The sequence below is a fragment of the Niveispirillum sp. KHB5.9 genome, assembly GCF_048066115.1.
Taxonomy (GTDB): domain Bacteria; phylum Pseudomonadota; class Alphaproteobacteria; order Azospirillales; family Azospirillaceae; genus Niveispirillum.
On record NZ_JBLTYX010000002.1, the window covers coordinates 401,589 to 459,259 of the forward strand.

Sequence of the window (57,671 nt, forward strand, 5' to 3'; positions counted from 1 at the left end):
TGGTGTCAGTCAGGCCAGCGCCATCGCCATCCCGCATGCGCGCTGGGGGGAACGCCCGCTGCTGATCGTGCGCCGGCAACCCGGTGCCAGCGTCGATGCCGGCACCATCCTGGCCCATCTGGAACGCCATTTGCCGCGCTGGCAGGTGCCCGACCGGTTGGAATTCATCGATGCAATGCCGATGGGTGCGACAGGCAAGGTCCTGAAGGCCGAGCTGCGGCGGCGGTTCCCGGCCTGAAGCGGCACCGACTGGTCCGTTGCGGGGAACGGGCCGGGTGGATAGTCTTCATCCTGTTGGCCGGGCGCCCCATAAGACCGCCCGGCCGGAAGCGGCCCGAAAGAGAGAGCATGACGCAGCGTTACGCCCTGGAGCACCCGATCACGCGGGAGAATGCTCCGCTGAACTTCCTGAAGCTGTTCTACCCCTACCATTACGCGGTCGGCATGGCGGTGGAGAAGCATCTGGCCAGCGGCGTGCTGGACCGCCATCAGACGGTCATCCTCTGGCTGATCCATTCCAAAGGCGAGGGCGGCACCAGCCTGCCGCGCAAGGTCATCGAACAGCTGATCGGTGAATGGTACGACCTGGGCAGCCCCGCCATCACCAAGGCGCTGCGCAAGCTGGCGCAGCCGCCACTGGACCTGATCTCCATCGATGAGAGCAAGGCGTCGGGGCGGGAGAAGATCATCTCCCTGACCCCGGCCGGCCAGGAATTCGTGGCGCGGATGGTCGCCAGCGGTGCCGATTTCATCGCCCAGATCGTCGATCATCTCAGCGACGCGCAGATCCATGCCGGGATGAGCTTCATGGCGCGGGTCAGCGAGGTGGTGGAGGTCGATATACAGGCCCCGCGCGGCGAGCGGTGAGGGAATGGCGGGTTTTACCGTAAGCAATTGATATCACTGGCGACAATACCTGCCAGCGGGAGTGCGTCCGGGAGAACACCGATGCACGGCATTCCCCAGCGCGGTACCCAGCACCGTGGCTTGTGGCACCTATTCCACCTCCACCAGTTTCTACGGCTTGCCACCCACCCATTTTCCTTCCACCGGGGAGCGGTATTGGGGATCGGCGACCATGGGATCGAAGGCCAGATCCTGCACGGCCTGGCGTTCCGCCGCCCGCCGGGTCAGTTCACGCGCCACCTCCGGCGTCGCATCGGGGGGAATGGGAACGTCGCGCATGTCACTGGCGTGATATGCCAGCGCCGGTGGCGTCGGCAGGGCAATGGGAAGCGCCGTCACCGGCCGGCCGAGATCGGCCACTTCCAGCCCGGCCAGGATGAAGCCACCACTGGAATAGAGCGCGGTCGTCTCGCGCCTGGTCGGTACCGGCTGGTCGCCGGCCGACTGTACCTGGCCCAGGATGCCGCTGGGCAACACGTACCGGTTTAGCCCCTCCCAGCCCTTCAGCACGACCGGCAGATAGGCCGACCGGTCCAGCAGCCCGTGATTGATGCCGAAGGCCAGCGCATAGGTGTAGAAGGCCGTGCCCGAGGTTTCCGGCTCCGGAAACGCCTGTGTGTCCAGCAGGCTGGCGCGCCACAACCCGTCATCCTGCTGCAACGACGCGATCCGCGCCGCCATTTCCTGGAACAGGGCCACATAACGGGGGCGGGAGGGGAAATCCGCCGGCATCACCTCCAGCACGCGCGCCAGCCCGGCCAGCACCCAGCCCTCGCCGCGGGCCCAGAATATCTTCCTGCCGTTGGCGGACCGCCGGTCGATGAAGCGGGCGTCGCGCGCATAAAGATGCTGTTCCTTATCGTACAGCTTCTCATAGGTGCGCCACCATTGCACATCCATGGCGTGCAGATATTTGGGATCGCCGGTGATCACCGACATGCGGGCCAGGACCGGCGGCGCCATGAACAGGCTGTCGCACCACCACCAGACCAGCTTGTCGGGCTGCGGCATGAAGGTCAGATAGGGCACCGTATAATCCAGCCGCTGCTTCAACGGCATCAGCACGCCGGGAGAGCCCGTGCGCAGGTAGATGGCCTGGTACAGGTCCCCGATGGCCTGATCATCGGCGTTGATCAGATGCACGGGCGCGCCGTCACCCTGGTGGGCATGGTTGAAGCGCCGGGCGGTATGCAGGGAGAAATCCAGGACATCGGGCACCGCCGCCACATCGGCCAGCTTCATGGCGCCGACGAAGAAGGTCGCGGAAATCCAGTTGGTATTGATGGGCCAGCGGCCGCGCGCGGGCGTAACGGACGGGTTGGCCTCGATCTCCTTCAGCCGCGCCACCTCCGCCGATGCCGACCGCGCCACGATGGCCAGCACGTCCTGGCGGGCCGGCAGCGGCTGCTCCATGACGGCTCCGGGACGTTCCGCCGCGGCAGGGACGGCGCATAGGGGCACCGATGACACCGCGATACCCAAGCCAAGCACCAGATTCCGCAAAACCGCCATCAATCCTCTCCTGCATGTCGCCACCCTCCGACTTTGCTGTCGGGGATGGCTGTTTATGATTGGGACGGCCGCACGGGCCGGATGCCTTGGGCCCTGATCGGCCGGGCATGGTTGCAGCCCCACCACTCACCTTCCTGTTTCCTGTGGGGCGGCGTCGATTGACGATGAACCTAGGCGATCTGGAGCGCTTGCGGAAGCATAGAATTATCATATAAATGATATTATGATAAAGGCCATCCGCAAATGATGGCCGGCCGCCAGCGTGCCTGGTGGCGGGTGCGCGCCTGGGACGACAAGGGCGGCAATGCTGTAAGCAAGCCCGCCTTCTGGGAAACGGGCCTGCTCGCGCCCCTGGCGGACCCTTTCGCGGACTACATCTCCAACCCCTTCAGGGGAATGCCCGCATCGGCCAGCCGGCCCGGTGAAGCCATCACGCGCGCATTCACCAACACCTTGCCTTGCACGAAGTCACGCATCGCATTGACGCAATCGAGCGCGATCACCCGGCCCTCGCGCAGATAGATCACGGAAAAGCTGCGGGTGGCAGGCTCACCCCGCACAACCATGTGGTCATGGCCCAGGCAGAGCCCCACGGTCTGCAGACGCAGATCATACTGGTTGGACCAGAAGGTCGGGACACCGACATGAGCCGGCGGCTCGCCCATCAGGTGCCGCGCCACGATGGCGGCCTGTTCCATGGCGTTCTGGACGGACTCGATCCGGACGCAGGCGCCGCCCGCGAAGGGTGTGGCCTGGGCCGCGCAATCGCCGATGGCATGGATGTCCGGCAGGCTGGTACGGCACAGGGCGTCGACGCTGACGCCATCGCTTCCCAAGGCGCCGGCCGCCGTCAACGGCCCGACGGCCGGCGTGATGCCGATGCCGGCAATCACCATGTCGGCCTGTGCCACCGTTCCGTCGGCCAGTTCCACCGCCGACACGCGTCCGTCCCGGTCGCGCAATGCGGCCACCGCCACGCCCAGCCGCAACTTGACGCCCCGCGCGCGATGTTCGCTCTCATAAAAGCGGGACAGCGGTTCTCCCGCCACCCGGGACAGCACACGGTCCTGCGCCTCCAGCAGCGTCACCTGCTTGCCGGCCTTGACCATCGCCGCCGCCGCTTCCAGACCGATATAGCCACCGCCGATCACCACGACATTCTCCACACCCGGCAACCCGGCCCGCAGCCGGTCGACATCGGTCCGCGTGCGGATCGTGTGGATGCCGGACAGGTCGTGCCCCGGACATGAGAGGCGTCGGGCATGCCCACCCGCCGCCCAGATCAGGGTTCCATATTCCAAAACCTCGCCATTGTCGGCGGTGACCTGATGGCGGACGGGATCGACCGCCAGGATGCGGGCGCCCAGCGACAGCTCCACCCGCCGTTCCACCCAGAATGCAGGCGGGCGCAACAGCAGACGGTCGAAAACCTTCTCTCCCGCCAGATAGTCCTTGGACAGGGGCGGGCGTTCATAGGGCGGGTCCGCCTCCTCCCCCACCATCAGGATGGAGCCGGCGAAATTCCGCTGGCGCAAACCCACGGCCACCTGCGCGCCCGCGTGACCGGCCCCGACGATGATGATGTCGCTCCGCCGCATCGCTCAATCTTCCGCGGCGATGGTGACGCGCAGCCCATCCATGGCCGCCGTGAACCGGATCTGGCAGGACAGGCGGGAGGTTCCGGTGCGATGGGCGGAGGCATCCAGCAGGTCGTTCTCGTCCTCCTGCATATCCCCCACCCGCCCGGCACAGGCCGGATCGAGATGGACATGGCAGGTGGCGCAGGAACAGCTTCCGCCACATAGGGCCTGCAACTCGTCGATGCCGGCGTCGCGGATGATTTCCATGACCGAACGGCCGACAATCCCCTCGACCTCATGTTCGGCGCCGCTGCGCATGACGATGATCAGTTTGGACATCCCAATCTCCCTTTAAATGAAAAGCGCCGGCCGCCGACCCAGGAAGGCCGCCACCCCTTCGCGCCCGTGCGCCGTGCGGGCGCTGGCCGCGATGGACCGTGCCTCGGCCTCCAGATGGGCCTCCAGCGACGTGTCGAACGCCTGGCCCAGCAATCCCCGCATTCGGCCCAACGCCCCCGTCGCGGCGGCGGCCAGTTCCCCGGCCTGGGCCATGGCGGCGGCATCCAGTTCCGGTCCCGGCACCAGCCGGGTGGCCAGGCCCATGGCCACCGCCTCCTCCCCGCCCACGGCACGGTTGGCCAGCAGGATTTCCTGCGCGCGTCGCATCCCCACCAGACGCGGCAGCATCCAGGACAGGCCCCCGTCCGGCGTGTAGCCCAGCGTTCCATAGGCGGCGATGAAGCGTGCCTCCGGGGCCGCCAGCACGATGTCGCCGGCCATGGCCAGGCTGAACCCGGCCCCCGCCGCCGGGCCGTTGACGGCGACCACGAGCGGCTTGCGCATATGCCGGAAGCGGGTGACCGCTGCGTGCAGACAGGCCGTGACCCGCTTCAGATAGGCACCGATCCCGGCACCCGCCGCCGCGAACTCCGTGATGTCGCCACCGGCGCAGAACAGCCGGCCCCGGCCGGTCAGCAGCACGCAGCGGATACTGTCATCCTCGTCGCAGTCGATAGCCGCCTTCATCAGGGCCTCGGCCATGGCAAGGCTGATGCTGTTGCCGGCCCGCGGCCTGTCCATGACCAGCCGCATGACCGCCCCCTCCCGCTCCAGCACCAGCGGTGGGTTCTCGGGCGCGCTGATCGCGGCGCCCCCGTTCGCTTCCATGTCAAATGTCTCCGCTATCCACCCCCATGGCGCGGCTCACCAGGACATGGGCAGGTTGGCGAAGCCCCTGACCATGATGTGGCTGACCCGCTTGGCTTTGCCGATATCCAGTTCGTAGTCGCCAAGATAAGGCAGCAATTCCCGCATGATCTCCTTCAGCATCAGGCGGGCGGCGTTGGCCCCGGCGCAGAAATGCGGCCCCATGCCGAAACCGAAATGGCGCACGCGGGCGCGGGAGATATCGAACCGGTCGGGGTCGGCGATCACCCGCTCGTCCCGGTTGGCGGAAGCGTAGAAGATGATGGCGCGGCTGTCGGCGGGGATCAGCGCGCCGTCGATCTCCACCTCCTGCGCTACCTGGCGGGCGAAGCACTGGGTGGAAGTGTCCCAGCGCACCGCCTCATCGATGGCGGCGGGGATGCGGCCGGGATCGTCCAGCAGCATCCGCCGCTGGTCGGGATGGCGCCACAGGGCATGCATGACATTGGGGAAGAAATGCCCGATGGAGGCGTTGCCCGCCATCAGCACGGTGGAGACGTTGGCCACGATCTCCTCGTCGCTCAGCGGCGCACCATTCTCCTTGGCGCTCAGCAGTACGGAGATCAGGTCGTCGCCGCGCGCCTGCCTGCGGTTGTCCAGCTGGTCGCGCAGGAAGGTGGCGATCTCCATGAAGATTTCCGGCGGCAGGATGGAGCCCAACGGCCCGTCATCCTGGTGGAACAGGCCCTTGGTCAGTTTCGTGGCCTTCACCGCCGCTTCGGCATCCAGGCCCAGCATGCGACCCAGCGCGCCGAACAGGATGGGCTGGCTGATATCGGCGATGAAATCGCATTCCCGCTTCTCCGACAGAAGCGCCATGCAGTCGGCCAGTTCGATGCGGATACCGGGCAGCATCGCCTCGATCCGGGCATTGCCCAGCCCGCGCTGGATGACGCGGCGCAATTCGTCATGGCGTGGCGGGTCGATGGACCCCAGGGTCTTGCCCACCCGCGTCGGGCTGTCCTGCACGACATTGCCCTTGGCGGAGGAGAAGCTGGCATAATCCGCCGTCGCCCGTTCCACCCCTGAAAAGCGGGTGATCAGCCACAGGCCGCTGTCCGGGTCTTGCCAGACTGGCGCCTCATCGCGCAGCCGGCGATAGGTGGGATAGGGATCCTCAATGAAGGCCGGATCGGCCGGATTGAACATGGTCATCTGTTTCCTCCCTGGCGCCCAATATCATTGTCAGGGCCGGTCCATCGCCTGGGCGCCGGCATCGTAACTGTAATTGCCGTCGGCATATTGCAGCATGCCTTCATTCCATTGCGCGAAACGCTGCTTCAGATCGGCGGCAATGGCGGGCTCCTCTGCGATGCGGTTGGCGCGTTCGCGCTCATCCACGGCCAGGTCGAACAACCCCTCCCGCCCCTTGATTCGCAGATATTTCCAGTCGCCATGCCGGACAGCGATCTGGTCGTTGTGCTTGTGGCGCCAGAACAGGGTGCGGGGACGCACCGGTGCCCGACCGGTCAGCGGTGCCAGCAGGTTGGCCCCGTCCCAATCGCCCCCCACCGCACCGGCGGCCGCCAGCAGGGTCGGTGCCCAATCCATGCTGATCGCCACCTGCCGGCTGACCGTTCCCGGCGCGATGCGATCGGGCCATGACATCAGACAAGGAACCCGGATGCCGCCTTCCAGCAGTTCCCCCTTCATGCCGATCAGGGGCCAAACGTCGGAGAAACGTTCCCCGCCATTGTCGCTGGTGAAGATGACAATGCTGTTGCCTTCCAGGCCGGCCCCGCGCAGTGCCGCCATCACCCGCCCGACGCCCCGGTCCAGGCTGGACAGCATGGCGGCGTAGGTCTTCAGGCTGCCGCCCTCGTAATGGCGGATATCCTTCAGGCTGCTGGCCACCGCCTCATCCTCCGGCCCCTCCCAGGGCCAGTGGGGGGCGGTGTAATGCAGGCTGAGGAACAGAGGCTGACGGGCCCTGGCCGCCTGCCCGATCACCGCCACGGCGCGGTCGGTCAACAGGTCGGTCAGGTAGCCGATGTCGCCCGACCGCTCCCGCCCGTCGAACAGGCCATCCTCCTCCTTCACCGGCTGTCCCTGGGCCAGATGGGTGAAATAGTCGGCCCCACCCTTCTGGATGCCGTAGAAAGACTGGTAGCCGCTGTCCAGCGGACCGGGAAACGGCGCCTCGCCCAGATGCCATTTGCCGACCAAAGCGGTGCGGTAACCATGATCGGCCAGCAGGCGCGGCAGGGTAACGGCATCTGCCGGCAACCCGACCCTGGCCCGCACCAGCGGTTCCTCCAGCCCCATGGGCAGCCGGTACTGGTAACGCCCCGTCAGCAGGGCCAGCCGGGTGGGTGAACAGACGCAGGAATTGGCATAGGCCTGCGTCAGGCGCACACCGGCAGTGGCGATGGCATCGATATGGGGCGTGGCCACAATCCGCCCGCCATAGCAGCCGATATCGGCATGGCCGAGATCATCCGCCATGATGAAGATGATATTGGGCACCGGCCTGCCGGCAGCACCCGCCGGCAGCGACGCCGCGGCGGCCAGGGCGGCGGCGGCGCCCAGCCATTGGCGCCGGTTCAGGCCTTCGTTCATCACCACATCTTCCTTTCTCATTACCTCAAGCGCCGGCGCCGCATCCGCGGCTTGGCTTCACGCCGCACGTGCGGCGCGGCGGCAGTCGCCGCCGGAGCGACTTCCGCCGCTCTAGCCCCTCAATACCGGATGGAGGCCTGCAGGCCGATGGTCCGCGACACGTCGGTGGAGATGATCGCGGCACCAGCCTGCGCGAAGGCGTTGTAGCCGTAATTGACCACCCGCTTGTCCGTCAGGTTCTTGCCCACCAGGGCCAGTTCCACGCCCGACGGATCATGCGCCAGCCCGACCCGCAGGTTCAGCTTGGCATAGCCGTCCGACGTGGGAATGACGGCATTGGCCAGATCGATGATGTGCTGTTCGGTGCGGAACTCCACGAAGGCATTGGCATTAAAGGAGAAATTCTCACTGAGCGCGGTCTCGTAATTCATCTGCACCACGCCCGTCAGCTTGGGCGCAAAGGGAATGCCGGCGATGGAATTGGCCGGCAGCGCCCCGCGCTTCTCCACATCGGCATAGGTGACGCTGGTGGAGAAGGTCAGGTCGGGTGTCAGCGCCACACTCAGCTCGGCATCCGCCCCGCGCGATTGGATCTGGTCGTTGCGGACCACGAAGCCCGCACCGGTATTGATGGCGATCTGATAGTCAGCGATGCGGGTCTGGAACAAAGCGACATTGAACGTCGTACCGCGGCCGAAGCTGAATTTGCCGCCCAGTTCCACGGTCTTCGCCCCCTCATCCCCGAACTCCGCCGTGGCGATGGTGCTGGGCGAGGCCTGGAAGCCGCCGCCCTTGCTGCCCGTGGCGTAGCTGGCATAGAGCATGGCGCCCGGCGCCACCTTGTAACTGATGGAGCCGGAGTAATCGACGAAATCGTCCTTGCGATCCAGGCTGGTGGGTGCAAACGCCGGGTAGGCGGCGGTGGTCAGCAGGCCCGGGCGCACAATGGCCCGGGTATAATCGACCTGCTTCTTCTGGTTGTCGCTGCGCAGGCCCAGGGTCAGCTCCAGTTCCTCGGTCAGCGAATAGTTGAACTGGCCGAACAGGGAGATGGCCTCGGTCTTGTATTCCTGGTCGGTGGCCACCGCACCGTTCAGCGGCGTGCCCGCCTGGGGCAGCACGTCCAGGAAGTCGAAATTGCCCCATTTGTCATGATAGTAATAGGCGCCGGCGATATAGCTGAACTTGTCATATTCGGGCGAGGTCAGGCGCAGTTCCTGGCCGAAGCTCTCATTATGCTCCCGCGCCGTGCGCAGCACGGGCGCGCCGCGCACACCGGCGGGGTTGATCACCCGCTTCATGTCATATTCGGCATAGCCGGTGACGGCGGTCAGCGTATGGTCGCCCAGCGCCAGGTTGATGGTCGAGCTGGTGCGCCAGCCCTGGGTATAATCGAAGATCTTGTCGAAGCCCGGCCGCACCGTGCCGCGGCTGACATCGCCGATAGCGGCGGTGAAGGCGGGGTCGCCATACAGTGCCGCCGTCTGCGCCAGCCGGCCCAACGTGTCGGCACCAGCATAGAAGGTCTGGCCGTCGCGGTCGATCCAATGGGCCTGGGCCGACACGATCCATTCCAGATTGTCGGTCGGCTCCCACCGGGCCGTGGCGCGCAGGGCCTTGCGGTTGCTGGACTGCTCGTCCTCGCCGGTCAGGGCATTGCGAATCCAGCCGCCCTCGTCGGAGAACTGGCCAGCCACGCGGATGGCGAAGGTCTCGTTCACCGGCAGGTTGATCGCCGCGTCCAGGATGTCGGAGCCCAGTTCGAACTCGTGCATGTAGCTGGCTTCATAGGCGAATTCGCTGCCCGGCTTCTTCGTGGTCAGGGTCAGGGCACCGACGCTGGTATTCTTGCCCAGGATGGCGGCCTGCGTGCCCTTGACGATCTCCACCCGCTCCACATCGAACAGGGCGGCGGCATAGTCACGGGCATGGCCGGCGAAGACGCCGTCGATGAACAGGCCGATGGTCTGTTCGAAACTGTCATTGGACGAACTGGTACCCAGCCCGCGCACGACGGGATTGATGGTGCCGCCGGGGGCCGACTGCATGCGGATGCCCGGCACGACCTGGGTGATCTGGTCCAGCGAAACGACGGCGGCACGGGTGAAGGCCTCCCCTTCGACCACGGTCACCGATGCCGGCACCTCCTGCAAAGGCTGCGACCGCTTCAGGGCCGTCACGATGATTTCTTCAAGGATGGCATCACCGGCCGGGTTCTGTTCCTGGGCCAAGGCGCCATGGCTGACCGTCGCCACCAGGCCAAGCAGCAGCGCACGCGAAAATCCGCGCATCTTTTTTCCTCCCTGTTTTGTGATTGGCGGCGCCCGCATCGGCACCGGCCGTTTGCTTTCTTGGGTCCTCTCCTTCATGGAGGGCACAGGATTTATTTATTCCAGATGGACTAATTAGTAAAGACCAATATGCCATCCGGTGAATAATTTTGCCTACGATGGGATGTAGATTGCAGGCAGCGAAGAGGATTCGCCAAGGGAATTCCCATGGCGTCGGACCGGGTGCGGATGGCTTGGTTCAGGAACCCTTGCGGTCGCGTTTCTTCGGCGGGTCGCGGAAGAACAGGGCAAGGCAACGGTCGACATGGCGGTCGATGAAGACGGGATCCAACGGCGACTGGCCAGTGATCCGTGTCGCTTCCGCCGACTGCATGAAGATACGGGTCGCGGCACCGATGAACAGGTAATGGAGGTGATGGGGGTCACCCTCCACGAACTGCCCCGTTGCCTGGCAGGACCGGATCAGGTCGGCGACCAGATCGAAATAGCCCTTCAGGTAATCGGTGACCATGGCATCCAGTTGCGGGCTGGCGCCGCTGGAGGAATGGGTCATCAGGCGGTGGAGATGCAGGTTTCCGGCGCTGTAGCGCACGAAATCCTCCAGCACCAGCCGCAGCTTGATGGCGTCATCCACACCGTGCAGGCCCACCAGCCTTTCACGTTGCTTCGTGGTGAACGCCTTGACCGTGCGGTCCATCGCCGCCTGCCAGAGACCTTCCTTGCCATTGAAATGATAGGTGACCAGCGTGTGCTTGGCATCCGCCGCGTCCGCCACCGCCCGGGTCGACGCCGCCTCGAACCCGCGGGCCGCGAACTCGGCAATGGCGGCCTCGACGATACGCTCGCGCGTGTCGATGGCACGCTGCTGCTGGCGGCGGCGCACGGGCTTGGTTTCGGGCGTCTCAAGGTCGGTCGACATGGCACCTATCTATACGGGACCAAAGGGGTTTTGCCAGTTCATTCTATCGCGTCACCTCCCCTCCGCCGCGCGGGTCTGCAGGCTGTGATAGTTGGCGGCGCGCCGGGCCTCGTCCAGGCGCATGCCACCGGCCACGGCGGTGCGGATACGGTCCTCCGCCGCCTCGATCTCCTCCGCGATGGCCAATACCTGGGCCACCTTGTCGGCCGGGATGGACAGCACCCCGTCGGCATCGCCCACCAGCCAGTCGCCCGGCGCCACACGCACCCCGGCCAGCTGGACCGGCACGTTGTAGGCATCGGCCGTCACCCGGTCCTTGCCGGTGCGCATCGTGTTGCCGCGCGCGAAAACCGGATAGCCCAGTTCCACGCAACGATCACTGTCACGGCACACCCCGTCGATGACGGTGCCGGCGATGCCCTTGGCATGGGCCACGAAGGTCAGGATGTCACCCCAGACCGTCTGGTCGGGCCGGCCGTCATTATCGATGACCACAACGGAACCCGGCGCCACATCGTCGATATAATCGCCGACCACCCCGCCCGTCAGGCCGACGGGCAACATGCGGATGGTGAAGGCGGGCCCGGCAAAGCGCATGGTACGGGCCACGGGCATGATGCCCACAGCCTGGCCATCGATGCCCAGCCGGTCCAGCGCATCGGACAGGGCCGTCACCCCGGCCTTTTTCAGCCGTTCGACCCATTGTTGGTCAGACATTCGCAATCTCCGGCTTTTTCAGCATGTCTTCGTAATTCGCCCCCATCACATCGCCGATGGGCACGCCGGCATCGATGTCGCGGGCCATCAGGGTCTCGCGCGCCAGGATGTCCTCGGCCACGGTGATCACCTCCTCCAGCCGTGCGGCCTGGATGAAGACCACGCCGCTGCCATCGGCCACCAGCCAGTCGCCGGGTGCCACGGCCAGGCCGGCGATGGTGATAGGACAGTTGAAATCATGTTCGGCCACCCGGCCGCGCGCCGTGACGGGCACGGGTGCGCGGGCGAAGACGGGCAGGCCCAGGTCGCGGCTTTCGTCCACGTCGCGGCAGGCGCCATCGACGATCACCGCCGCCACGCCCTTGCCCACCGCACCCCGGCTCAGCAGCCCGCCCCAGCCCGACACGTCGGTGCGGCCGCGATGCTCCACGACGATGATGTCGCCGGCTTCCGCCGCCATCACCGCCCCGGCCCCCAGATGGCGCTTGGGCAGGTTGGGCATCGGCGCGCCCAGCTTCACCGTCACCGCCCGGCCCGCGACGCGCCGGCCCGGCAGGGTCAAAGGCGCCAGACCGATGACAGCACCGGACAGACCCAGCTTGTCCAGCGCGTCCGACACGGTGCAACTGTCGAACCGCAGCAGCCGCTTCACGATGCCTGCGTCAGCCATGATCGGCCACCATGGCGATGGCGTCGCACTGCACCAGCATGTTGGCGGGCAGATGCTCATAGGCCAGGGTATGGCGGGCCGGGCGGGACGCCTCATCCGGGAAGGCCTTCAGCCATTCCGCGTTCACGGCGGCCCGTGCTTCCGGCACCTTGGCATAAATGGTCATGCGGGCGATGTCGCCCATGCCCGCCCCGGCCGCCGCCAGGACACGCTGTAACTGCCAGAACATCAGGCGGGCCTGTTCGGCTACATCATCGGGCAGCGTGCCCGTGGCCGGGTCCAGCCCATAGATACCGCCCGTCGCCACCAGCCCGCCCACGCGGCTGGCCGCCGGAATGGGCTGGGCGCCATGATTGAAGCCTTCAACATTGATGCTGCGCCTTGCCATCTCTTTCTCCCTTTCACGCCCCCCAGGCCGCGAAGCCGACGCCGATGCCGGTGCCGGCCGGCGTGCGCCGGATGGGTTCATATTCTGTCCAGGACAGGGGCAGATGGTCCGCCGCCCCTGCCGTCATCACCCAGTTCAGGATTTCCGACGAACCGGAATTCAGCGCTTCCGGCGGGATGGAGCGCAACAGCCCCTCCTCCCCCGGTTTCAACCCGGCCAGCACCTGACGGTCCAGTTCCTCATCCACCACGAAATGCGACAGGCCGCCCGACGCCACCACGGCCACCCGCGCGTCGGACGGGCTGTCCTCGATGGCGGCACGCAACAGGCGGCCGATATCGAAGGCGCGGGCCGCACTCATCACGTTTGGCGGGAAATAGGTGTTCAGCAGCACCGGCAGCATGGGAATGGCCCGGTCGCGGAACAGCCGTTCCGCCACGAAGCCGAAGGCATGGCCGAACCCGGCCTTCACCGGATCATCCACCTTCGATGCCGCCCCGATATCGACATGCCGGCGGATCAGCCCGGCGATGGCATCGCGGGCCAGTTCCGGGGCGCCGGGGAAACGGTGCACCTGATCCATGGCATAGCCCTTGGCCATCTGGTGCATCCAGGCCGGCTTGTCGTCGCGGCCCCAGACATCGTTTGTGGCGATCTCCGCCCCGTAATAGATCGAGATGGCGGGCGTGTTGGACAGCGGGAACAATTCCCCCTGGTCGTCGCCGATCACCATCACGATGTCCGGCCGTGCGGCCGCCAGCGCATCGGCCAGCCGGTCCAGCCCGGCCTGGCAGCGCATGGCCGCCGCCTCGAACGCCTGCGGCGTGGCGATGGCGGCATAGACGTCGCCGCGTTCGGCCAGCAACTGGGCGTAGGAGACGAACCGCCCGTCGGACAGGTTCAGTTGCTCATTGGCAAGGTCGGCCTGGGCCCGGTACTGCCATTCGCTCCAGTCGATGGTCAGCAGCGGGCTGTGGGAGGCCGCAAGTCCCAATATGATGCTGGCCATTTCTCACCCCGGCAGTCCGTTGAACAGGCGGCGGGCATTGCCCTCGAAAATCTTGTGGCGGTCGGCGTCGGTCAGGAAGCCCATCGCCTCGATATCCGGCTTCATATCGTCATAGGAACGGCCGGTATCGGGGTTGATCTGGCTGCCGCTGCCGATGCGTTCGGTACCGAAACAGACATTCTCCGTGCCCACCACCTTCAGCAGCAGTTCCACCGACAAGGGCGAATGCAGGCAGGTATCGAAATGGAAGGCGCGCAGCGCATCGTCGAAGCTGCCGGGCGCTTCGGACAGCTTGCCCTGCACCCCGTCCTTGCCCAGATCGGGGAAGGCCCCGCGTTCCGCCCGCCAACGGCCGACCTGATAGGGCACGGAGCCGCCGCCATGGGCCACAATGATCTTCAGCTTGGGGAAACGCTGCATGACCCCGGCCTTGATCATCGACAGCAGCGCGATGGAATGCTCCGTGATGAAATGGTTGGCGTAGGTTTCCCGCCCGTTGCAGCACGAACAGGCATGGATCAGGCCCGGCACATCATGCTCGCACATCTTCTCATAGAGCGGATACCAGTAGGCATCGCCCATGGGCGGCACATGACCCGTCCCCTCCGCCGGATCGGGATTGATCAGGATGGAGTTGAAGCCCAGTTCCTTGATGCAGCGTTCCATTTCCGGAAGCACCCGCTCAATCGGTTCCCCCGGCACCTGAGGCAGGCCGGCCATGCCGGCGAACCGGGTGGGGGCAAGGCGCACCTGCTGGGCGATGGCATTGTTGGTCCAGCGGGTCCAGATATCGACCAGCCGCTGCCCCCGTGAATGCAGCATGGTGAAGGGCCGGGGGGAGACCATCTGGAAATCGGTGCCCACCATGTCCAGTGCCTTGAACAGGGTCTGGAGATAATCGAGATACCGGTCGTCGGAGATTTTCGGCTCCATCCCGGAATAATGGCCGTCGCTGCCGACCAGCATCATGCCGCCGGCATTGAATTCCGGTGGTGCCCAGAGATGGGAATGGACGTCGATGATCACGGAGATGTCTCCCGTTCTTCAGAGATTGTAGACGTCGAGCGTCAGGGCACCGGCGCGCACGCGTTCCAGGATACCGGCTTCCTTGGCGTCGCGGTCGCGCGCCGCCTGGACCAGGGCAGGACCGTCGGCGGCCGGCAGCACGATGACGCCATCGGCGTCACCCACCACCAGATCGCCGCGGCGCACGGTGACGGCACCGATACGCACCGGCTCCCCCACCGCTCCGTCGCCCTTGGGGTCCTTGCCCGTCCCCTGGATGCAGACGGTACCGGCGAAGGTGGGCAGGCCCAGGTCGATCAGTTGCTGGCTGTCGCGCACGCCACCGGTGATGACAAGGCCGGCGGCACCGAGCGCAATGGCCGACGTCGCCATGATCTCACCCCAATAGCCGAACTCGGTTCCCGGCCCGCATTCCACCACCAGCACATCACCGGGCTTCACGGCGGCCAGGGCACGATGGATCCACAGATTGTCGCCGGGCGGGCAACGGACCGGCAGGGCCGGTCCCTCCACGCTCATCCGCCGGTCGATCGGCTTGATCACCGATGGCAGCGCGCCACGCCGGCCAGCCGCCTCATGCAGGCTGGCACTAGAGATCGTGGCGGCATAGGGCCATGCCGGCATTCGATCCTCCCCGATTTGTTGGATTTCTTGTGGGTTAAAATTATACAGTTGGAATATTTTAGCAAGACATTTTTTCCATCAAAAAAGATCACCGGTTCGCCGTGACATAGGCCGCGACGGGTGCGCGGGCCAGGGCGAACAGGGTGACGCCGACCGCCGCCGCCAGCACGCTGACGATCATCAGCCCCATGGCCAGCGGGTTGGCAGCGCCCGCCGCCAGGCCCGCGAAGAAGGCGGCGGCCAATGGTCCGACGCCCAGCGCCAGCGTGCTCATGCAGATCAGCAGCAGGGCCGTCATGGTGGCCTGCATGGGTCGCGGTACGATGGAATGGATGGCGGCCAGCACATTGTTGCCACCGCCGCCGGCCAGGAACAGCCCGGCCCAGGCCAGCGCCAGGAACCCCGTGGCTGTGCCCTGCAGCGGTGCCGCAAGACAGAAACCACCACCGACGAAGCCACAGGCGGCGGAGACCAGCGGCAGGGCATCCGGCCGCCGCAACCGCCTGGTCAGCATCGGGATCAGAATGGTGCCGCCCACCAGAGCCAGCATGTTGAACAGGCCATAGGTGCGCCCGGCCTCAGCCACCGGCATGCCATAGGTCCGCGACAGGAAGGTCGGTCCCCAGGCCAGATAGGCGTTGGTCATGATCTGCAGGCAGCCCGCCCCCAGGAACAACGCGAAATAGAGCCTGGCATTGCCGACGGCATAGCGCATGACATCGCGCAATGTCGGCGCACCCGCCAATCCCGGCACGGTGCTGCGCGCGGGCTCCCGCGCCACCAGCGCGAACAATGTCGCCAGGACCAGTCCCGGCACACCGACGATGATGAAAATCACCTGCCAGAGCTTCAGGCCGCCCAGTTCGCCCGACGACTCCACCGCATAGATCCAGCCGATGGCCAATGCCGCCACGATATAGGCGCCCGACGCGCCGAACATGCCGCAGGCATTGTAGATGCTGGCCGCCAGCCCACGCCGTTCCTTGGGCAGAACATCACCGATCAGGGAATAGGTTGCGGGCGTCAGCACCGCCTCCCCCACCGCCAGCCCGATGCGCAGCAGCACCAGGGCCAGGAAGGTGGAACTGAAACCCGACAGGATGGTGCAGCAGGACCAGAGTCCCACCCCGGCCAGGATCAGCCGGCGACGGTCGCCCTTGTCCGCCAACCGCGCCACAGGGATGCCGACGATGCCGTAGAAGACGGCGAAGGCGGTGCCGAACAGGAAGCCGATCTGCAGGTCGGACACGCCCAGATCGGCCTTCAATGGCCCGACCAGCAGACCCAGCACGAACCGGTCGACGAATGACACGATGTAAAGGGTCGACAGGATGGCCACCATGGACCAGGCGCGCAGCGTCCCGGTCGCGGCGCCCGATGCGTCCGCGTTCATGCTACCTCCAAGAATGGAACTGGGTGATAGAGCGGCTTTCAGGTGAAAGCCGCTCCGGCGGCGACTGCCGCCGCGCCGCCCATGCGGCGTGAAGCCAAGCTGCCGGATGGCAGCGCCGGCGCTTGAGGAAAACAAAAACTAGGCCAGTTGTCTCAGGTCGCGCTTCAGGATCTTGCCGCTGGCATTGCGCGGCAAATTCTCTACGAAGACCACGCGCTTGGGTGCCTTGAACCCGGCCAGATGCGCCGCGCAATGGGCCAGGATGTCCGCCTCCGTCACCGCCGCACCCGCCTTCGGCACGATGAAGGCCGTCACCGCCTCGATCCAGCGCGGATGCGGGGTGCCGACGACGGCCACTTCCGACACGGCGGGGTGGAGATAGATCGCCTCCTCCACCTCGCGCGACGCGACGTTCTCGCCGCCGGTCTTGATCATGTCCTTCTTGCGGTCGACGACGGTGATGTAGCCTTCCTCATCCATGATCCCCAGATCGCCGCTATGGAACCAGCCGCCGGCGAAGGCTTCCTCCGTGCGCTGCGGATCCCGCCAGTAGGCGGTCATCAGCTGCGGGGAACGGTGGACGATTTCCCCCACCTGCCCGCGCTGCACGTCCCGCATCCCGTCATCCACAATGCGGGTTTCCACATGCAGGGTCGGGCGGCCGGCGGCACCGGCCTTGCGCTCCTGGTCCTGGGGCTGCAGCACGGCGGCGACGGGTGCGATCTCCGTCTGGCCATAGCAGTTCCACAGGCGCAGACCCGGCAGCCGCTGCCGCAGTTCGCGCAGCACTTCCACCGGCATGATCGAGGCACCGTAATAGCCGTGGGTCAGGCTGGTCAGTTTGGCCGGGTCGAACAGCGGGGAGCGCAACAGGGCGATCCACACCGTGGGTGGCGCGAAGAAGGAGGTGACGCCATGCGCCGCGATCAACGGCAGCACGATATCCGGCGCCGGCGAGGCGGCGATGATGTTGCTGGCCCCGACATGCAGCGACGGCCCCAGGAAGGCGTCCAACTGCGCGCAATGGAACAGCGGCAGCACGTTCAGCACCACGGCGTCGGGGGACCAGCCGCAATCGGCGATGCAGCTCTGATATTGCCACATCACCGCCTCATGGCTCAGCATCGCGCCCTTGGGCCGGGATTCCGTGCCGCTGGTATAGATGATCTGGACGATGGAGCCGGCATGGATGGCCGGCAGCGCCACCCCGCCCCGCCCGCGCAAACCCTGGAAATCGCGCGTGCCGTCGATCCGCCCGTCATGGGTCTCGCCCGGAATGCCATAGCGGATCGCCAGCCCCACCCGGTCGGCCGCCGCCAGCGCCGTGGCGGCACAGGCCGCATCGGTGAACAGGAAGCCGGCACCGCTATGATCCAGGATATAAGCGACGTCATCGACGGTAAGCATGAAGTTGATGGGCACCAGCACCCCACCGGCCCGCGCCACCGCAAAGCGTAAGGCCACGAACCAGTGGCTGTTGCGCGACATCAGCGCCACCCGGTCGCCAAGCCGGACGCCGGACGCCTGCAACCCTGCCGCCAGGTCGTCGACCAGCATGTCCAGTTCCGCATAGGTCCAAGACTGGCCGCCGCACATTATAGCGCCCTTGTCCGGGTATCGGCGAGCCGTACGGGCCAGCATATCGCCCAGTGTCTGACGCCGGCTGACGGCATCGAACCGGCCCGCTGGATGGACAAGCGTCGTGGCGCCTGTATCCTCATCCACGCCGATTGCGGCCGGTGGCGGTGCGCCGTCCTGTGACAGGCCATTCATGGTCACACTCCTCCCCAGGGTCCGCCATGACACCTGGCGATACCATTCCATTTGCACCAATAAGATCACAAATATTGTCCATATGGAATAATTTTATGAGGAAAAAATACGCCGTTCGCCTGAGGCTCCAACTCCTGAACAGGATGGAGCCTCATGAGCAAGACGATGAACGTCAATTCCTCTCGATGACCGCGTGACCTTCCTGCGACCTGCTCTGGCCGGTGCCACCTCCATACCTGCCGCCGCCTCTGCCTGGACATGTTCGGCCTTCAGTTCAGCGATGACGCCGGCCCAGTCGCCGAGCGTCTGCTGACGGTGGATGCGGTGGTTGGGATACCAGGGGGAATGGGTGGTGCCAATCTCCCAACGCCAGTCGACGGCATGGGCCAGCAGCAGCGACACCGGCGTGCCCATCGATCCCGCCAGATGGCCCACACCCGTATCAACCGCCACCACATGGTCGAGATTGGCGATGACGGCCGCCGTATCAATGAAATCCTTCAGGTGCGGGCTCATGTCATGCAGCCTGCCCTTGAAGGCCAGGGCATCGCCGGCCCGCGGCCCGACCTGGAGCGAGATCCAGTCGGCATCGGGAATGGCGTCCAAGACCGAGCCCAGCAGGGCCAGCGGCAGGGACCGGCGCGCATCCTCCGAATGCTGCGGACGGCCGGCCCAGACCACGCCGATGCGCCGGCGCCCCTCCACCTTGGCCGGCAGCAGGGAGGCGCCGCGCGCCACCTCCGCGTCGGGCAGTTTCAACCAGCCGGGCAGGAGCGGCAGGTCTGGCACGCGCAGCGACAGGAAATGCGGCAGGCTCAGCAGCGGCACATGATAATCGAACCCTTCCTCGATCCCGAACTTGTGCGGATTGTCGGGACGGGAGACGACACGCAGGCCGGGACGGTCCAGCGCCGTCCCCAGGATGCGCACCAGGGGTGAGGACACTTCCAGCACGATCTCCGCCGGGCTGTACCGGTCGGCCAGGATCTGCGCCAGGGGCGCGAACTGGATGATGTCGCCGAAACCCTGCTCGCCCCAGACATAGATACGCTTGGCCGTCAGGTCCTCACCCCGCCATTGCGGTGCCGCCAGAATGCGGCGCGGCTCCGGGAACTGGTCCCAGACCCAGCGCCATTCATAATCGGCCCAGCCCTGAGCGTAATCACCCTTGGCCAGGCAGGACAGCGAATGGTTCCAGCGGGCCAGCGCATTGCCCGGTGCCAACCGCAGCGCCACGGACAACGACGACGCCGTGGCCTTGATGAAGCCGGCCGACCGCAGGGCCTTGTCCAGCGTCTGCAGAACCTCCTCCAGTCGCTCCAGCCGCCCTTCCGGCAGGCCATCGGGCAGGACGGCCAGGGCGGCGGTCAGTTCGGGCAGCCGGTCGCCGAGATCGACCAGCAGCCGCTCCGTCAGATCGCGGGCCTCCGGCAGGATGCGGCCGAACAGGATGACGCCGATCATCAGCGGCACCACGGCCTCACGCGCCTGGCCCATCCAGGCCAGGCCGGTACCCATATTGACCCAGGCGGAATAGTTCAGCGGCGACAGATGCAGGATGCGGCGATAAAGCGGGATCGCATCCTCGTGCTTGCCCTGGGTCTGCACCATGACGGCCAGGTTGATCATGGTGGCGACGGCGCGGGGGATGTCGCCCATGCGTTCGAACACCGTGCCCAGTGAACAGTAATAAAGCGGCTCGTTCGGTTCCAGCCGCTGGGCATGTTCGAACAGGCCGGCGGCACGCAGATTGTCACCCTGATAGGCGGCGATGACGCCCAGCTGGTGCAGGGCCGGCGCGGTCAGTTCCGGGCGTTCGGTCAGTTGCAGGAACACCTGGCGCGCCGGGTCCAACTGGCCGGTCGATTGCAGATGCAGCCCCTGGGCGAAGGCGGGAACACGGCGGCCAATCTCCATCAGCACGGCTCCGCTCCGCTCCACGATGGGAATGGAGAGGTCGGCGTTATTGCTGCTCATCTTGCTGCGTGCCTTTGATGGGGTCTGAGGTCATCTGGATCTGGCTGTAAACGCCACCCTCGGCGCCGGCCACGTCTACGGGGAAGGTCTGGAGCGAGGATAGCGGGGAACCGCTTTCGGCGGAACTGGAACCCGTCCCACCGGTTTGAACCGCCGGACCGCCGGAGCCGGCGGCCGTCGTCTGGGTCGTGGCAGGTGCCGGTCCGGCAGCCACGGGAACGACAGTGGGGACGACGGCATTGACAACGATGCGCTGCACGGTGCCGGTGCTGAGCGTCGCGGCCGGCGTCACCGTCAGCTGCCCTTCCTGGTATCGGATCGTATAATTGCCCAGGCCCGTGCCCGTGGCGGATGCGGCATTGATGACATAGGTGCCCGCGATGGCCGCGGCGGGGGCACCGGGGCTGGACAGGTCCACCTGGCCGACACTATCGCCATTCACCAGCCCACTGGCGGTGAACCCGGTCTTGGCGTTGGCGGCGGCCCCGCTGCTGGCCAGGATCACGGTGCCGACGCTATCGCCATTGACCAGACCGGCAGCGCTGAAGCCGGTCAAGCCGGCACTGGTGCCATAGGTCTTGGTGACGTTGCCGGCGGTGATGGTCAGGGGAGCGGCTGTCACCGAATAGGTGCCGCCATAGGCCAGCTGGTAAAGCGCCGTACCGCTATAGACCGCACCCGTGCCCGTGGCGGTGGCGGAGCCAACCACCGTGGGCGTCGTGCCCAGGGTCCAGGACACCCCGCCCGTGGACAGGCCGCTGGTGACGGAATTGCCCAACTGGTCGAAGGCACCCGTCGTGGTGACGGAGCCGGCAGTGCCGCCATAGACATGGCCGCCCGATCCGGTGACCAGGATATAGGGGACCGTCTTCAGCACCGGATAGGGGGAACCCGCCATCCAGACGGAACTGGGGAAGACCGAATTCGCCACGGGGCCGTTGCTGACCCAGGCGCTGGTGGCCAGGCCGGTGAACCCGGTGGTGATGGTGCCGTTGCCGATGCCCAGCGTCCGGCCGGACAGCGTGGTGTCCCAGTAATTGCTGACCAGGGCGTCGCCGGTATTGGTGTTGACGCCGATCAGCCCGCCGACGCTGGTGACCGTGCCGACCGAGAGGACGCCGGCGGCATAGTTCCTCAGCACGCCGTTGGCCGTCGACACGCTGTTGTTGCCGATCAGCCCGCCCACGGCGGTGGCAGCACCCCCGACGGTGATGTTGACCTGGGCATAATTGTCGACCAGCGTGTTTTGGGCGAAGTTGACGCCGGCCAGCCCGCCGACCTGCGAGCCACTGCCGCTGATGGAGATGCTGCCCATCGCGTAACTGCCGGTGATCAGCCCGGCGCCAAAGCCGACCAATCCGCCGATCACGGCACCATTGCCGCTATGGCGGATATCGATCAGCGCGCCGCTGTTCTGGATGGTGGCGGTTTCGGAATTCATGTACGCGGCCAGCGCGCCGATCGTGGCGGCGGAGCCGCTGGCCAGGATGGTGCCGCTGGCTAAGACGCTGCTGATGGCGGCGGTGCCCACTACCTCCCCCACCACCAGGGCTACCGGCTTGCCGGCGGCGGAGGTGACACGGGCGTCCAGCAGGCTGAAATCCCGCAGCGCGCCATTCCCCAGCTTGGAGAACATGGCCGCATGGGCCACACTGACGGCATGGTTCATGGTCATGCCGGAGATGGTATGACCCCGGCCGGCGAATTGGCCGCTGAAGATGCCGGCACCGGCATTCGCCGCTGCCGTCATGCCGATCGGGACCCACCCCGTGGAGGCCCAGAGGCCACCGGCCCGCGCCAGTTCCACCATGGTGATGTCGGCCGCCAGCCGGTAATCGGCCGTCAGGTCCAGCGTGATCAACTGCAGCTGGTGCATGTTGTTGACGACGGTATCCTGCTCCATCCGCAGCATCGGGCGCATATAGCCGTCCATCATGTACCAGGTGCCGGTCAGGTCGAAGCCGGTATAGGTGGCGGTGGCATAGGCAGCCGTGCCGCTGACATTCGTGGCCGACAGGCTGCCGCTGCCCGTGCCCACGGCGGAGACCTGGCCGCCGGTGCCGCCGTCCCAATAGGCACCGGCCACCGTGCCAGCATTGTTGCCGATCAGGCCGCCGATACCGCCGGACCCGCCACCGGCCGATACCGCACCGCTGGCATAGGCAAGGGTGACCAGCCCGCTATTGGAACCGGCCAGCCCGCCGACATTGCCGGCCGAGGCCCCGACGGTGACCAGGGCCGTGGAATAGGCCACGCTGATCGTGCCGCTGTTGCTGCCGACCAGACCGCCGACATATTGCGCGCCGCTGCCGGCCGTGATGATGCCGGTGGAATAGGCGCTGTGGATGGTGCCGGCGTTGCTGCCGGCCAGCAGGCCGATCGTGCTGCCCGTGCCACCCGTCATCGTACCGTTATATACGCCGACGCTGCGCACCACCCCGCCCGCGCCGATAGAACTGAACAGCCCCAGGTTGCTGGCCGAAGAACTGGTGATGGTCAGGTTGTTGATGGCGTGGCCCTGGCCGTCCAGCGTACCGGTGAAGCTGCCCGGGGTGGCATTGTCATTGCTGGTGTTGAAGCCGATGGGCATGAAGCCCGTGGCCGTGGCCCAGATGCCGGCGGCCTGGGACGGCTCCGCCATGTTGATATCGCGGTCCAGCACATAGCTGGCCGTGAGGTCCAGGTCGATCAGCAGCAACTGGTGGGCGCTGGTGATGGTGGTGCTGTATTCGGCGCGCAGGACGGGGCGCGTATACCCCTCTACCATGTACCAGATATTGGCGAGGTCGAAGCCGGCATAGGAGGTACCGGCATAGGCATCGGTGCCGCTGATGCCGGTGATTGTGGCGCTGCCCGTGCCACCGCCCGTGCCCGCATTCTGGCCCGTGGTAATGATATCCCAATAGCCGGTGACGGTACCGCCATTGTCGCCGACCAGCCCGCCCAGCAGGGTGGTGCCCGTACCGCCGCCGACGCTGCCCGTGGCGTAGACGCCCGTGATGGTGCCGGTATTCGACCCGGCCAGCCCGCCCATGGCGGTACCGGTGCTCATGGCCGATACGGGGCCGAGGGCATAAGCGTTCATCAATAGGCCGGCATTGGCGCCGACTAGGCCGCCCATGTTCGTCGCACTGCCGCCCACCGTCACCGTGGCCGCAGCATAGGAGCCGCTGACGGTGCCGCCGGCAGACACGGAACCCGCCAGCCCGCCGACATGTTGCGCACCGCTGCCCGCCCGGATCAGGGCCCTGGCATCGCTGCGGGAAATGAGGCCGGTATCATGGCCGACCAGACCGCCCACCGACTGCGCGCCACTGCCCACCGTGATCGCCGAAGCGGCATTGCTGGCGGTGACGGTGCCGGTATTGTATCCCGCCAGTCCGCCCACCGACTGCGCGCCGCTGCCGACCGTGATCGCCGAAGCATCGTTGCTGGCGGCGATGAGGCCGGCATTGTGGCCGGCCAGCCCGCCCACGGCCTGCACGCCGCTGCCGGTCAGCAGGAACGCCGTCGATTGGGCGCCCAGGATGGTGCCGGTATTATGGCCGGCCATGCCGCCGATGCTCTGGCCCGATGTGGCCGAAACGGTGCCGTTTGCAAAGGACGCGGTGACGAGGCCGCTGTTGGTGCCGACCAGCCCGCCGGCCCGCAGCGCCCCCGACGCGGCCACAAGCACACCGCCGGCCTTCACGGCGCTGACGGTGCCGCTGTTCCGCCCCGCCAGCAGGCCCAGGTCGGTGCCGCTGCCGGTGACCAGGGCACTTGTCAGGGTGAGGTTGGCGACCGATCCGGTGCTGCCAATGGTGCTGAACAGGCCGATATTGGCGCCGGCGCTGGCATTGATGGTCAGGCCGCTGACGCTGTAGCCCCGGCCATCCAGGCTGCCGGTGAAGGCGGTGGGCGCATCGTTGGCCGTGCCGTTGGCCCCGATGGGCGCGAAGCTGGCGCCGCTGCCCCACAGGCCTCTGGCCAGGCCCAGTTCCGTCATGGTGATGTTGGCGCCCAGGACATAGGTGCCTGCCGGGTTGACGGCGATGGCCTGCAGCTGATGGGCGTTGACGATGGTGGCCGCGTTTTCCATCCGCAGGAACGGACGGGTGAAGCCCTCCACCATGAACCAGGCGGTGGTGAAGTCGAGGTCGGCATAGGAGGCGCTGGCTAGGGCGCCCGTACCGCTGACGCCGACGGCGGAGAAGGTGCCCGTGCCCGCCGTGCCGACGCCGACGCCGACGCCGACGGTACGGCCGGAGGTGATGACGTCCCAATAGCCGGCGGTGACGGCGCCGCCCCCCATGGCACCCACCAGCCCGCCGGCACGGACACCGGTCCCGGCGGCGACCACCGACCCGCTGACCCAGCTGCGGCTGACGAAACTGCTGCTGCCGGTCCCGACCATCCCGACCAGGCCGCCGATGCCGGCGTTTGCGGAGGGGTTGCCGGCCTGTGTCACATTGCCGGTGGCATAGGTGTCGACAATGGTGGAGTTGTTCACGTATCCGATCAGGCCACCGACCGGACCGGCGCCGGTCGCCGCGGATACGGAACCCGAGGCATAGCTGGAATAGACCCGCGAGGCGGTGGCGGAGACACCCGTTACGGCACCCACCAGCCCGCCGATGCCGCTGGCAGCGCTCACGGTACCGGAATTGGTACTGACGATCACACCGCCGGTGGCATGGCTGTTGGCGATGGTGCTGCCGCCAAGGCTGCCCACCAGGCCGCCGACATAGTTGGCGGTGGCGCCGAGGCTGACGCTGCCGGTGGCGCGGCTGTCGATGATGAGGCTGCTGAACGGGCTCACCGTGGTCATCAGGGCCTCGCCCACCAGGCCGCCGACATGGCTCGGGATGCTGGCGGAGGTCGTGCCGGTGATGTTGCCAGTGGCGTAACCGTTGGTAATGGTGCTGGCATGCAGCCCGCCGACCCGTTGCGCGGTGAAGCCGCCGAGGGTGATGCCGCCGGTGGCATAGCTGTCGGCGATGCGGCTGCCGGTGGTGGCCAGACCCACCAGGCCGCCGATGAACTGGACGGCCGACGCGACGCTGACGGTGCCGGTGGCATAACTGTTCAGGATGCTGGCCGTCGTCGCCAGGCCGACCAGCCCGCCCGCGCGCTGGACCGAGACCGACACGGACAAGGCGCCCGTGGCATAGGAATTGGTGATGGTCGACTGGTCGAGATGGCCGACAAGCACGCCGATATTCTGGCCGGTGGTCCCAACGGACACGGTGCCCGTAGCATAGCTGCTGCTGATCACGGCCTGCGCGCTGACGGCCCCCGCCAGGCCGCCCAGCGCCGTGGTGAAATTTCCGGCCCGCGTGACGACCTCGGAATGGCTGGACAGGATCGAGCCGCCGGTCTGCAAGCCGACCAACCCGCCAACATAGGCGACGGAAGCGCCGGCCGTGACAGTACCCATGGCATGGACGTTCGACAGGGTGCCCTGGCTGCGGCCAGCCACCATGCCGAACCCGCTGACGCCGAGGCCGGCGGCAGTCACCGTGCCGCCGGCCAGCGTCAGGTTGGCGACCGAGCCGGTGGTGCCGATATTGGAGATCAGGGCGAGATTGTGATACGCGCTGATGCTGACGCGCAGGGTGTTGATCGTGAAACCCTGGCCGTCCAGCGACCCGGAGAAGCTGGTGGGGGCACTGTTGAAACCGGCGGTGTTGAAGCCGATGGGGGTGAACAGGGCGCTCCCCCACAGCCCGCCCGCGCGGACCAGCTCGCTCATGTCGATATTGCCGCCAAGACGGTAGGCGGCCGTCGGGTCCATGTGCATCAGTTGCAGCTGATGGCCATTGACGATCGTGGTGGCATATTCGCTGCGCAGGAACGGCCGCGTGCGCCCCTCGATATTGTACCAGTCGGTGGTGAAATCGAAGCCGGCATAGGTGGCGGTGGACAGTGCGGCGACGGCGAGGGTGATGCTTCCGCCGGTGAAACTGCCCGTGCCGCTGCCGGTGCCCACCGTCAGGCCGCTGGCGATCTGGTCCCAGAAACCTGCCGTGACGGTCCCGTTATTTGTCCCGACCAGGCCGCCCGTGGTGGCGCCCGCGGGGTTGACCGACCCGGTGGCATAGACAGCGCTGACCGTGCCGGAATTGCTGCCGATCAGCCCGTCCAGCATGTAGCCGACCAGGCCGCCGATATAGGTGGACTGTATCGGCGCTGACCACGACATTGGCCGATGAAGCGAGGATGGTGCCGGCATTGGTCCCCACCAGCCCGCCCGCCGCGGAGCTGTTGGTGGCGCCGGTGACGGTGCCGCTGGCCGCGACATTGCGGATGGTGCCCTGGTTGGCACCTGCCAGCAGGCCGAACTGGCTGCCCGTGCCGCCGAACACCCTGCCGCCCGACAGGATCAGGTTCTGGATCTGCGCGGTGACATCGGTGCCGGCGATCAGGCCCAGGTTCAGCGTGGCCGCCCCGCCGGCATCCACGCTCATGCTGCTGATCGTATGGCCCAGCCCCTCCAGCGTGCCGGCGAACAGGGTGGGGTTGGCATTGTTGCCCGTGGCGGTATAGCCGATGGGCGTCCAGGCCCCGGTCAGGGTGATGTCGCGTGCCAGGGCATAGGCGCCGGTGGACCCGATGGTCGCCAGTTGGGCGGCGGAGGTCAGCAGCGTATGGGCGGTGCCGTTGACGGTCAGGCCCGTGGACAGCGTCACCGGCGACGCCACCGTGAACAACCCACCCGCACCACCCTGATTGGTCTGCACGATCAGGGTGGTGCCTGACAGGGCGGCATTGACCGACACGCCGCGCCAGGCATCCAGCGTCAGGCTGTTGGCCGATGTCCAGCTGATGGCCGAATTGATGGAGATATCGCCCAGGCCGCCGGCATTGGTCGTGCCCGTGGCCGTGACGCCGGTATAGCCGACGGATGTATCCGTGGTCTGCAGCGTCACATTGCCGGACGCCAGCGCCGACTGGATCGCCGTCGCCGCGGCGGCGTTCACCGTCAGGTCATAGGGGTCCAGCAGCCAGTCGCCGCCCTTGCCCTTGGCCGCCCCGACATCGACGCGCGCACCGTCGATCTTCAGTTTGCTGCCCGACGTCTCGACAAAGCCGCCATCGCCCCAGACAGTGCCGCCACGCGCCAGCAGCGCACCCTTGATGTCGGTCTCCAGGCTGTTGACGATGGCCGTCCCGCCCTTGCCGCCCTCGGTGGCCGAGGCATCGATACGGCTGTCCGCGTCCATGGTGACGGAAGCGGACCCGGCCGTGCCCACCAGCACCGTGCCGCCGCCCGTGGCCCCCCTGGCGCTGAGGAACGCACCCTCCAGCGTGATGGGACCGCTGCCATCCAGGACCAGCGTGCCGCCCTTGGATGTCAGCCTTTCGGCCTCGATCACGCCGGTAGCCTTGATCACCCCGGCATTCACCTTGTTCAGCGCCTGGGCCGTCAGATAGATGGCCCCGCCCTGGGATTGGATGATGCCACCGGCTTCGATCTGTGCCCGGATCAGGGCGGGATCGACCCGCATCGGCGCACCGCCATCGGGCGTCAGCACCACCGCCTCGCCCGCCGCCAGGATGACGGACCCCAGTTCTGCCCGGATCAGGCCGCGATTGGTGATCTGCGAGGCCAGCAGCACGACGGAACCGCCGCGCGCCGTCAGGGTACCGTCATTGACGACCGCGCCCTCGGCCCCGCCGCGCCTGAAGGACAGATTGCCCTTCTCGAAATCCGCATCGGCGATATCCAGGGTGGAGGCGACGAGGCCACCCACATCCACCGTGCTGCCGCCACCGAACACCACCCCGTTGGGATTGACCAGGATCACCGTGCCGGGCGCGCGGATCGCCCCCTCGATCAGCGACCTGTCGGCGCCGATCACCCGGTTCAGCGTCATCGACGACGCACCGGGCTGCTGGAAGGTGACGCTGGCCGCCGAACCGACATTGAACCGGTCCCAGGAGATGATGGCCTTGTCCGTGGATTGGGTCACGGTCATCGCCGTGCCGGCCATGGCGATGTTGGCCGCACCGCCAGTGACCTAGCCGCCCGTGGGCAGGGTACCCGGCGCCTGTCCCTCCCCCCAGGCCGCCCCGGTCAGTGCCTGCACGACCGACAGCACGGCCGTACAGGCCAGCAGGCGGAACCGGAAGGGCCGGGTGGTGCGGGGGGGCGGGGTCATCGCCTAAGCCGCCATGACCAGCTGGACCCAGGCCCGCATTTCCGCACGGCGTGCCTCCGCCGTCTGGATGTCCAGCCCGCGCCCGGCATCGGGCCCGATGCGCTTGGCCGCCGTCGCCTTCAGCTGCACATTGGCGGTCGGGTTCCATTGCACCGACGCCCCGGCACCTTGCTGGAAATAGGTATTGTGGGGCGATCCCGCCCCCTCCCAGCCATCCCAGGGCCGCTTGTGCTGTTCCACCACCCCGCCGTCCCAGAAGGCGGCGACGCGCAGGTCGTCGCGCAACCTGTGCCCGACCTCCAGGTTCAGCATCACGCCCTGGTCGCCACTGCCGGCATTGACCGGGTAGGCCCGGGTCCCCGTCAGGCCGCCCAGGGCGAACTGTTCGGCACTGTTCAGGTTCTTACTGACCAGCTGGCCCGACAGGGTCAGGGCGACGTCGCCATCCTTCCACAGGGCTTGGCGCCGCCCGGCGCTGAGCGTGATCTTGCCGTATTTGCCGCGCGTGCGGGCACTGGCCCTGTCCAGCGCCTTGTTGGCCTTGTTGCCGGACAGGTCGACATTGCCCAGCTTCACCGACGCATCCAGGATGAATGCCCCGCCCCCCCTCCAGCCATCGCGCATGGCCCGATGGGCGGAGAAGGTCACGGCCGCCAGCCGGTTGCTGGCCGTGACCAACCCGCCCACCCGGTCCCTGGTCCATTTATGCTCCGCCCCCACCGCCAGGCTGATCGGCGCGTCGGTGGTGCGCAGGCCCAGCCAGCGCAGGTTCATCGCCACCGTCTGCGCATTACCCGACGGTTCGCCCGCATTGACCTTCTTCGGGATGTCATAGGTCAGGGCCCCGCCCATCCCCTCCAGCCAGAAACCGTCATCGAACAGGGGGGCACCGGCCGTGACCTGGCCGTAACGCGAGGATTTGGTGCCCTGCCCCGTCACCGACACCTGGTCGCCCTGGCCGGTGGCATTGGTCAGGGTCGCGATGCCCAGGGCGCGGACACGGCCGATCTCGCGCGCGGAATTATTGTCGATGACGGCCGTGGCGCTGAACAGCGGCGGGTCCCGCAGCTTCAGCACCACATCGGTCGTCCCCTCCTCCGTGCCGGCATCCAGCACGCCAAGGGCCTGCATGCCCGGGATGATGCCCAGGTTGGAGACACCCGTGGCCACCGCACCGGGATGCAGCGGTTCGCCCGGGGCATTCCGGGAATGGATGAAGGATCGCGCCCGCTCCGGATCCAGGCGGGTACTGCTGGACGGATCGATGCGGACCCGGCCCATGCGGGCCTCCAGCACCTGGATGGTGACCACGCCCCCTTCCAGCGATTGCCGCGGCAGCACGGCGCGGGCCAGCAGGTCGCGTTTGGCATAATAGCGGCTGATCCGCGCCGCCGCCTCCTTCAGGTCGCCCAAGGTGCAGTCGCGGCCGATATAGTCCGTCAGCTGCGCGCGCAGCTCCACTTCCCCGATCAGGTCGGCGATGATCCGGAAGCCGGTGACACGCACGGTCTCCCCCGCCTTGAGGAATTCCTCATCCGGCGAATAGGGCGTGATATCGGGCGTGGGCGGGGTTGGGGGGGGGAACCTGGGGAATATTGCGCTGCACATCACGCAGAATCTGCCCGGCATCCTGCGCCATGGCAGTACCGCTCATGGCCCCGAAAGGCAGAACAGCCGCAGGTGAAACGCAAAATATCACCCTCGGCTGCACAGACCTGCCCATCAGTCTACAGCCAAAAGTATAGAATCTCCGTTTCTTGGTAAAGATATTCTTGACGGGAGCGCACGAGCCAAATGGTTAGGGCGCAAGGGTGCGTCGCATCACCGGCCCAATGACCTGCTGCCCTGATTGCATCCGCTTTTATGAGTGGAGCCCTCTGGGCGGCACCGTCATCCGCTCGACACGAGCGGTAGCAGGCCATCCGGCGGGCTCCACCTTTTTTCCTGCCACCTCGCACAGCATGGCGTCGTCCAGCATCGCGTCTGCAAGCAGCTTCTTCAGACGGACACTCTTCCAGGATGCAGGTCACAGGTCATAGGTTGCGTACCAGATTGCCAAACTCCCGCGCCGTTTCACTGGCGGCCCGGTCGGCTTCCTTGGTGACGGCGGTCTGCTGCATGAAGCCATGCGGCAGTGCCGCATATTCCAGATAGAGCGTCTTGACGCCGGCCTTCTTCAAACCCTCCGCAAAGGCCCGGTCGGAATCGCGCAACGGATCGAAACCGGCAGAGGCGACAAGCGTCGGCGGCATTCTGGCGAAATTGCCGGCCAGCAGCGGAGAGATTTCCGGCTGGGACAGGTCCATGCCGGGGAACACGCGGCGATGGACATAATCGGTGAACGGCACGTCAAGGCCGAACCCGTCCCAGAACAGCCGCGCCGACACGTAATGGACGCGCATTTCCTTAACGCTGCGGTTATCGACCGCCGCATAGTAGAGCAACTGGCAGGCCGGGCTGGGCTTGCCGGCCTTCTGCGTCCGGGTGGTCACCACCACCGACATGTTACCGCCGGCACTGTCGCCACCGACGCAGATGCGGGACCTGTCGCCCTTCAGCCGGTCGGCATTGGCCACCGCCCAGTCGAAGGCATCCTCCGCGTCGTTCCAGGAACCGGGATAGGGGTTCTCGGGCGCCAGCCGGTAATCGGTGGAAACGATGATCACCTTGGCCTCGTCGGCCAGCCGGCGCATGGTGCGGTCCACCGCCTCGATATTGCCGAACAGCCAGCCGCCGCCATGGTAGTAGACCAGGATCGGCAAGGTGCCTTCCGCCTTGGAATGATAGATGCGCACCGGGATCGGCTTGCCGTCGCGCGCCGTCACCTTGTCATCCGTCACCGAGGCCAGGGCCGGCCCCGGCTTCGTCTGCCTGATCCAGTGGTTGTTGGCGTCCTGACGGATGGCGGCCGCACTTTTCGGATCGTCGAACGGGTCCGGTGACGGCGTCGCCCCCTTATTCCCGGCTGCGGCCTTGGCCTCTTCCTCCGCGGCCTGCCGGCCCTTGTGGAAAAGATACTGCATCCGGAGGTCCAGCGTCTGGCCATCCAGGGTGATGCGCCTTCCCCCGACCTGTTCAAGGACCCAGCTGTCCGGCTTGGCCGCCAGATCGGCGATCTCCCGTTCCTTGGGATCGGACGTCTGCGCCCCGGCATCGACGGACGGATACGCCCCGCAGACGGTGAACATGAGGGCGAGGGCGGAGAGCGTGATCAGCTGTTTGCGTAGCAATTTGACCTCCCGGATGTTGCACCGGAACGATGTTGCACGCCACCGCCACCCGACAATCCCGCCGGCAGGTAATATATGCTACAAACGGGTAATGCCGACTACCGGCCGGTCTTATGCCGACCTTCCCCCAGGCGCCGGGCGTCGCCATCCGGCGGATTGGCATTACTTTTCGGGAAGGCCCAACGTCATCGCGGCACCGGTCAGCCGGGTTCGCATCTGGTTCAGGTCGGCCAGACTGTCCAGCGCCCTCTTCGGCGCCTTGGTGGCGATACCCACCAGCAGCGCCTCGATAAGGCCCAGCGTGGCCGTGTGCATGCTCAACATATCGGCATGGCCCCTGGGCACGGGCAGCAGCAATTGCACGCGGTGGCCCACACTGTCGGCCAGCATGTCGGTCAGCAGCATGGACGCGGCCTTGCGGTGCCGGATCTCGTCCAGCAGCACATCCAGCTCCACATAGACCCGGCCATAGGCCAGCATGACGACCAGGTCCTTGGCCCTGATCCGGTTCAGGTCGTCGGCGAACAGCAGGCCGGTATTGGTCAGGCTTGCCGCCTCGATCCCGAAGCGGTTCAGCTGGATGGAAAGATACTGGGCCAGCGCGCTGGACGGGCCGATGCCGAACACGAAGACGCGCGGCGCGTCGATGAAGGCCTTCACGGCACGCGCGAAAAGCTCCGGCGTCACCGACCGGCGCACCCCTTCCAGCGACTGGGCATGGATATCCAGCGTCACCGCCAGCGCATTCTCCAGATCGCTGCCGACCCGGCCCAGGATGCGGGTCAGCCGGTCGGCCGGCGATGGCTGGTCGATCTCCGCCACCAGTCCCCGGCGCAGATCATCCAGCCCCTGATAGCCCAACGCCTTGGCCGTGCGCACGATGGTGGCATCGCTGGTGCCGGCCTTGGCCGCCAGTGCCGCGGCGGACGAGACCAGGACCTCGTTCCGGTGCTCCTTGAAGAAGCGGGCCACCCGCTGCTCCGTTGGCCGCATCGCCGGCCAATGCTCCGCCACGCGCTCATCGAAACTCGGCATCGCCTTTTTCACATCCCACCAGCCATTGACTATCGTAGTGTTTGCTACCTAAATGATCATAATGTAGTGATTATTACACGAACGATCTCCCCGGAGCGACCGGGCGGAACCGACGACACGAAACAGATGCCGACAAGCTCCGCCATTACCGCCGTCACAATGGCCTTCTTCGCCTCCTGCGTCGAGGTCGTGGAAGCTTTTACCATTGTGCTGGCCATCGCGGTAACCCGCGGATGGCGCCCGGCCCTGTCGGGAACGGTTGTGGCGCTGGCGGTCCTGACCCTGATGGTCCTGGTGCTGGGTCCCCTGCTTCCTCTGCTGCCGATGACACTGCTGCATCTGGTCATCGGCACCATGCTGCTGCTGTTCGGGCTGGGATGGCTGTGCAAATCCATCCTGCGATCAGCCGGCATCATCCCCCTGCATGATGAGGATGCGGTCTTCGAGGCCACGCGCGGGGAATGGGCCCCGCGCGGCGATCCCCGCCGCACCTCGCTGAACGTGCTGGGTGGCATCATCGCCTTCAAGGCCGTGCTGCTAGAAGGGCTGGAGGTGGTGTTCATCGTGGTCGCCATCGGGGTGGGCCATGATCTGCTGGCCCCGGCCGCCATCGGGGCGCTGACCGCATGCCTGCTGGCCGCCGGCGCCATCCTGCGCCATCCCCTGTCGCGCATTCCGGAGAACACCCTGAAACAGTTGGTCGGTGTCGTCTCTGCCGCCTTCGGCGTGCTGTGGACGGGCAAGGGCCTGGGTATCGAATGGCCGGGTGACGGGGATCTGGCGCTGCTGGTCTTCATCATTCTGTTCTTCGCCACGGCCCGTCTGACCATCCATCTGCTGCGCCGCTCCTTCCCGGAGGTGGCCGGGCGATGAAGCGCAAGCAAACCCTGATCGGCGATATCGGGCAGACCCTGGTTGGCATGTTCCTGGCCGACCTGCGGCTGACCTTGTCCACCCTGGCACTGCTCTGTCTGGTGCATGTCCTCCGACTGACGGAACTGCCCGACCCCGTTGTGGGCGGATTGCTGCTGGCGGGATGCCTCTCCATCCTGGTGGATGCCGCCCTGCAGGGTGCCGAACGCAGGAGACCGGAATGAGACGCCCCCTGCTGAAAGGTTTTTGCGGTCTGCTGGCGGTGACGGCCGGCATCGGCCTTTACCTGGGCGGCCTGCAACTGACCGGCAATTTCCATCCGGTGGTCGAGGGCGCGCTCTACCGCTCGGCACAGCCCGATCCGGCCGCATTGGAACGCTATGTCCGGGATTACGGGATCAGAACCGTCGTCAACTTGCGCGGCGGCAACCCGGATGCCGGCTGGTACCGGGCGGAACGGGCCGCCAGCCAGCACCTGGGCCTGACCCATATCGATTTCCCCATGTCGGCCAAGCGTGAACTGACCCAGGAACAGGCGGCACAGCTTGTCGCCCTGTTGTCCAAGGCGGAGCGGCCGATCCTGATCCACTGCCAGGCCGGGGCCGACCGCAGCGGCCTGGCTGCCGCCCTCTATGTCGCCGCCGTGGCCGGCGGGGGTGAGGAGGCGGCCGAACGGCAGATATCCCTGCGCTACGGCCATATCTCCCTGCCGATAGCCAAAACCTTCGCCATGGATCGCAGCTTCGAAGCGCTGGAGCCCTGGCTGGGATACCCCGACAGCTAGCCCCTTTCCCATGCCGGCCCCACTTCGTGACGTGCCGCAGTCGGTCACCGTCGTCACCCGCCAGCAGATGGACGACCAGTCCATCACCAGCATGGCCGATGTGGTGCGCTATGTCCCCCGCGTCGTCTTCGCCCAGGGCGAGGGCAATCGCGACACGCCGATCTTCCATGGCAATGCGTCCACCGCCGACTTCTTCGTCGATGGCATGCGCGACGACGTCCAATATTACCGCGACGTCTATAATATCGAGCGGGCGGAGGTGCTGAAGGGCCCCAACGCCATGTCCTTCTGCCGTGGTGGCGTCGGTGGCGTCATCAACCGCGTCACCCGGCAGACCAACTGGCGCCGTATCGGTGAAGTAAAGCTGGAGGTGGGCAGCGACGATCATCATCGCGGCACCTTCGATCTGGGCCAGGGCATCAACGATAAGGCAGCATTGCGCCTGACCGGCCTGTACCAGAATTCCGGTTCCTACCGCGACGGCGTCGACTATGAACGCCGGGGCGTGAATCCCACCGCCTCCTTCCTGGTGGGCGAGGCGACGCAGATCCAGATCGGGTACGAGCATTTCGAGGATGAGCGCGTTGCCGATCGCGGCATCCCCTCCTACCAGGGCCGCGCGCTGCTGACCGGCCGGTCGACCTTCTTCGGCGATCCGGACCGGAGCCCGACCGACAGCCGCGTCGATGCCGTCAATCTGGCGATCGAGCACAGCGTCAGCGACGACCTGTCGATCCGCAACCGCACCCGCTATGCCGATTATTCGAAATTCTACCAGAACGTCTTCCCCGGTGCCGTCAACACGGCGCGCACCACCGTCGTCATCTCCGCCTATAACAACGACACGGCGCGCGAGACCCTGATCAACCAGACGGATCTGAACTACCGGTTCGCCACGGGTGCCCTCACCCATACGCTGCTGGCCGGCATGGAACTGAGCCGCCAGGAAACCGACAATTTTCGTGAAACGGGCTATTTCACCGCCGTCGGTGCCAACACCACCAGCATCAACGTGCCGGTGGGCAGCCCGCGCATCTCCGTGCCCATCACCTTCCGCCAGGCCGCCAGCGATGCCGACAATCACGGTGTGGCCAAGTCGATCGCCGGGTACCTCTGCAGGACCAGGTCGACCTGACGCCGCGGCATTGCCGCCACCCTTGACCAGCTTGCTGTCCAGATAGGTATAGCCGCCGAAGATTTCCCACTGGTCGGTGACCTTGCCGGCCAGGCCCAGCTCGATACCCCGCACCCGCTTCTCACCCGCCATGGCGACGGTATGTCCTGAAGCGTGATGCGGCTGTTCTGCGTCTCCGTGTAGAAGATTGCGGCGGTGGCCAGCAGCGCCTCGTCAAACAGGCTCCACTTGGTGCCGACCTCGACGGTCTTGTTTTTCTCCGGCTTCAGGTTGGCATTGACCGCACTGCTCAGCGCCGACGGATCGCTGCCCTGGGCCAGGGCATTGCCCGTGGGCGTGGACGACGTGGCGTAGGAGGCATAGAAGCTGCCGTCGCGCGTCGGCTTGTAATTCAGGCCGACCTGATAATTGAACAAGTCATCCTCGCGCTTGAAGATGCTGCGCACGCCCGGCGTGGCGGCGGCGGTGCTGGCGGCACTGGTGAATTTCGACTCATACCGGTCGAAGCGCAGGCCCAGGTTCAGCTGGAATTCGCTGGACAGGTCGGTCGTGTCGGACAGATAGGCCGACTTGGTGACATTGCGCGAATTGCTGGGATTGTTGTTGCGCGTCATCACACCCGCCCACGCATCGTTGGGGTTCGGGTTGTTGAGATCCGTGCAATAGAAGGCGGCGATGGCGGCGGCGGTGCAGCTGGCCGCACCCGTCGGCAGGGTCAGGGCGTAGCTGTCATTCTCGCCCTGCTCCCGGCTGAACTCCACACCAGTGGAGAAATTGTGCGTCAGGCTGCCGGTGGTGAAGCTGCCATAGAGATCGGTCTGATTGGCGATCGTCTGCAATTCGGTGACGCGGTTGTTCTGGCGGCGATAGACCAGGCCGTAATAGATGTTGCCCTGGCTGTCATCGGGCTGGGTCCAGACATAATCCTGGCCGGTCTGGGCATAGCGCAGGGTATTGCGCAGCGCCAGGCCGCCGCCGAAATCACGGTCCAGCTTGATGGTGCCGATATCGGCCGTATCCTCGCGAAAATCGCGGTTCTTCAAACCGTACCAGGTGCTGCGGTCGACCTTGACCGGCGACCCGTCACCCACCTGCAGAACCCGCGCGCGGCCGTCGGTACGCGGACGGAAGGTAGGGTTGTCATAGGGGATGCCCGTGTCCGGGATGTCGTCGGTTTCCAGGTGGTAATAGCTCAGCACCACCTGCGTGGCGCTGTTCAGGCCGAAGGCGACCGACGGGACGATGCCCCAGCGCTCGTTCTTCACCACGTCGCGGCCGGCCACACCGGCATCATGCCAGACGCCGTTCAGGCGCACGGCCACACCATCGCCCAACTGCTTGTTCACGTCCGCCGTGACGGATTGAGCAACACCCTGCGGAACGACATGTCTTTCTCCCCATGACACCGCGCTTTTTGGCCCGGCTTATTTCTTTGGTTGGGGGGGCAATATCGTCAGCTTGCTGTCAGAAACCTTTCATGGTTGCGGCACTCAAACTTCGCCACCCATTCGTTCCACATGATCTGATTGTGTGGAACGAATGGAACACAACACCACCATAAGATCAAAGAACTTGACCTGCTCCCGGCGAGGCAAGGTGGATGCCCTCTTGCGTGACGAATTGACAGGCGCCTTAAAAGCAACAACCCGCCCAGCCGGAGCTGGACGGGTTGTTATAACGTCAGTGGATAGGAGGGGCTCGCCTTGACGATCGCGCCGTCAATCTCCCGCATATCACTCCCCACCTGCGCTGCTGGTCATCATCGTGGAGCCGATGATGGCGGTGGCGTCGATGCCGCCCTGGTTCTGCTGCTCCGCCTCCACCGCCACATCGGCAACGCCCCCTTCCCCGACCATCACGGTGACGATGTTCATGTTGGCGACCGATCTGATCTGCGGCAGCCAGGCGGCGGAGGCCCCTGTCGCCGCAGCGTCGACGCCATGCCGGCATCACCACCTAAAACACGGCCTGCACAGATCGAATTGCCGCCGGCCAATCCCCCGATTCCAAGAGTTTCAGCCGCCGAAATTCCATTTCCGTCAAGCGCATGGTCAAGCATTTGGCATCCAGATCGATCAGGGACCGAGGCACCGCCCGCAAGCTTTCATGGTTGCTCTCCGGGTCCTCTGTCGCAACCACCACATAGCTGACGCGGCCCGTGTCGCATTCGATCAGCGCCTCCACCGCCTTGCCCAGGAGAACCCCTTTCACATCCTGAACCGGGGTGCCGGCAATGCCGCTGGCCGTCAGCAAGGTTGGCGCCTCGGAACGGCGGCTGGCCGCGATCGCGGATTTGCCCCCATCCTCATAGGCACGCTTCCGCCCCAGCCAACGCCAGACGCCCACCATGTTGACGGCCACCAGGAACAGGTTGGTCCACAGGAGATTGGCCTGACCCGACACGAAGCCAACCACCGCCCAGCAGACGGAACCCAGCGCGAACACGACAAAGCCCCAGCCCGTGACCCGCGCACCGAGATTGGCAGCGGTCATCATGGCGGCAACCATTGTGGCCGCCGGGGCGATCACGCCGGCAATCGCCTCAAGGTCCATATCGCCTCCGGTCCGGCCTGCCGCACATCATCGGAAAAGCCCGGCATCGATGTCGACGCGCCCCTCGACCATGCCCACCAGCAATTCGGCTGCCAAGCTGCTGAAAGTTATGCCGTTCCCGCCAAAGGCCAGAATGGCCAGGATGTTCGGGGCGTCCCCCACCCGCCGGATGGTCGGCAAGCCGCTGGGCGTCGATCCGAAGTTCCCGCACCAGGCATAGTCGGCCTTGGTATCGAGCGCCGGGAACAGCTTCCCCAGCTTCTCCTCCAGCCTCGCCGTCTTGTCGGGCAAAAGCGCGTCACGCGCAGCCTCGTCCTGGAAATCCTCGTCCTCTCCGCCACAGATGACCCGTCCATCCGGCAGAGCCCGCACATAAAGATAGGGATCGGAGGCTTCCCAGATCAGGCACTGGTCCGGCCAGAGCTTGCGCGGCTGCGGCCGGGTGGCGATGGCCCAGGTGGAACCGATCCTGTGTTTGGTGCGGCGCACCCCCTTGGGTAGTTCATAGCCGGTGGCATAGATCGCCGTCCCGGCATGCACCGTCGGCCCCGCCTCCGTCGTGATAACCACCCGGCCATCCCGGCTTTCAACACCGGCGACGGTCACGGGGGAGAAAATCTCCGCCCCGTGCCGTTGAGCACCCAGCAGGAAACCCGCCGCCAGTCGCAGCGGATTGGCGGTGAGATTGCCGAAGGATAGCAGCGCCGCTGCCCGGTCGATCCCGTATCGGGACCGCAACTCGGCACGGTCCAGATAGTCGGTGTGCAGGCCCGCCCGGTTGCGCAATGCCGCCTCCCTCCGCAGCTGGCCGGCATTGAGCAGATTGCCGGCCAGATAGAGCGAGGATCGGCGTTCCAGATCGCAGTCGATGTTCAGCGCCCCGACCTTGTCCGCCAGCGTGTCCAGGGCCAGCCTTGTTCTCTGCCAGGCGCGTATCGCCCTTTCCAGCCCGACCTTGGCCTTGAGCTTCAGGATCGGCAGGTCGATCTCATACTGCAACAGGGCCGTGGTGGCCGCGGTCGAGCCCGACAGCGGCGGGCGGCGATCGAGCATGACCACCTTATGCCCACGCGACGCCAGGGCCTGGGCCGTGATGGCGGCACTGATCCCGGCGCCGACCAGGACGATGTCGGCGGTCGCGTCCTGCGTCAGGGTCTTCGTTGGTATCGTCGGGACCCTGGTGTCCATCCAGACGGAACGCCCTGTCCGCAGATCCTTCGGCTGGGTCAGCATCGCGCCCCGTTCTTCAGGCCAGGGTGCGGATATCGGGTTCACGCGCCCAATACCGGGTCTTGGCCGCTTCCACGAAGCCGGCGCCGATGGGCTTCACCCCGTCATCGGGCATGATGCCGGCCTTGTCGAGCAGCGGTTTCGCCTCCGCACTGAAGCCGATGGCCTTCAGATGGCCAAACGCGTCCATCAGCCATTGGATGGCCGCCCCCTCATTCAGGAACGCCTTGGCGCCTTCCTTCGACAGGATCACGGCAACGGCGTCGAAGATCGGCGACGGGGCGCCGAACAGCAGATGGTCGGCCTTCCGCATCGTGCCGTCGGAAAGTTTGGTCCCGCCGACCTTGGGCCCCACGATGACCGGCTTCGCCCCGGCATCGGTGACGGCCTTGACCAGCCCCGCCAATTCGTCCGCGTCGCTGCCATCATGGATCAGGATGCCGATGGCCCGCCCCTCCAGCGTCTTTTTCATCTGCGCATGGATCGACAGGGCCGGCGACGGTTCCATATCGACCAGCGGGCGGGCCGGCTTGGCGGCGGGCGGCAAGGCCACGCCCAGGCCGGCGGCAACCCGTTTGGCCAGGTCTTCATCGACATTGCGCAGATTGGCCAGCATCCGGCCAGGCACCTGCTCCAGCCCGACCCTGGACAGCTCGAACACGAAGGAGGAGGCGATATGCGCATGTTCCTCCGGCGTCTGGGATGTCCAGAACAGCCGCGCCTGACTGTAATGGTCGGCGAACAGTTCCGCGCGTACCCGCAGCTTGTCTCCCTGCTCGTCCGCCAGAGGTTCGGCGACGGTGGCGAAGCCCTTGGCCGGGCATTCGCGCGGCCCCGCCTCCTCCCCATGCTGGGCGAGGCTATTGGGCTCGTAATTGGCGCGCCCGCGCGGCACCTGCATCTGCATGTGGCCATCGCGCTGGAAATTATGGAACGGGCATTTCGGCGCGTTGATGGGCAACTGGTGGAAATTGGCCGTGCCCAGTCGGGATTTCTGGGTGTCGAGATAGGAGAACAGCCGGCCTTGCAGCAGCGGGTCCTCGCTGAAATCGATGCCCGGCGGCACATTGGCCGGACAGAAGGCCACCTGCTCCGTCTCCGCAAAAAAATTGGTCGGATTGCGGTCCAGCACCATGCGCCCGACCTTGCGGATGGGCAGCACCTCCTCCGGGATCAGCTTTGTGGCGTCCAGCACGTCATAGGGCTGGGCATCGGCGAAGGCCTGATCGAAGACCTGGATACCCAGTTCCCATTCCGGGAAATCACCGGCGGCGATGGCCTCATACAGGTCGCGGCGGTGATAGTCATTGTCGGCCGCCTGCAATTTCACCGCCTCGTCCCAAACGGTCGACTGCATGCCCAGCCTGGGCTTCCAGTGGAACTTGACGAAGCTGGTCCTGCCCTTGGCATTCACCATCTTGAACGTATGGACCCCGAACCCTTCCATCATGCGCAGCGAGCGCGGGATGGTCCGGTCGGACATGGCCCACATCAGCATGTGGGTGGTCTCCGGCATCAGCGAGGCGAAGTCCCAGAACGTGTCATGGGCGGAACCGGCCTGCGGATAGGCCTTGTCGGCCTCCATCTTCACCGCATGCACCAGATCGGGGAACTTCATCGCATCCTGGATGAAGAAGACCGGAATATTGTTGCCGACCAGATCCCAGTTGCCTTCCTTTGTATAGAATTTCACCGCGAAGCCGCGCACGTCGCGCGGCGTGTCCACCGATCCGGCACCACCGGCCACTGTGGAGAAGCGGGTGAAGACAGGCGTCTTCTCCCCTGCCCGCTGGAAGATGTCGGCCCTGGTGATGTCCGCCAGGGATTCATACAGCTCGAAATAGCCATGGGCGCCGGAACCGCGGGCATGGACGATCCGCTCGGGAATGCGTTCATGGTCGAAATGGAAGATCTTCTCCCGCAGGATGAAATCCTCCAGCAGCGTCGGCCCCCTGGCGCCTGCCTTCAGGCTGTTCTGGTTGTCGGCGACCGGAATGCCCTGGTTGGTGGTCAGACGCGCATTGGCGTCCGAATTGGACTTGGGCAAGGCCTGATGGGTCTCGCCGCCGGCACCCTGGTGGGTGGCGATGCGCGTGGCTTCATCCATGACGTCATTCCTCCTGATATGTTTCTTGAATAACGGCGGGATTGCGGCGGGGTTCCGGTGACTTCGGCCGCGCTCATCGATCTAACGACCCATCACACAGGCCTGCAAAAGCAGGGCACCCGTCGCCGTCCAGGGTACGGCGATCAGCGACAGGATGGCGACCAGCCGGGCAATGGTGATCACGAACCCACCCTCCACCCCAGCCCAGGTGGCAACGGCTTGGCATCGCAACGCCACGGGCGCGATGGCGGTTAGCGCCAGCAGGGCCAGAACCCCCACCAGCCATCGGGAAGCATCAGGCGGCGCATCCTGCGCACAGAGCAGGGTATGGCCGCCATAGGAGAACGTGAACTGCACGCCCCAGACAATCGGCCCCCAGAGCAGGAACAGCAGCGTGCGGGTGATGGAGGGCAAAGGGTCTTCCATCATCCCGCCACCCGTGGAAAGCCATGGATCAGCAACAGGCCCAGCAGCATCTGCCCGACCGTGTAATAGCAGAGCAGGGCGCAATTCTCGTACCCCACCCGCCGCACCCGATCCAGGCGGCCGCACAGCATCCGCGCCATGGCGACGCCGAACAGGATCAATTGCGCGATGACCAGCTGCCCGTCCAGCACCGAGGCCATATAGACCACAGCGCCATAGGCGCTTTCCGTGGGGCGCAGGCCCGTCTGCCACAGCACCTGGATGTTCAGCCCGAAGGATGCCGTCAGCACCAGAGCCGCCAGTCCCAACACCGCGACCACCAGGCCCGACCGCTGCCCCGACGGTGGCAGCAGGCGGCCGGCACCATAGGTCAATCCGGCCGACAGCACGGCCAGACCACCGACCAGCAATGTCCATTTCCCCGCTGGCGGTGCCGCCGCATGCGGTGGCCAGACCTCCGGCGACACGACCCAGAGATAGAGGTAGGCGAAAACATTGGCGAGGTAGAGTGAACCGGCGACCAGCATCAGCACCACCATGGCCCACCAGGTGTGCGATGCCGGCCCGCTCATGTAGCTGGGCACCTTCAGCCCTGCCCCGATCTCCACCAGCCCCTTGTCGCCGCCCTGATCCAGTCCCCAGGTCCAGACCAGACAGCCGATGATGGCCATCAATCCGCAGATCGCCGCCGGCACCACCAGCTTAACCGTCAGCAGCAGGAAGAACCCCGCCGTGCCCACTGCCGCCACGACATGGGCGTAACCGGGGCCGGGCATGCGGATGATATAGTGTGGCCTGCCCTCCACCGGGCTGGTGACCAGGGTCTCGCGCACGCCCGTGACGCTACGCGGCAGGAAATGGCGGCCCTCCTCCACCTCCTTGGCCAAGTTGGGCTGGTCCCAGAGCGGCTCGCGGCTGGTGACCAGCGGGATGCTGCGCGTGCTGTAGACATCATTGGGCAGCCATTCCAGGGTCGGCGCACCCCAGGGATTGTCATTCCCCGCCCCGCCACCAGCCAGCACCGGCCGGAACCGGCGCGCCAGATCGATGACGAACAGCAGCACCCCGGCAGCGACAATGAAGGCGCCGATGGTGGAGATCAGGTTCAACCAGTTCCAGCCGACATCGTCGCTGTAGGTCCAGACCCGGCGCGGCATGCCACGCAAGCCGGTCAGATGCATGGGCAGAAAGGCGATGTGGAAACCGGCGAACATCAGCCAGAACACAAACCGCCCCACCCGTTCCGACAGCGGGTTACGGCTGACCATCGGCGCCCAGAAATGGAAGGTGGCGAACAGCGGAAACACCATGCCGCCCATCAGCACGTAATGCAGGTGGGCGACGACGAAATAGGTGTCGTGGACCTGGAAATCGACGGGCACCAGCGCCACCATCACCCCCGTCACCCCACCCATGGTGAAGATGAAAACCGAACCCAGCACGAACAGCCACGGCGTGTTGATGCGCAGCCGTCCCTTGGCGGCGGCGATGGTGGCGATCCAGGAGAAAACCTGGATGCCCGACGGGATGGCCACGGCCATGCTGGCGGCGGAGAAGAAGGCCAGGCTCAGCGACGGGATGCCCGTCGTGAACATGTGGTGGACCCACAGCCCGAAGGAGAAGAAGCCCGTGCCGATCAGCGCCACGACGATCAGATCGTGCCCGACCAGCGGCCGGCGCGCCATGGTGGACACGATCATGGAGACCAGCCCCGCCGCCGGCAGGAAGATGATATAGACCTCCGGATGGCCGAAGAACCAGAACAGGTGCTGCCACAGCAACGGGTCGCCACCCATCCTGGCGGTGAAGAACGGCCAGCCGAAGGCCCGCTCGATCTCCAGCAGCATGGTGGCCAGGATCACGGCGGGAAAGGCGAAGACGATCATCGCCGCGAAGATCAGCATGGCCCAGGCGAAGATCGGCATGCGGGCCAGCGACATGCCGGGCGGCCTGGTCTTCAGCACGCCGACGATGATCTCGATCGCACCGGCAATGGCCGATATCTCGATGAACCCAATGCCCAGCAGCCAGAAATCGGCATTGTCGCCGGGGGAGAATTCCATCAGCGTCAGCGGCGTATACATGAACCAGCCACCATCGGGCGCCAGATCATAGAGGATGGTGGAGAAGAACACTGTGCCACCGATGACATAGGCCCAGACCGCGAAGGCCCCCAGGCGCGGGAACGGCAGGTCGCGGGCCGCCAGCATCTGTGGCAGCAGCAGCACGCCCAGCGCCTCCATCGCGGGCACGGCGAACAGGAACATCATGGTCGTGCCATGCATGGTGAAAAGCTGGTTGAACAGATCCTGGCTGACCAGATCATTGCCCGGCACCGCCAGCTGCGCCCGGATCACCAGGGCCAGCACGCCGGCCAAGATGAAGAACATGAGTGCCACGCCCATGTAGAAGATGCCGACCGTCGTATTGTTGACGTCGGAGATCATCCGCCAGCCGCGTGGCCGCGCCCAGATGCGGCGCAGTTCCTCCACCTCGCTTTCCGGACGGTTGCCTTCATTGGGCAGGGCGGTGTCGGTCATCATCTACTCCAGCCCGTCCAGATAGGCCGCCAGTGCGGCCAATGATGGCGGGTCCAGCATCGGATATTCCGGCATGAAATTGCCGGGCTTGATGTGCTGGTTGTCGACCAGCCAGCGCGCCAGGGCCTCGCGATCATTGGGCAGGGTTGCGGCGGCCAGGGAATGGCGGCTGCCGACATGGGTCAGGTCCGGCCCCGCCAGCCCGGCGGCATCGGTGCCGCGCACCGTGTGGCAGGCGTCGCAGCCATTCTCGAAGAACAGCCGCTTTCCTTTCAGCGCATCGGCCCCCTGTGACGGCCGGGCGGGTGCGGCTTCGGCCATCAGCCAGGCATCGTAATCGGCCGCTTCCATGGCCGCGACATGCATGGACATCAGCGCATGCGCCCCGCCGCAATATTCCGCGCATTGCGCCCGGCTGATACCGGTGCGGTCGGCCTGGATGGTCAGGACATTGCTGCGGCCGGGGATCATGTCCAGCTTGCCGCCCAGTTGCGGCGCCCAGAAACTGTGGATGACGTCGTCGGTCTCCAGTCGCAAGGCCACGCGGCGGCCCACGGGCAGGCGCAACTCATTGGCGCTGGCGACACAGCGACCGTCCGGCAGCTCATAGACCACATGCCACCACCATTGTTTGCCAATGATAGTGACAGTCGGGCCATCCGCGCCGGCGGAACGCGAGATGCCGGCCTGCATGACCACCAGCCCATAGAACAGCAGCAGGCTCAGCGCCACGGTGGGAAAGACGATACCGCCGGCCACGATCACCCGTTGCGAAGCGATCCGTTCGCGCACCGATGCCGACCCGTACAGCGACAGCAGCAACAGGACGCCGACCAGCAAGGTCACGAAGATCGCCAGCCCGGCGGAAATCCAGAACAGCAGGCCGATCTCCCGCGCCTCCGCCCCCGTCGGCGACAGGGCCGACTGCACGCCACCGCATCCCGCCAGCGGCAGCAGCAGGAATGCCCAGCGCCCCCTCATGGCGCACCTTGTGGACCCGATGTCGACCGACCCGCCAGCCAGGCCGTCACATCGTCGATCTGCCGGTCGGTCAGGCGGGCCGCCACCGACCGCATCATCTCCGCATGCGGCGTACCCCCCCGCACCCCGTCGCGGAACAGCCGCAACTGCTGCGCCATATAGGGCTGGGACATGCCGTCCAGGCGAGGGAACTGCATGGACCGGCCACCATCATGACAAGACAGGCAGGCGCCGACATTCTGCTCCCGCAGGCCCCGTCTGGCGATCACCTCCCCCGTCGCTTCATTTCCCCGATCAGGCGATGGGGCGGCAATGGGTGACATGGCGGCGTAGGTGCCGGCCAGTTCGCGGATCGTCTCCGGCGACAGGGCGACGGCCACCGGCTCCATCATGCCGCTCTGCCGCTGATCGGCGGCATATTCCGCCATGGCCCGAACCAGATAGTCTCTGTTCTGGCCCTGCAGCGGCGGGGCCAGATCGGACACCGGCGGCCGGCGTGCGTCGCCATGGCAATTGGCGCACAGCGCCAGCGTCGCCGCCCCGCCTTCAAAGGAGAAGCCGCTGCCCTCCGTCCCGGTCAGCGCCTTGTAACGCGCCGCCGGCATGTCGGGCAGTTGGCGCATGAAGGCGACGACGGGCCAAATCTCATCATCGCGGCCATCGCCCGGCCATTGCGGCATGCCGGTGAATTTCAGCCCGTGGCGCACGATCCAGAACAGTTCGGCATCGTTCCAGTGCCCGACATTGTCGCCCAACGCCGGGGCGGCCGGATACATGCCGGCGGCGATGGGGTTTTGCGCCTTGCCCGGCCCGGCATGGCACGGCTGGCAGCCGGCGGCGAAATGCCGGGCACCCAGTTCCACCATGCCCGGCCGATCCATCGGCAAAGGCTCGATCCCCAGGCTGTAGGTGGCGATGGACCGGTTCAACACCAGTTTCAGCAGGCGGTCGGTGAAGGCGAAATGCCGGGATGAGGCGGCGACATTGTAGATGCCGGCCAGCGCCACCAGCAGCCCGGCCAGCAAGGCACCCAGCACGGTCAGCACCATGCCGTGATGAAGGGGACGGCGCCTGGCCAGCATCTAACCGGCGTCCCCGCCATTGCTTGCCGGCCGCCACGCGGCGCCATCGACACGACGCAGCCAGCGGCGGGCAGCGGTGATGGCGGCAGAAACATAGACCAGCGGACAGGCCGTCAGCATCAGCAGGCCGGCGAATTGCTGATCCACCAGCAGCATGGGATCGACATGGCCCGCCATCGCATAGATCGGGCGCGGCGCGAAGACCAGCAGCACACCCAGCAGGCAGAACAGCTTGCCGGTGATCAGCAGGGCCGGCAGCGGCTGCCATTCCCCCGACCGCGTGGCGGAAACGATGCAAGTCCAGAACCAGCAGGCGGCAACAAACAGCGACAGATGCATCAGCCCCATCAGCAACGGGTTGTGCATCGCCAGTTCCAGCACGGCCGGCATATGCCAGCCCCAGAGCAATGTCATCTGGCAGAAAGTGGCCGCCGGCAACCAGGATGATGTACCGGCCACGGGCAGGAAGCGCTGACCCACCAGGACCAATGCCGGGGCCAGCAGGTTCATCGCTACCATGTGCGATGTCATATGCGCGGTCAGAAATCCGCCGGCCATAGCCCCGCTCCCCTGCTGTCCTCCTGGGGCCAACGGGAGCAGCGGGGTGAGGTTCCCCGACCAGCATCAGGAAATGGAACATCAATATCCAGGTCGCGTTGACCAAAGACAGACGGATGACACCGCCGACACAGGAGTACCGTCATGTCGGACATCAAATACACACCCGACCGGAACGATCCCGATGTTTCCGAGGAACGCCTGCGCATCAAGGAGAACGGCCCTGTCGTGACCTCCGTCCCGCCGGAACGCCAGGCCGTGGAAGTGAAGCCCATGCGCTATGTGCTGGGGGTCGGCATCGCGCTCGCCATCGTCGCGATGGTCGTGGCCGCCATCATCACCAATATCAGCGCAGGCTGACCGGTATCGCCTGTCCGGCGCGGATAACCTTCCTGTCAGTCATCCGTGGAGCCTGCGTGAATGCATCACCGCAATGACGGCGAAGACGAACTGAACGCAGCCTATGACCGGCTGGAGCGGGAATTGCCGCCGGCCGCCGTTCGTGTGCTGGAATGGCTGCGCAGTCCGCGTGCGCGGCGCGTCCGTCTGGTGCTGGGGATGCTGCTGATCTGCGCGGGTTTCCTGTGGTTCCTGCCCATCGTCAGCATCGAGATGCTGCCTGTCGGGCTTTTGCTGATCGCGATCGACGTGCCGTTCCTGCGCAGGCCCATCGCGGCCTTCGTGATGTGGCTCCTGGACAAATGGATGGCCTTGCGCAACTGGTGGCAGCGTCGGCACTGACCTTCCCGCCAAGCACTCAGGAATGGGCCAGCTGGCGTCTGGCGCGCGCCCGAGCCAAGCGTAACCGTATCCGCGCGTCGCGGGGCAGCGATGGCGGGATCACTGTCGCTCCGCGCAGGCCCGCGACGCTGGAGATATTGCGGATGCTGCGGATGGTCTCGTTCAGCACCTCACCCATCATCTCGCGCGGCTCGATCTCCCCCTGTTCGGCGACCAGCGTCAACCGATGCATGGCGTAGAATCCGAACAGGCCGGCCAGCAGGAAATAGAAATCCCAGCTGGTGAGGATCAGCGGGAAATCGAAAACGCCGCGCGGATTGGTCCAGCTCAGCAGCAGTTCCAATTTCCGCTCGGTGAAGAAATCGGCCAGCAACCCGCCCAGGATGGGGGCGATCCCCGCCGCCACAGCCGTGACCGTGGCGCTGACCGCGATATAGGCGGTGGCGCTGCCCCGCGGCGACAATTTCAGCGCGATGTTGGTGGCGGTCAGGGTCACCCCGGCCACCGCCGCCCCCATGAAGACATGCAGCAGCACCAGCCATCCCGTCACCAGATCCGGGTCGCCCAGTTGCGAGGCACCGATCATCCCCACGATGGACAGGATATAGACGGGTGCACAGACGGCCAGGACGGGCTTGTTGGCAAACCGGTCGCTGAGCCGCCCCCAGAAGCGCAAGGCCAGGATGTTGGCGATCTGGCTGACCACATTCAGGATCATCACCAGGCCGATATCGAAGCCCAGCTGCTTGACGATGAAGACGGTGAAGAAGGGCGTGGCCAGGTTGACCGCGAACTGCCAGCTGCCGATGAACACCAGCAACTGGCGGAAATTGCCGTCGCGCAGGGGCTGGACCAGCAACGCACGCAGCCGGGGGGCGGGCCCATCGGCGGGCGGCGGCATGGCGGGCTCCGGCATGTGCGACACGATGCGGGCACTGATCAGCCCGGTGACGCAGCCGGCCGCAAACATGCAGGCGAACAGGATGTCACGCTGCGGCGAACCCTCCCCGGTCGTGTCCAGCGCGAAGGCCGCGGTCAGGCCCAGTATCAGATTGATGGCAGTCACCCATGCCGTCCGTCTGGCGAACACCTGGCCCAACTGCTTTTCCGGGGCCAGATCGCGCAGCCAGGCGTTCCAGGCACAGGACCCTACGGCTCCCAGCCCGCACAGCACGAATTGCGCGCCCAGGAAGACCAGCAGCGGGGTCATGCCGGTGAAGAAGGCGGTGGCCGCCATCACGCCCAGCATCAGCCGTCCCACCACGCTGGACAGGACCGCGATCCGCTTGCGCTGACGCAGACGCTCCACCAGCAGGATCGCCGGCAATTGCAGCAGCTGGGCCAGGAACGGCGCGCTGGCCAGTATGCCGATCATGGCGTTGGACGCGCCCAGATGCAGCGCGAAGGCGGCCAGGATCACACCCGATGTCAGCGCGCCACCGCCACCGGAAAAAGCCGCCTCCACGACGAGCAGGCGCAACCCGCGGGCGCACTCTTCCTCGCTGACATGGTCCTGGGGAGCCAGACTGGCCATCGGCTGGCTCAAACCGCGTCCGGCAGATCCCGGATCAGCTTGTCCAGGGTGACGGGATAGTCGCGGACACGGATACCTGTCGCGTTGTAGACGGCATTGGCCACGGCGGCACCGGCACCGCATATGCCCAACTCCCCCACCCCCTTGGCCTTCATCGGCGATGAGAGCGGGTCCGTTTCATCCAGGAAGATCACCTCCTGATGCGGGATGTCGGCATGCACCGGCACTTCATATCCGGCCAGGTCATGATTGACGAAGAAGCCCCGCCGCCGATCTACGGCCAGTTCCTCCATCAAGGCGGCGCCCACACCCATGGTCATGGCGCCGATCACCTGGCTGCGTGCCGATTTCGGGTTCAGGATGCGGCCGGCGGCACAGACGGCCAGCATCCGCCTGACTCTGATCTCGCCGGTGAAGGCATCCACCGCCGCCTCCACGAAATGGGCGCCGAAGGTGGATTGCTGGTACTGCTTGTCCAGGTCGCCATATTCGATCCCGTCCTCACCCACCAGATCGCCCTGCACCACCGCCTGGGTCAACGGCACCGTGCGGTTGCCCGACCGGACCTGGCCATCTTCGAAGACCGCATCGGCGGAATTGAAGCCCAGGCGCTGTACCACCGCCTCCCGCAGCTTCACGCAGGCCGCATAGACGCCGGCCGTGGCATTGTTCGCCCCCCATTGGCCGCCGGACCCGGCAGAGACGGGCAGATCGCTGTCGCCCAACCGCACCAGAACGGCGTTCAGGGGCAGGCCCAGCATCTCCGCCGCCGTCTGGGCGATGATGGTGTAGGAACCGGTACCGATATCGGTCATGTCGGTTTCCACCACCAGTCGGCCCCGGCGGTCCAGCCGGACCCGTGCCGCCGACTTGGTCAGCAGGTTGTTGCGGAACGCCGCCGCCACCCCCATGCCGATCAGCCACTTGCCGTCGCGCGTATGCGCCGGCTTGGTGCTGCGCCGGTTCCAGCCGAATTTCTCGGCACCCTGGCGCATGCATTCCACCAACTGGCGTTGGGAATAGCGGCGCTTGGGCATTTCGGGATCGACCTGGGTATCGTTCAGCGCCCGGAATTCGATCGGATCGATGCCCAGCTTTTCCGCCATTTCATCCATGGCGATCTCCAGCGCCATCATGCCCGGCGCCTCCCCCGGTGCGCGCATGGCGTTGCCTTCCGGCAGGTCCAGCGTGGCCAATCTTGTTGCCGTCATGCGGTTGGCCCCGGCATAGAGCAGGCGCGTCTGGTTCACCGCTGTTTCCGGCCCGCCGCCCGGCAGGTCACCGGACCAGCCCTCATGCCCGATGGCGGTGATGCGACCATCCTTGGTGGCGCCGATGCGGATGCGCTGGATGGTGGCGGGACGGTGGGTGGTATTGTTGGCGATCAGCGGCCGGGGCAACGCCACCTTCACCGGCCGCCCCGCCTGCCGGGCACCCAATGCGGCCAGCAGCGCGTCGGCGCGCACGAACAGCTTGCCCCCGAACCCGCCGCCGATATAGGGCGACACCAGCCGCACCTTGTCCTTCGGCATGCCCAGCGTGCGGGCCAGATCGCCCCGGCTCCAGTCGATCATCTGATTGGCGGTCCACACCGTCAGCCGGTCGCCGTTCCAGGCGGCTACCGTGGCGTGCGGTTCCATCATCGCGTGGGAATGGTCGGGTGTCGTATAGGTTTCGTCCAGCGTCACCGGCGCCTCGGCGAAGGCCTTGGCGAAATCGCCGACCGCCGTATCGGGTTCACCGCCGAACCCGCCGCCCTTAGGCTTCACCGCCTTGTCCTTGGCTCCGGCCAGATCGTGGTTGCCAGCGACCGGCGCGTAATCCACGCGCACCAGGGCGGCAGCGGCGCGGGCCTGTTCGAAGCTTTCCGCCACGACCAGGGCGATGGCCTGGTGGTAATGCTCGATCTCCGGCCCACCCAACAGCTTGGCCGTATTGTAATTGCCCTTGGTCAGCTTGCCGGCATTGTCGGCGGTGACGATGGCCAGGACCCCGGATGCCTTGCGGGCCGCCGACAGGTCCATGTGCTTGATGCGGCCCTTGGCGATACCGGCGGCCACGACATAGCCATAGGCCTGATTGGCCGCCACCTCATGCTGTTCATGGGCATAACGCGCCGTACCCGAAACCTTCAGGGGACCGTCGATACGGTCATGCGGCTTGCCCACCACCGTCAGCCGATCGATGGGGTTGGTGGTGGCTGGCTTGTCGAACTTCATGGCTCAGCCCTCCACTTGCTTGAGAACAGCGACCAGTGTGCGCTCGGCCAGGGCGATCTTGAATTCATTGTCGTGGGAGGGCTTGGCATCGGCCAGCAGGGTGCCGATGACCGTCTTCGCCCCTTTGGGCAGCAAAGCGTCGGCCGCTTCCATCCGCCAGGGCCGGTGCGCTACGCCACCCAGCCCCACGCGTCCCGTTCCGTCCGGCTGCACCACCGCGGCCACGGAAACCAGGGCGAAGGCATAGGAGGCGCGGTCGCGCACCTTGCGATAAATCTGCCGCCCGCCCAGCGGCTTGGGCAGGGTCACGGCGGTGATCAACTCGCCTGCCGCCAGGGCCGTCTCCACGTGCGGTGTGCTGCCCGGGAGCCGGTGGAAATCGGCGATGGGGATGCGGCGGGCGGCCCCGTCGGGCTTCACCGTCTCCACCACTGCATCCAGCACCCGCATGGCCACGGCCATGTCGCTGGGATGGGTGGCGATACAGGCCTCGCTGGTGCCGATCACCGCCAGTTGCCTTGCCACCCCGCCGATGGCCGCACAGCCGGCACCGGGCTGGCGCTTGTTGCAGGGCTGGTTGGTGTCATAGAAATAGGGGCAGCGGGTGCGCTGAAGCAGGTTGCCCGCCGTCGTCGCCTTGTTGCGCAGCTGGCCCGAGGCGCCGGCCAGAAGGGCGCGCGACAGCAATGCATAGTCGCGCCGCACCCGTGCATCAGCCGCCAGATCGGTATTGCGTACCAGGGCCCCGATGCGCAGGCCGCCCTCCTCCGTCGCCTCCACCCTGTCCAGCCCCAGGCCGTTGACATCGATCAGGTGCTCCGGCGTCTCGATCTCCAGCTTCATCAGGTCCAGCAGGTTGGTGCCGCCGGCGATGAAGCGTGCCCCTGGATGGCGGGCCGCCGCAGCGGCGGCGGCTGGTGAGGTGGCGCGTTCATAGCTGAAAGGCCTCATGCCGCACCCCCAGCCACCTCGGTCATGGCATCGACGATGTTGGAATAGGCGCCGCAGCGACAGATGTTGCCGCTCATCCTCTCCCGCAATTCGTCGGCATCCAGCTTGGGCACCTGGGCCAGATCGGGCGTGACATGGCTGGGCACCCCGGCCCTGATCTCCTCCAGCACCGCCACGGCGGAACAGATCTGGCCCGGCGTGCAATAGCCGCACTGGTAACCATCATGCTTGACGAAGGCGGCCTGCATCGGGTGCAGCCGGTCGGGTGTTCCCAGCCCCTCGATGGTGGTGATCGCGTCGCCTTCATGCATCACCGCCAGGGTGAGGCAGGAATTGATCCGCCGCCCCTCCACCATCACGGTGCAGGCCCCGCACTGGCCATGGTCGCAGCCCTTCTTGGTCCCGGTCAGGCGCAGATGCTCGCGCAGCGCGTCCAGCAGGGTGACGCGGGTATCCAGCTCCAGTTCGCGCGCCACGCCATTGACCTGGAAGGAAATCCTGGCCGTCACCGGCTCCACCGCCGATGCAGGCTGGGCGGTGGATGCCGCGGGTGCGTTCTGGGAACCGGCGGCCAGCACCGGACCGGCCACGGAAGCGGCACCGGCCGCCATGAAGATGCGCCGGGACAAGGCCGGCTCACACGTGTTTCGCATGTCGGTTGGGTCCTTCAATCCGGGGGGAGAATGGAGGAACAGCCGCACCGGTTCCGGCAGTGCTGTCGGCCGGTCGCTCAATGACAATGCGCCAAGGCTGGCTTTGTTCCCCCCGCCCCCCACATTACGCTGGGACGGAGCGGCACAATAATGTGAACGATTTCCAGGAACCACAAGCCGTCCAGCCCGTTGCGATAAGGCTACCGCACCTGCGAAACGGACGGGGGATCGGGTTCATGATGGCCGTGGCTGGAGCCGTTTCCGCCACCGATGGTGTCAGCCCACATGTGCTGGCCCTGCGGCAGATGCTGAAGAACGATCGCCGGGAAACCCTGGCCAGCTTTACCGTGGGCGGTCTCACCGTCGAGCTTTGCGCCGCTGGGGATTCCATCTGGGCACTGATCCGCCGACAGGGGCTGGGCGGTGTGGCCTTGCGCGCCGCACACCTGACGGGGGACTTCGCCTGCCACAAGATAAGGCCGGAGCCCGGCGAAGCGGCCCGCCTGACGGTGCGCAGCGCCGCCGGCGACCATGTCGTCGCCTTCACCGTCGGCGGGGAAGCGCTGGAGCATCTGCGCATGACCGTCCGGCTGACGCCTGCGCTCCCCCTGCTCCTACCCTCCATGCCCCGTGATCTCTATCCGCTGGACAGGCGTGATGATCCACTGGGTGCCAGCGGGCGGGTGGAAGCCGAACAGCGGGGGCTGAATGCCGGCATCCTTTATTTCCACATTGATGAGCCGTCTTTCGGCAATGTCCTCTATTTCCAGAACCTGACCGCGCTGAACGACTATTTCCACGCCACCGGGACCAAGCCGGAAGGTGTGGTCGGCGGTATGTGGCCGGAACTGGGCTATCTGCCGCCGGTGCCGGCACAGGGCGGCACTTCCCCCGCCGATCCCTTACCAGCCGGCGTCCCCGTCACGCTGTCCGACGCGATCCTGGTCTTCCGCCATCAGGCACCGGGGGACGAGCGGGAATCCGCCCGCCAGTTCCTGCAGATGCTGGGGGTGGCCTACAAGATGCTGGACCTGCCGCCCACCGACTATCGCGACTGGGTGGACCGGTCGGAACGGACGCTGTGCGATCTGGACCAGGCGCTGGAGGCGACGATCACCCATTACGGCCACCGCTATATCCATCCCTATACCGGGGCGGAATATCCCGACAGCATGGTCCAGCTATCGATCGTCGCGGCGATCCATGATTGGGGAAAATGGCGGGGCGAGGCCCATCCGCTGGAAGCCGAATTCAAGGCGGGGCTGGAGAAATTCTACGATCCCAAGCTGGGCTCCCTGCGCCGCTACCTGCCCAATGTCGGGGACGACAAGAATGCCGACGCGGTCGATAGCTGGTATCTCTACCACCCGCTGCTCAATCTGGGCTTCCTGGCCCTGGACGGCGATGAGGAGGCCCGCCGGCTGCTGATGAAGTCGCTGGATTTCGCCATCAAGGCCGCCCGCCACTTCAAGTACCGCTGGCCGATCCAGTACGACACCACGGACTTTTCCGTCATCACCGATGTCGCCCCGGCCGACGGCAGGGGCCAGACCGATGTCGGCGGCTTCTATGCCTGGGTGATGCTGCAGGCATTCCGGCTGACACATGAAACGCGCTTCCTGGACGAAGCGCGGGCATCCATCGATGCCGCCATCGGCCTGCATTTCGACATCAACTATCAGGCGAACCTGACCGCTTGGGGTGCGGCGGCCTGCATGCGGCTGTGGCGGATCACCGATGAGCGGATCTATCTGGAGCAGAGCTACGTCTATCTGGCCAGCTTCTTCCATAATTGCGAAATCTGGGAAAGCGAGATCGAGCTGGCCCGGCATTACCGCAATTTCATGGGCGTCACCTGCCTGCAGGATGCGCCCTATATGGCGATGTATGAATGTTTCGACAGCTTCAACGCCTTCGAACATTATCTGGATGACAGCGGCCCGGAACTGGAGCCCGCCGCGCGTATCCTGATCGCGGAATATTGCAAATATGCGCTCGACCGCGCCTGGTACTATTATCCCGACGCGCTGCCCCCGGAAGTGCTCTCACCGAAACAGCGCGAGGCCAACGGCCATATCGATCCCAAGCTCTCCTTCCCGCTGGAAGACCTCTATCCGGATGGGCAGAAAGCCGGACAGGTGGGGCAGGAAATATACGGCGCGGGGGCCGCGTTCATCTTCGCCACCCGCGCCTTCCACCATGTCGAGGGCGCGCCGTTCCTGCTGTACTGCGATCATTTCGTGCGGGCGATGGACCGCACCGGCGCGCATTCGCTGACCTTCGCGCTGACCGGCGGGGAGACATGTTTCGCCCGGTTGAGCCTCGTGCGCCTGAAACGCCGGAAGATCGGCGCCGTCAGGATCTGCACGGCGGCAGGCGAGGTTCTGGAGGCGACGGAGACATCCACCAACCGCATCGATTACCGCGTGCCCGCGCAAGGGCGTCTGGTATTGAGTTGGGCACGTTCCAGTGCAACCCATTGATCCATAATAGCCTCACATCTTCAAAACCGCACGGAGCACCAGTGCCACCAGGCCCAGCGCCAGGATGCTGCCCAGCCAGATCGTGGCGAACCAGACCAGCCGGTGGCCCAGCCCCTTTGGCGCGTCTTCAGTGATATCCGGTTTCATCGACCTTCCCCCGGAATACCCAATAGGCCCAGACCGTATAACCGATGATGACCGGCACCAGCAGCCCGACACCGATCAGCATGAAGGCCTGGCTGCGTTCCGGCGCCGCCGCCTGCCAGATACTGATGCGTCCCGGAATGACATCGGGCCAGATGGAAATGGCGAGCCCCGCCATCGACAGCCCGAACAGCACCAGCGTCATCAGGAAGGGCAGCCAGTCCCTGGCCCGGTTGATCGAACGCAGCAGGACAAAGCCCGTGATGGCAACCAGCACCGGCATCTGCGCAGCGGCCAGCACCCCCGGCCAATCGAACCAGCGCTGGTAATATTTGCCCTCCAGGAAGGGGGTGGCCGCACTGACGGCGCCGATGGCCAGCAGCAATGCCACGGCCAGCGGCAGGGCCAGCCGGCGGGCATGGACCTGGATCGCCCCGTCGGTCTTCCAGATCAGCCAGCAGGCGCCCAGCAACGCGTAGCCCACCAACAGGCTGGCGCCGGTCAGCAGGGTGAAGGGGGTCAACCAGTCCCACCAGCCGCCGGCATAGGCCCGCCCCTCCACCTGGATACCCTGAAGAAGGGCGCCCAGCGTGATGCCCTGGGCCAGGGTGGCGATGATGGAGCCGACACAGAAACTGGCATCCCAGACATGGCGGTGGGCAGGATCGCGCCAGCGGAACTCGAATGCCACGCCGCGGAACACCAGGCCCAGCAGCATGGCGATGATCGGGGCGTAGAGGGCGGGCAGCACGATGGCATAGGCCAGCGGGAAGGCCGCCATCAGCCCACCGCCGCCCAGCACCAGCCATGTCTCGTTCCCATCCCAGACGGGGGCGATGCTGTTCATGGCGCGGTCGCGCTCCCCACCCACGCGAAAGAGGGGGAACAGGATGCCGATGCCCAGGTCGAACCCGTCCATGACGACATAGGCGGCGACCGCGAAGGCGATGATGCCGGCCCAGAGGATGGTCAGGTCGCTCATGACGGGGTCCCTCCCTCCATGGCGGGGGCGGGCGTGATGCCGGCCGCCCGGACCGGCGCGCCCTCCGCCGGGTGCGCCGGTTCACCCGGCTGCGGCGGCTTGGCCATCAGTCGCAGGATGTACCAGGTGCCTGCCCCGAACACTGCGAAATAGACGATGATGAAGGCGACCAGGGAGGCGGCGACAGCCGGCGCCGCCAGCGGTGCCGCGCTGTCGGCCGTGCGCAGCAGGCCGTAGATTGTGAAAGGCTGGCGTCCCACCTCCGTCGTGACCCACCCGGCCAGCACGGCCACGAAGCCGGCAGGCCCCATGGCGATGGCCGCCCGGTGCAGGGGCGTCCAGTCGTAGAGCCGTCTGCGCGCACGCGCCAGCAGGCTCCACAGGCCCAGGCCCAGCATGGCCATGCCCAGCGCCACCATGACCCGGAACGACCAGAAGACGATGCCCACCGGCGGTTCCAGATCGTCGGGCACGCTGTCCAGCCCGGCCAGCGGCGCGTCGGGATCATGTTTCAGGATCAGCGATGAGGCCTTGGGGATCTGCACCGCATAGTCGATCCGCTTCTCCGCGCTGTTGGGAATGCCGAACAGGATCAGCGGCGCGCCGTCGGGATGGCTGTCATAATGGCCCTCCATGGCCATCACCTTCACCGGCTGGTGTTCCAGCGTGTTCAGCCCGTGCAAGTCGCCCGCGAAAATCTGGATGGGCGCCATGATTGCCACCATCCACATCGCCA

Annotated in this window: 48 protein-coding genes and 1 pseudogene (2 of these 49 cut by a window edge); 9 read left to right on the top strand and 40 right to left on the bottom strand. The window is 66.0% G+C overall.

Annotated features, from left to right (window positions below):
• Together ACM9HJ_RS06350 and ACM9HJ_RS06355 are read left to right on the top strand one after the other, a co-directional pair.
• A protein-coding gene (locus ACM9HJ_RS06350; protein ID WP_416570862.1) for an AMP-binding protein crosses the window boundary here: on the top strand, positions 1 to 238 show its end. Its footprint begins 764 nt before the window's first position; the window shows 238 of its 1,002 coding nt (coding positions 765-1,002); its start codon lies beyond the left edge, outside the window; its stop codon occupies positions 236 to 238.
• Between the two features lie 110 nt (positions 239 to 348).
• Positions 349 to 867: a MarR family winged helix-turn-helix transcriptional regulator gene (locus ACM9HJ_RS06355; RefSeq protein WP_416570863.1), complete on the top strand. Its 519-nt coding sequence runs from the start codon at positions 349 to 351 to the stop codon at positions 865 to 867.
• Positions 868 to 1,017: 150 nt separating this feature from the next.
• Here the strand turns inward: ACM9HJ_RS06355 and ACM9HJ_RS06360 are convergent, their stop codons facing one another.
• The 23 genes and pseudogenes from ACM9HJ_RS06360 to ACM9HJ_RS06470 form a co-directional block, all read right to left on the bottom strand.
• Positions 1,018 to 2,319 (bottom strand): glycoside hydrolase family 88/105 protein, encoded by a 1,302-nt coding sequence (locus tag ACM9HJ_RS06360; protein ID WP_416570864.1) that lies wholly within the window; start codon positions 2,317 to 2,319, stop codon positions 1,018 to 1,020.
• 470 nt (positions 2,320 to 2,789) lie between these two features.
• On the bottom strand, positions 2,790 to 4,016 hold the full coding sequence (locus ACM9HJ_RS06365) for an NAD(P)/FAD-dependent oxidoreductase (protein WP_416570865.1): 1,227 nt from the start codon (positions 4,014 to 4,016) through the stop codon (positions 2,790 to 2,792).
• A gap of 3 nt (positions 4,017 to 4,019) precedes the next feature.
• The gene (locus tag ACM9HJ_RS06370) at positions 4,020 to 4,337 is read right to left on the bottom strand and encodes a 2Fe-2S iron-sulfur cluster-binding protein (protein WP_416570866.1); all 318 of its coding nucleotides are present in this window, start codon (positions 4,335 to 4,337) and stop codon (positions 4,020 to 4,022) included.
• A gap of 12 nt (positions 4,338 to 4,349) precedes the next feature.
• Positions 4,350 to 5,165: an enoyl-CoA hydratase/isomerase family protein gene (locus ACM9HJ_RS06375; protein ID WP_416570867.1), complete on the bottom strand. Its 816-nt coding sequence runs from the start codon at positions 5,163 to 5,165 to the stop codon at positions 4,350 to 4,352.
• Between the two features lie 36 nt (positions 5,166 to 5,201).
• Entirely contained in the window at positions 5,202 to 6,359 is a 1,158-nt protein-coding gene (locus tag ACM9HJ_RS06380) for a cytochrome P450 (protein ID WP_416570868.1), read from the bottom strand.
• Between the two features lie 30 nt (positions 6,360 to 6,389).
• Positions 6,390 to 7,763, bottom strand: a complete 1,374-nt coding sequence (locus ACM9HJ_RS06385; protein ID WP_416570869.1) for a sulfatase — start codon at positions 7,761 to 7,763, stop codon at positions 6,390 to 6,392.
• Between the two features lie 119 nt (positions 7,764 to 7,882).
• The gene (locus tag ACM9HJ_RS06390; RefSeq protein ID WP_416570870.1) at positions 7,883 to 10,054 is read right to left on the bottom strand and encodes a TonB-dependent receptor; all 2,172 of its coding nucleotides are present in this window, start codon (positions 10,052 to 10,054) and stop codon (positions 7,883 to 7,885) included.
• Between the two features lie 238 nt (positions 10,055 to 10,292).
• Complete coding sequence (locus tag ACM9HJ_RS06395) at positions 10,293 to 10,973, bottom strand: TetR/AcrR family transcriptional regulator (RefSeq protein ID WP_416570871.1); 681 nt, start codon at positions 10,971 to 10,973, stop codon at positions 10,293 to 10,295.
• 51 nt (positions 10,974 to 11,024) lie between these two features.
• A complete protein-coding gene (locus ACM9HJ_RS06400; RefSeq protein ID WP_416570872.1) occupies positions 11,025 to 11,690 on the bottom strand; it encodes an RraA family protein in 666 nt (221 codons plus the stop codon).
• The gene (locus ACM9HJ_RS06405; RefSeq protein WP_416570873.1) at positions 11,683 to 12,360 is read right to left on the bottom strand and encodes an RraA family protein; all 678 of its coding nucleotides are present in this window, start codon (positions 12,358 to 12,360) and stop codon (positions 11,683 to 11,685) included. Before ACM9HJ_RS06405 ends, ACM9HJ_RS06400 begins: the two co-directional genes overlap by 8 nt.
• Positions 12,353 to 12,748, bottom strand: a complete 396-nt coding sequence (locus ACM9HJ_RS06410; protein WP_416570874.1) for a RidA family protein — start codon at positions 12,746 to 12,748, stop codon at positions 12,353 to 12,355. Before ACM9HJ_RS06410 ends, ACM9HJ_RS06405 begins: the two co-directional genes overlap by 8 nt.
• A gap of 13 nt (positions 12,749 to 12,761) precedes the next feature.
• On the bottom strand, positions 12,762 to 13,757 hold the full coding sequence (locus ACM9HJ_RS06415; protein WP_416570875.1) for a hypothetical protein: 996 nt from the start codon (positions 13,755 to 13,757) through the stop codon (positions 12,762 to 12,764).
• A 3-nt stretch (positions 13,758 to 13,760) separates the two neighbouring features.
• Positions 13,761 to 14,783 (bottom strand): amidohydrolase family protein, encoded by a 1,023-nt coding sequence (locus ACM9HJ_RS06420; protein WP_416570876.1) that lies wholly within the window; start codon positions 14,781 to 14,783, stop codon positions 13,761 to 13,763.
• A gap of 18 nt (positions 14,784 to 14,801) precedes the next feature.
• Positions 14,802 to 15,407, bottom strand: a complete 606-nt coding sequence (locus tag ACM9HJ_RS06425; RefSeq protein WP_416570877.1) for an RraA family protein — start codon at positions 15,405 to 15,407, stop codon at positions 14,802 to 14,804.
• Between the two features lie 88 nt (positions 15,408 to 15,495).
• On the bottom strand, positions 15,496 to 16,800 hold the full coding sequence (locus ACM9HJ_RS06430) for an MFS transporter (protein ID WP_416570878.1): 1,305 nt from the start codon (positions 16,798 to 16,800) through the stop codon (positions 15,496 to 15,498).
• Between the two features lie 138 nt (positions 16,801 to 16,938).
• Entirely contained in the window at positions 16,939 to 18,573 is a 1,635-nt protein-coding gene (locus ACM9HJ_RS06435) for an acyl-CoA synthetase (protein ID WP_416570879.1), read from the bottom strand.
• A gap of 93 nt (positions 18,574 to 18,666) precedes the next feature.
• A complete protein-coding gene (locus ACM9HJ_RS06440; RefSeq protein WP_416570880.1) occupies positions 18,667 to 20,550 on the bottom strand; it encodes a hypothetical protein in 1,884 nt (627 codons plus the stop codon).
• A complete protein-coding gene (locus tag ACM9HJ_RS06445) occupies positions 20,537 to 26,734 on the bottom strand; it encodes a GLUG motif-containing protein (protein WP_416570881.1) in 6,198 nt (2,065 codons plus the stop codon). The genes ACM9HJ_RS06440 and ACM9HJ_RS06445 overlap by 14 nt, the downstream gene beginning before the upstream one ends.
• Positions 26,735 to 27,860: 1,126 nt before the next feature.
• A pseudogene (locus tag ACM9HJ_RS06450) lies at positions 27,861 to 28,526 on the bottom strand (filamentous hemagglutinin N-terminal domain-containing protein); the annotation flags it as partial.
• A gap of 27 nt (positions 28,527 to 28,553) precedes the next feature.
• The gene (locus ACM9HJ_RS06455; protein ID WP_416570882.1) at positions 28,554 to 28,694 is read right to left on the bottom strand and encodes a hypothetical protein; all 141 of its coding nucleotides are present in this window, start codon (positions 28,692 to 28,694) and stop codon (positions 28,554 to 28,556) included.
• 3 nt (positions 28,695 to 28,697) lie between these two features.
• Entirely contained in the window at positions 28,698 to 30,200 is a 1,503-nt protein-coding gene (locus ACM9HJ_RS06460) for a ShlB/FhaC/HecB family hemolysin secretion/activation protein (protein ID WP_416570883.1), read from the bottom strand.
• Positions 30,201 to 30,727: 527 nt separating this feature from the next.
• Positions 30,728 to 31,924, bottom strand: coding sequence for an alpha/beta hydrolase (locus ACM9HJ_RS06465; protein ID WP_416570884.1), 1,197 nt, complete (start codon positions 31,922 to 31,924; stop codon positions 30,728 to 30,730).
• Positions 31,925 to 32,086: 162 nt separating this feature from the next.
• A complete protein-coding gene (locus ACM9HJ_RS06470) occupies positions 32,087 to 32,959 on the bottom strand; it encodes a MurR/RpiR family transcriptional regulator (RefSeq protein WP_416570885.1) in 873 nt (290 codons plus the stop codon).
• A gap of 126 nt (positions 32,960 to 33,085) precedes the next feature.
• Between ACM9HJ_RS06470 and ACM9HJ_RS06475 the strand changes: the two genes are divergently transcribed.
• Genes ACM9HJ_RS06475 through ACM9HJ_RS06490 form a run of 4 tightly spaced genes read left to right on the top strand, consistent with a single transcriptional unit; the run spans position 33,086 to position 35,751 of the window.
• Positions 33,086 to 33,832: a COG4280 domain-containing protein gene (locus tag ACM9HJ_RS06475; RefSeq protein WP_416570886.1), complete on the top strand. Its 747-nt coding sequence runs from the start codon at positions 33,086 to 33,088 to the stop codon at positions 33,830 to 33,832.
• Complete coding sequence (locus tag ACM9HJ_RS06480) at positions 33,829 to 34,056, top strand: hypothetical protein (RefSeq protein WP_416570887.1); 228 nt, start codon at positions 33,829 to 33,831, stop codon at positions 34,054 to 34,056. The genes ACM9HJ_RS06475 and ACM9HJ_RS06480 overlap by 4 nt, the downstream gene beginning before the upstream one ends.
• The gene (locus tag ACM9HJ_RS06485) at positions 34,053 to 34,616 is read left to right on the top strand and encodes a dual specificity protein phosphatase family protein (protein ID WP_416570888.1); all 564 of its coding nucleotides are present in this window, start codon (positions 34,053 to 34,055) and stop codon (positions 34,614 to 34,616) included. Before ACM9HJ_RS06480 ends, ACM9HJ_RS06485 begins: the two co-directional genes overlap by 4 nt.
• A gap of 10 nt (positions 34,617 to 34,626) precedes the next feature.
• Positions 34,627 to 35,751: a TonB-dependent receptor gene (locus ACM9HJ_RS06490; protein ID WP_416570889.1), complete on the top strand. Its 1,125-nt coding sequence runs from the start codon at positions 34,627 to 34,629 to the stop codon at positions 35,749 to 35,751.
• On the opposite strand, the gene ACM9HJ_RS06495 is transcribed toward ACM9HJ_RS06490, so the two are convergent.
• From ACM9HJ_RS06495 to ACM9HJ_RS06540, 10 genes are all read right to left on the bottom strand, one after another.
• Positions 35,697 to 37,097, bottom strand: a complete 1,401-nt coding sequence (locus ACM9HJ_RS06495) for a TonB-dependent receptor (protein WP_416570890.1) — start codon at positions 37,095 to 37,097, stop codon at positions 35,697 to 35,699. The genes ACM9HJ_RS06490 and ACM9HJ_RS06495 overlap by 55 nt on opposite strands.
• A gap of 387 nt (positions 37,098 to 37,484) precedes the next feature.
• Positions 37,485 to 37,625 carry a hypothetical protein gene (locus ACM9HJ_RS06500; protein WP_416570891.1) on the bottom strand — a complete coding sequence of 47 codons (141 nt, stop codon included), beginning with the start codon at positions 37,623 to 37,625 and terminating at the stop codon, positions 37,485 to 37,487.
• An 82-nt stretch (positions 37,626 to 37,707) separates the two neighbouring features.
• On the bottom strand, positions 37,708 to 38,304 hold the full coding sequence (locus tag ACM9HJ_RS06505; protein WP_416570892.1) for a PRC-barrel domain containing protein: 597 nt from the start codon (positions 38,302 to 38,304) through the stop codon (positions 37,708 to 37,710).
• A 27-nt stretch (positions 38,305 to 38,331) separates the two neighbouring features.
• Positions 38,332 to 39,537, bottom strand: coding sequence for an NAD(P)/FAD-dependent oxidoreductase (locus tag ACM9HJ_RS06510; RefSeq protein ID WP_416570893.1), 1,206 nt, complete (start codon positions 39,535 to 39,537; stop codon positions 38,332 to 38,334).
• Between the two features lie 13 nt (positions 39,538 to 39,550).
• Complete coding sequence (locus ACM9HJ_RS06515; protein WP_416570894.1) at positions 39,551 to 41,641, bottom strand: catalase; 2,091 nt, start codon at positions 41,639 to 41,641, stop codon at positions 39,551 to 39,553.
• An 81-nt stretch (positions 41,642 to 41,722) separates the two neighbouring features.
• The gene (locus ACM9HJ_RS06520) at positions 41,723 to 42,067 is read right to left on the bottom strand and encodes a hypothetical protein (RefSeq protein WP_416570895.1); all 345 of its coding nucleotides are present in this window, start codon (positions 42,065 to 42,067) and stop codon (positions 41,723 to 41,725) included.
• Positions 42,067 to 44,607 (bottom strand): cbb3-type cytochrome c oxidase subunit I, encoded by a 2,541-nt coding sequence (locus tag ACM9HJ_RS06525; RefSeq protein ID WP_416570896.1) that lies wholly within the window; start codon positions 44,605 to 44,607, stop codon positions 42,067 to 42,069. The genes ACM9HJ_RS06520 and ACM9HJ_RS06525 overlap by 1 nt, the downstream gene beginning before the upstream one ends.
• Before the next feature lie 3 nt (positions 44,608 to 44,610).
• On the bottom strand, positions 44,611 to 45,588 hold the full coding sequence (locus tag ACM9HJ_RS06530) for a c-type cytochrome (RefSeq protein ID WP_416570897.1): 978 nt from the start codon (positions 45,586 to 45,588) through the stop codon (positions 44,611 to 44,613).
• Positions 45,585 to 46,670, bottom strand: coding sequence for a c-type cytochrome (locus tag ACM9HJ_RS06535; RefSeq protein ID WP_416570898.1), 1,086 nt, complete (start codon positions 46,668 to 46,670; stop codon positions 45,585 to 45,587). Before ACM9HJ_RS06535 ends, ACM9HJ_RS06530 begins: the two co-directional genes overlap by 4 nt.
• Positions 46,671 to 47,228, bottom strand: a complete 558-nt coding sequence (locus ACM9HJ_RS06540) for a cytochrome c oxidase assembly protein (RefSeq protein ID WP_416570899.1) — start codon at positions 47,226 to 47,228, stop codon at positions 46,671 to 46,673.
• Positions 47,229 to 47,372: 144 nt separating this feature from the next.
• On the opposite strand from ACM9HJ_RS06540, the gene ACM9HJ_RS06545 reads away from it, so the two are divergent.
• Together ACM9HJ_RS06545 and ACM9HJ_RS06550 are read left to right on the top strand one after the other, a co-directional pair.
• Positions 47,373 to 47,588 carry a hypothetical protein gene (locus ACM9HJ_RS06545; protein WP_416570900.1) on the top strand — a complete coding sequence of 72 codons (216 nt, stop codon included), beginning with the start codon at positions 47,373 to 47,375 and terminating at the stop codon, positions 47,586 to 47,588.
• 60 nt (positions 47,589 to 47,648) lie between these two features.
• Positions 47,649 to 47,969: a hypothetical protein gene (locus ACM9HJ_RS06550; RefSeq protein ID WP_416570901.1), complete on the top strand. Its 321-nt coding sequence runs from the start codon at positions 47,649 to 47,651 to the stop codon at positions 47,967 to 47,969.
• 16 nt (positions 47,970 to 47,985) lie between these two features.
• On the opposite strand, the gene ACM9HJ_RS06555 is transcribed toward ACM9HJ_RS06550, so the two are convergent.
• Genes ACM9HJ_RS06555 through paoA form a run of 4 tightly spaced genes read right to left on the bottom strand, consistent with a single transcriptional unit; the run spans position 47,986 to position 53,344 of the window.
• On the bottom strand, positions 47,986 to 49,515 hold the full coding sequence (locus ACM9HJ_RS06555; protein ID WP_416570902.1) for an MFS transporter: 1,530 nt from the start codon (positions 49,513 to 49,515) through the stop codon (positions 47,986 to 47,988).
• Complete coding sequence (paoC, locus tag ACM9HJ_RS06560) at positions 49,512 to 51,722, bottom strand: aldehyde oxidoreductase molybdenum-binding subunit PaoC (protein WP_416570903.1); 2,211 nt, start codon at positions 51,720 to 51,722, stop codon at positions 49,512 to 49,514. Before paoC ends, ACM9HJ_RS06555 begins: the two co-directional genes overlap by 4 nt.
• A gap of 3 nt (positions 51,723 to 51,725) precedes the next feature.
• The gene (locus ACM9HJ_RS06565) at positions 51,726 to 52,673 is read right to left on the bottom strand and encodes an FAD binding domain-containing protein (RefSeq protein ID WP_416570904.1); all 948 of its coding nucleotides are present in this window, start codon (positions 52,671 to 52,673) and stop codon (positions 51,726 to 51,728) included.
• Positions 52,670 to 53,344: an aldehyde dehydrogenase iron-sulfur subunit PaoA gene (paoA, locus tag ACM9HJ_RS06570; RefSeq protein WP_416570922.1), complete on the bottom strand. Its 675-nt coding sequence runs from the start codon at positions 53,342 to 53,344 to the stop codon at positions 52,670 to 52,672. Before paoA ends, ACM9HJ_RS06565 begins: the two co-directional genes overlap by 4 nt.
• A gap of 218 nt (positions 53,345 to 53,562) precedes the next feature.
• On the opposite strand from paoA, the gene ACM9HJ_RS06575 reads away from it, so the two are divergent.
• Positions 53,563 to 55,809, top strand: coding sequence for a hypothetical protein (locus ACM9HJ_RS06575; RefSeq protein WP_416570905.1), 2,247 nt, complete (start codon positions 53,563 to 53,565; stop codon positions 55,807 to 55,809).
• Positions 55,810 to 55,821: 12 nt separating this feature from the next.
• Here ACM9HJ_RS06575 and ACM9HJ_RS06580 read toward each other — a convergent pair whose 3' ends face one another.
• The 3 genes in view from ACM9HJ_RS06580 to ACM9HJ_RS06590 are tightly spaced (each overlapping or abutting the next) and all read right to left on the bottom strand, a layout consistent with a single transcriptional unit that may run on beyond the window.
• Positions 55,822 to 55,956, bottom strand: a complete 135-nt coding sequence (locus ACM9HJ_RS06580) for a DUF2474 family protein (RefSeq protein WP_416570906.1) — start codon at positions 55,954 to 55,956, stop codon at positions 55,822 to 55,824.
• Complete coding sequence (cydB, locus tag ACM9HJ_RS06585) at positions 55,937 to 56,935, bottom strand: cytochrome d ubiquinol oxidase subunit II (RefSeq protein WP_416570907.1); 999 nt, start codon at positions 56,933 to 56,935, stop codon at positions 55,937 to 55,939. Before cydB ends, ACM9HJ_RS06580 begins: the two co-directional genes overlap by 20 nt.
• A protein-coding gene (locus ACM9HJ_RS06590) for a cytochrome ubiquinol oxidase subunit I (protein WP_416570908.1) crosses the window boundary here: on the bottom strand, positions 56,932 to 57,671 show its 3' portion. It continues 664 nt past the right edge of the window; 740 of the gene's 1,404 nt are visible here — the last part of the coding sequence; its start codon lies beyond the right edge, outside the window; its stop codon occupies positions 56,932 to 56,934. Before ACM9HJ_RS06590 ends, cydB begins: the two co-directional genes overlap by 4 nt.

Excerpts from the sequence above, each read along its gene's own strand:
- ACM9HJ_RS06515 (WP_416570894.1), bottom strand. The coding sequence starts at position 41,641 with ATGGATGAAGCCACGCGCATCGCCACCCACCAGGGTGCCGGCGGCGAG.
- ACM9HJ_RS06530 (WP_416570897.1), bottom strand. The coding sequence starts at position 45,588 with ATGAGGGGGCGCTGGGCATTCCTGCTGCTGCCGCTGGCGGGATGCGGT.
- ACM9HJ_RS06410 (WP_416570874.1), bottom strand. The coding sequence starts at position 12,748 with ATGGCAAGGCGCAGCATCAATGTTGAAGGCTTCAATCATGGCGCCCAG.
- ACM9HJ_RS06355 (WP_416570863.1), top strand. The coding sequence starts at position 349 with ATGACGCAGCGTTACGCCCTGGAGCACCCGATCACGCGGGAGAATGCT.
- ACM9HJ_RS06565 (WP_416570904.1), bottom strand. The coding sequence starts at position 52,673 with ATGAGGCCTTTCAGCTATGAACGCGCCACCTCACCAGCCGCCGCCGCT.
- ACM9HJ_RS06440 (WP_416570880.1), bottom strand. The coding sequence starts at position 20,550 with ATGAGCAGCAATAACGCCGACCTCTCCATTCCCATCGTGGAGCGGAGC.
- ACM9HJ_RS06435 (WP_416570879.1), bottom strand. The coding sequence starts at position 18,573 with ATGAATGGCCTGTCACAGGACGGCGCACCGCCACCGGCCGCAATCGGC.
- ACM9HJ_RS06470 (WP_416570885.1), bottom strand. The coding sequence starts at position 32,959 with ATGCCGAGTTTCGATGAGCGCGTGGCGGAGCATTGGCCGGCGATGCGG.
- ACM9HJ_RS06395 (WP_416570871.1), bottom strand. The coding sequence starts at position 10,973 with ATGTCGACCGACCTTGAGACGCCCGAAACCAAGCCCGTGCGCCGCCGC.
- ACM9HJ_RS06365 (WP_416570865.1), bottom strand. The coding sequence starts at position 4,016 with ATGCGGCGGAGCGACATCATCATCGTCGGGGCCGGTCACGCGGGCGCG.
- ACM9HJ_RS06490 (WP_416570889.1), top strand. The coding sequence starts at position 34,627 with ATGCCGGCCCCACTTCGTGACGTGCCGCAGTCGGTCACCGTCGTCACC.
- ACM9HJ_RS06540 (WP_416570899.1), bottom strand. The coding sequence starts at position 47,228 with ATGGCCGGCGGATTTCTGACCGCGCATATGACATCGCACATGGTAGCG.
- ACM9HJ_RS06505 (WP_416570892.1), bottom strand. The coding sequence starts at position 38,304 with ATGGACCTTGAGGCGATTGCCGGCGTGATCGCCCCGGCGGCCACAATG.
- ACM9HJ_RS06390 (WP_416570870.1), bottom strand. The coding sequence starts at position 10,054 with ATGCGCGGATTTTCGCGTGCGCTGCTGCTTGGCCTGGTGGCGACGGTC.
- ACM9HJ_RS06485 (WP_416570888.1), top strand. The coding sequence starts at position 34,053 with ATGAGACGCCCCCTGCTGAAAGGTTTTTGCGGTCTGCTGGCGGTGACG.
- ACM9HJ_RS06380 (WP_416570868.1), bottom strand. The coding sequence starts at position 6,359 with ATGACCATGTTCAATCCGGCCGATCCGGCCTTCATTGAGGATCCCTAT.
- ACM9HJ_RS06445 (WP_416570881.1), bottom strand. The coding sequence starts at position 26,734 with ATGTCGTGGTCAGCGCCGATACAGTCCACCTATATCGGCGGCCTGGTC.
- ACM9HJ_RS06550 (WP_416570901.1), top strand. The coding sequence starts at position 47,649 with ATGCATCACCGCAATGACGGCGAAGACGAACTGAACGCAGCCTATGAC.
- ACM9HJ_RS06385 (WP_416570869.1), bottom strand. The coding sequence starts at position 7,763 with ATGAACGAAGGCCTGAACCGGCGCCAATGGCTGGGCGCCGCCGCCGCC.
- ACM9HJ_RS06415 (WP_416570875.1), bottom strand. The coding sequence starts at position 13,757 with ATGGCCAGCATCATATTGGGACTTGCGGCCTCCCACAGCCCGCTGCTG.
- ACM9HJ_RS06580 (WP_416570906.1), bottom strand. The coding sequence starts at position 55,956 with ATGAAACCGGATATCACTGAAGACGCGCCAAAGGGGCTGGGCCACCGG.
- ACM9HJ_RS06500 (WP_416570891.1), bottom strand. The coding sequence starts at position 37,625 with ATGAACATCGTCACCGTGATGGTCGGGGAAGGGGGCGTTGCCGATGTG.
- ACM9HJ_RS06375 (WP_416570867.1), bottom strand. The coding sequence starts at position 5,165 with ATGGAAGCGAACGGGGGCGCCGCGATCAGCGCGCCCGAGAACCCACCG.
- ACM9HJ_RS06370 (WP_416570866.1), bottom strand. The coding sequence starts at position 4,337 with ATGTCCAAACTGATCATCGTCATGCGCAGCGGCGCCGAACATGAGGTC.
- ACM9HJ_RS06510 (WP_416570893.1), bottom strand. The coding sequence starts at position 39,537 with ATGCTGACCCAGCCGAAGGATCTGCGGACAGGGCGTTCCGTCTGGATG.
- ACM9HJ_RS06360 (WP_416570864.1), bottom strand. The coding sequence starts at position 2,319 with ATGGAGCAGCCGCTGCCGGCCCGCCAGGACGTGCTGGCCATCGTGGCG.
- ACM9HJ_RS06400 (WP_416570872.1), bottom strand. The coding sequence starts at position 11,690 with ATGTCTGACCAACAATGGGTCGAACGGCTGAAAAAGGCCGGGGTGACG.
- ACM9HJ_RS06520 (WP_416570895.1), bottom strand. The coding sequence starts at position 42,067 with ATGGAAGACCCTTTGCCCTCCATCACCCGCACGCTGCTGTTCCTGCTC.
- ACM9HJ_RS06430 (WP_416570878.1), bottom strand. The coding sequence starts at position 16,800 with ATGAACGCGGACGCATCGGGCGCCGCGACCGGGACGCTGCGCGCCTGG.
- ACM9HJ_RS06405 (WP_416570873.1), bottom strand. The coding sequence starts at position 12,360 with ATGGCTGACGCAGGCATCGTGAAGCGGCTGCTGCGGTTCGACAGTTGC.
- paoC (WP_416570903.1), bottom strand. The coding sequence starts at position 51,722 with ATGAAGTTCGACAAGCCAGCCACCACCAACCCCATCGATCGGCTGACG.
- ACM9HJ_RS06455 (WP_416570882.1), bottom strand. The coding sequence starts at position 28,694 with ATGACCCCGCCCCCCCGCACCACCCGGCCCTTCCGGTTCCGCCTGCTG.
- ACM9HJ_RS06525 (WP_416570896.1), bottom strand. The coding sequence starts at position 44,607 with ATGACCGACACCGCCCTGCCCAATGAAGGCAACCGTCCGGAAAGCGAG.
- ACM9HJ_RS06575 (WP_416570905.1), top strand. The coding sequence starts at position 53,563 with ATGATGGCCGTGGCTGGAGCCGTTTCCGCCACCGATGGTGTCAGCCCA.
- ACM9HJ_RS06425 (WP_416570877.1), bottom strand. The coding sequence starts at position 15,407 with ATGCCGGCATGGCCCTATGCCGCCACGATCTCTAGTGCCAGCCTGCAT.
- cydB (WP_416570907.1), bottom strand. The coding sequence starts at position 56,935 with ATGAGCGACCTGACCATCCTCTGGGCCGGCATCATCGCCTTCGCGGTC.
- ACM9HJ_RS06480 (WP_416570887.1), top strand. The coding sequence starts at position 33,829 with ATGAAGCGCAAGCAAACCCTGATCGGCGATATCGGGCAGACCCTGGTT.
- ACM9HJ_RS06535 (WP_416570898.1), bottom strand. The coding sequence starts at position 46,670 with ATGCTGGCCAGGCGCCGTCCCCTTCATCACGGCATGGTGCTGACCGTG.
- ACM9HJ_RS06545 (WP_416570900.1), top strand. The coding sequence starts at position 47,373 with ATGTCGGACATCAAATACACACCCGACCGGAACGATCCCGATGTTTCC.
- ACM9HJ_RS06475 (WP_416570886.1), top strand. The coding sequence starts at position 33,086 with ATGCCGACAAGCTCCGCCATTACCGCCGTCACAATGGCCTTCTTCGCC.